Genomic DNA, 56,357 nt, shown 5'->3' with positions numbered 1-56,357 from the left:
CCGCCAATCCCAAACTGACGTTGGTGACCTTTACCGACTATAACTGCCCGTACTGCAAGCGTTTTGATCCGATGCTGGAGAAGATTGTCAAGCAATACCCGGATGTGGCGCTGGTGGTGAAACTGCTGCCGTTCAAGGGCGAAAGCTCGGTCAGTTCGGCGCGCGTGGCGCTCACCACCTGGCAACAGCACCCGGACCAATTCTGGGCCTTGCACCAGCGGCTGATGGCGAAAAAAGGCTTCCATGACAACGCCAGCATCGCCGCTGCGCAAGAGAAAACCGGCGTCAAGGCGGTGGCGCCCAGCGAACAGAGCATGACCACGCTGCGCACCAATATGGAATTGGCGGAGCAATTGGGCGTGCAGGGGACGCCGGCGACGCTGATCGGCGATCGGATGTTGCCGGGAGCGGTGTCGTATGAAGAGCTGGAAGCGATGGTGAAACAGCAGCTGGCGAAGGCCAAAAATGGCTAAGCTCAAGCGCTGGGGGCGCGAGTTGTTGCTGCTGGCGCTGATCGCGCTGGCGGTGGTGACGGTGATGGATTGGCTGAACGCGCCGCAGGCGCCGCCGGCCTTCGATGCCCAGACGCTGACCACGCTGGACGGCGAGAAGGTGTCGTTGGCGCAGCTCAGCCACGATCGGCCGCTGCTGGTTTACTTCTGGGCCAGCTGGTGCGGCGTTTGCCGCTTCACCACGCCGGACGTCGCCCGCTTGCAGGCGGCGGGCGGCAACGTGCTGACCGTCGCGCTGCGCTCGGGCGACGATGCCCAGGTGAAGCAGTGGCTGGCGCGCAAACGGCTGGCGCTGCCGGTGGTCAACGATCCGGCCGGCGCGCTGTCGGCGCAGTGGCGGATTGGCGTCACGCCGACCTTCGTGGTGATCTCGCAGGGCAAGGTGGTGCAAAGCACCACCGGCTGGACCAGCTACTGGGGCATGAAGCTACGGTTGTGGTGGGCCGCCGTCTAATCGGCGTTTTTCTCCGTTATTACCTCCTCAATCGCCCGGCACAGCCGGGCGATTCCTTCTTCAATCTGCGGCGGCGAGTTGGCGGCAAAGTTCAGCCGCAGGCCGTGTGCGCCTAGCTGTTCCTGAGCGTAAAAGCATTCACCGCGCGCGAAGGTGACGCCGTACCGCCAGGCCACCGGCATCAGTTCGGCGGTGGTCACCGCCTCAGGCAGCGTCAGCCAGATAAACAATCCCCCCTGCGGCGTTTCGAAGCGGCACCCCGGCGGCAACCGTCGTTGCAGCGCGTCGACCATCACGTCCAGATGGCGGCGATAGACGCGCCCGGCGCGCCGCAGCTGTTTGTCGTAACGGCCGACGGTGACGAAGGCGTCCAGCGCCCGCTGGATCAGGCTGGAGCTGGTGAAGCTATCGACGTGCTTGCGCCGCGCGAAGCGCTGATAGTGTTCGCTGTCCGCCACCAGATAGCCGATGCGCATGCTGGGCAGCAGCATCTTGGAAAAGGTGCTGACGTAGATCACCGCGCCCGGCTGCGCCAGCGCGCGCAGCGACGGCAGCTGTTTGCCCTGATAACGCAGATCGCCGACGAAGTCGTCCTCCAGGATCACCACCCCGGCCTGTTGGGCGATCGCCAGCAGGCGCCGCCGGCGGGCCTCGCTCAGGCAGCGGCCGGTCGGGTTGTGGAAATTGGGGATGGTGTAGATCAGTTTGGGGCGGTGGCGTTCCAACAACTCCGGCAGCAAATCCACCCGCATGCCGTGGCGGTCGCCGGGCACGGTGACGATATTGATGCGGTGCTGGCGCAGCAGGCCCAGCGCTTCGGCGTAGGTCGGTTCTTCGACGATCACCGAATCGCCCGGTGCCAGCAGGCTTTGCACCACCAGGCTGATGGCGTGCTGCGAACCGTTGGTGATCAGCACCTGTTCCGCCTGCGTGGGGATGCCCTGGGCGCTGAGAATACGGCTCAGCGTATCGCGCAGCGGGTAGTAGCCGCAGTATTCGCCGTAGCTGAAGGCCTCTTCCGCGTGGCGGCTGAGCACCGACAGCAGCACTTTGCGAAACGCCTCCAGCGGAAACACCTTAGGGCTGCCGACGCCGGCGGCGAAGTTGATCAGCCCCTCCGGCAGCGGCGCGTCGGCGTAGCCGTCCAGCCGCGAGGTGAGGGTGGTGAAACTCTCCAGCGGGAAAGGCGTATCGCTGCTCGGCCGGGTCGGGCGCGCCTGCGTCTGCGGATGGGCAACATAGGCGCCGCTGCCGCGCCGCTGGTGCAGAAATCCTTTGGCCGCCAGTTCGGCGTAGGCGTTATCCACCGTCAAACGGCTGACCGCCAGTTCGGCCGCCAGCGTGCGCGTCGAGGGCAGTTTGTCGCCATCGACGAACACGCCGGTGAGGATGGCGCGCCGCAACGCTTCTTCGATCTGCAAATAGAGCGGAACATCCTGCTCGCGATCTAACGGGATATGCATGCGAAATTGGCTCGGTTATGGAGAGTGATTTTTACTATACCCCATGTCAGCAAGCCTTCAAGCGCCGAAAAGTGGCCTGCATGACAACGCCGTAAAGTGGCTATAGTGGGAAAAAATGGCCGCGTTACACTGTGTGCCTGAGTATGTTTGTCGCCATTTTTCCGAGGATCCCATGTCATTACCGTCAGGCGTTTCCGCCCGGCCGGCGCTGCCCGGCGCGCGTCTCTTGCAGGGCAGCCACCAGGGTTACGTCATCGCCATTATCAGCGCTATGCTGCTGGCTTTTACCGCCATCATCATCCGTGCGCTGACCGAGTACTATCACCTGCCGACCTTCGTGTTGGCGTTCTGGCGTGCGGCGTTGGTGGCGCTGGTGCTGTTGCCGCTGCTGTTGCTGGTGAAGCCGCAGTGGGCACGCCTGCGCCGTGAACAGGTGGTGTTTTACGCGCTTTACGGCCTGTTGCTGGCGCTGTTCAACAGCCTGTGGACGCTGTCGGTGGCGTTGAACGGCGCGTCGGTGGCGACGATCCTGACCTACTGTTCGGTGGGGTTTACCGTGTTCCTCGGCTGGGTGATGTACAGCGAACGCCTGACGCTGCGCCAGCTACTGGTGATCGCCATCAGCCTGGGCGGCTGTTTCCTGGTCAGCAACGGCGACAGCATGGGCAACAGCCACTTCGATCTGCTGGGGTTGCTGGTGGGGATGCTGTCGGGCATCGGCTATACCCTGTATACCCTCGGCGGGCGGGTGGCCAGTGAACGCGGCTATCCGGTGTGGAACACCATCCTGTACGTGTTCGGTTTTTCGGCGCTGTACCAGCTGGCGTTTAACGCGGCGCTGACGGCGTTCCCGCTGGCGGCGTTTCACGGCATGGCCGGTTCTCTGTGGTTCCTGTCGCACGGCGCACAGGGCATCCAGTGGAGCGGCTGGCTGTTGCTGCTGGCATTGGCCGCCGGGCCGACGCTGTTGGGTTTCGGGCTGTATAACATCAGTCTGAAAACGCTGCCGCTGGCGGTGGCCAACCTGATCCTGTCGCTGGAGCTGGTGTTCACCGCGGTGATCGCCTATTTCCTGCTGGGGGAAAGCATGAATCAGCTGCAGCTGCTGGGCAGCGCGCTGGTGATGGGGGGCGTGTTGCTGTTGAAAAGCAAGACCGCTGAGGCGTGATGGGTTACCATTGCGCCTCGCAAGAGAGGCACTAATGATGAATAACCCGAGATTGAAACGAGCGCTTATCGCTTGATCTGCCGTGTTGAGTGAACGACAACACGGCCACAGACACTCCGTTCCGTGGCTTTTATTCCCGCAACAAGAGAATACGCCATGTCCGAAAAACACTGGTCTCAAACCGAACTGCTGCATCAGACGGTGACCAACCCGAATATCATCGTCAAAGGCACCCACAGCTACTACAGCGATTGCTGGGATAGCGGCTTCGAACGCTCGGTGGTGCGCTATCTGCACGGCGATGCGGTCAGCCGCCAATGGCAGCCGCTGGGTGAAATAGACCGCCTGCTGATCGGCGATTATGTATGCATCGCTGCCGAAGCAGTGATCCTGATGGGGGGCAACCACACCCACCGCATCGACTGGCTGAGCCTGTACCCGTTTATGGCAACCATCCAACAGGCATACCGTCCCAAAGGCGATACCCGGCTGGGCGACGGCTGCTGGATTGGCATGCGGGCGATGTTGATGCCGGGGGTAGCGATAGGCGAAGGGGCGATCGTCGCTGCCGGCAGCGTGGTGGTCGGCGACGTGGAGCCTTACGCCATCGTCGGCGGCAATCCGGCGAGGTTTATCCGTTGGCGATTCGCGCCGGAAATCATCGCGCGTTTGCTTGCCTTGCGCATCTATGACTTGTCCGAGGCGGAGTTTGCGGCGATCCAGCCGTTGCTTGCCGATAACGATATCGGGGCGTTGGAAAGAAGAATGGCGGCCTTAGGCCGTTAAACATAACGGGCGGGGGATCCCCGCCCGTTTCGCATTACTCGGCCTTGGCCTCGGTCGCCAGATGGCGGCGTTTGCGCATCAGGCGCAGCAGCGGCGGCAGCGCCAGCACCGCCACCGCCAGCACCAGCAGCGTTTGCGCGATGCTGCTGCTCCACAGGATGCCGAATTCGCCGTTGCTGATCGACAGCGCGCGGCGCAGGTTTTGCTCCAACATCTCACCCAGCACAAAGCCCAGAATCAGCGGCGACATCGGGAAATGCATTTTGCGCAGGATGTAGCCGAACACCCCCAATCCGACCATCAGCAGCAGGTCGAAGGTGGTGCTGTGCACCGCATAAACTCCCACCGCCGACACGGCGGCGATCGCCGGTACCAGGAACCACAGCGGGATGGTCAGCATGCGGGTGAACAGACCGACCAGCGGCAGGTTCATGATCAGCAAGATGACGTTGGCGATCAGCAGCGCGGCGATCAGCCCCCAGACGATATCCGGCTGTTCGGTGAACATCGCCGGGCCGGGGGTGATGTTGTACAGCGTCAACGCGCCCATCATCACCGCCGTGGTACCGGAGCCCGGCACCCCCAGCGTCAGCATCGGAATGAACGAACCGCAGGCCGAGGCGTTGTTGGCCGCTTCCGGCGCCGCGACGCCGCGGATATCGCCTTTGCCGAAGGTGTCGCTGTTGCCGCTGATTTTCTTCTCGGTCATGTAGGTCAGCGCGCTGGCGATGGTGGCGCCGGCGCCCGGCAAAATGCCGACGAAGAAGCCGATCACCGACGAACGCAGGGTAGGGCCCGCGCACTGCGCCGCCTCTTTGCGGTTGAACAGCAGCCGGCCGGTTTTACGCACCAGCTTCTGACCGGCGCTGGTGCTCTCCAGCATCAGCAGGATTTCACTGACCGAGAACAGGCCGATCACCACCACGATAAACTGCACGCCGTCGGAAAGGTGCACGCTGTCGAAAGTAAAGCGGTAAACGCCGGTGTTGGCGTCGACGCCTACCGTCGCCAGCCCCAGGCCGATCAGCGCCGCCAGCAGCGATTTCAGCGGGTTCTGGCTCATCATGCTGCCGAGGCAGGCGATGGCGAACACCATCAGAGCGAAATACTCCGCCGGGCCGAAGGCCAGCGACCAGCGTGCCAGCAGCGGCGCGAACAGGATGATGCCACCGATGGCGATCATCGAGCCGACGAACGAGCTGACCGCCGAAATAGACAGCGCCACGCCGGCGCGCCCCTGCTGGGCCATCGGGTAGCCGTCCAGCGCGGTCATGATCGCCGCCGCGTCGCCCGGCACGTTGAGCAGAATCGACGAGATGCGTCCGCCGTACTCGCATCCGATATACACCGTCGCCAGCAGGATCAGCGCCGATTCGGCCGGCAGTTTGAGGGCGAACGCCAGCGGCAGCAGGATCGCCACGCCGTTGATCGGCCCCAGCCCCGGCAGCAGGCCGACAATGGTGCCGACAAAGCAGCCGATCAGGGCGATAATCAGGTTCTGCGGCACCAGCGCCACTTCGAACCCTTGGGTCAAATACATCCAGGTATCCATCATCGCTCCCGTTAGCTCAGCCAGGCGCCGAGCGGCAGTGTGACATCGAGAAGTTGGTCAAAGGCGTAATACAGCGCGGCGCCCATGACGACGCCGGAGATGGCCGCCGCCGGCAGGCTGGCCTGAAACAGCAGGCCGATGCTGAACGTCAGCAGCGCGGTCGCCAGCGGGAAGCCCAGCCATTCAAAGCCCCAGGCATACAGCACCAGGGTGATCACCAGCACCAGCAGCCGCTGCAGCACCTTGTTGTGCGGCCACTCCACCGCCTGCGGGCGGCGCAGCAACAGCAGGGCCGCGCACAGCGCCATCAGGCTGAGGATCGCCAGTGGGAACGGGCGCGGCCCCAGCGGTTCATAGCTGTATTCGCTCTGGATGCCCCAACCGATAAACAGCCCGCCGATACACAGCAGCAGCCAAAAGCCGGCAAAAATACGATCGCTCATGGTTTTCCCCTGCGGTTATTTGGCCAGGCCGAACACTTTCGCCTGCTCGCGGTATTGGGCAACCTGATTCTTCACGTAGGCGTCCAGCTCTTTGCCGGTCATGTTGAACTCGAACAGGCCGCGCAGATCGCGCTGCTGCTTGAATTCGTCGGTCGCCATCATTTTCTGGAAGGTGTCGATCCACCACTGATACTCCTCATCGCTGACCTTCGGCCCGACGTAGAAGCCGCGAATGATCGGCCACACCAGGCTGTATCCCTGCTCTTTGGCGGTAGGAATGTCGGCCAACTGGCCCGGCAGACGTTGTTCGGCATACACCGCCAGCACGCGGATCTTGTCGCCCTGCAGATAAGGCACCATTTCGCTCAGGTCGCCGGAGACCGCCTGAATGTGGTTGCCCAGCAGCGCGGTCACCGGCTCGCCGCCGCCTTCGAACGCCACGTAGCGCATCTTGCGCGGATCTACGCCGACTTCACGCGCCAGCAGCGCGGTTTTCATCCAGTCCTGGCTGCCGATGGAGGCGCCGGCGCCGAACACCACGCTGTTGGGATCTTTTTGGAAGGCGTCCATCAGGTCTTTCAGCGTTTTGTAGGGCGAGTCGGCGCGCACCGCGATCATGCCGTAGTCGGTGCCGACCGCCGCCAGCCATTTCACGTCGTCCACGTTGTAGCGGCCGAACTTGCCCTGAGAAAGGTTGAGCAACGAGCCGCCGGAAAAGGCCACCACGGTGCCGAACTCCGCCGGGCGCTGTGCGACGATGGCGTTGTAGGCCACCGCGCCGACGCCGCCGGGCATATAGGTGACGCGCATCGGTTTATCGATGGCCTTGGTGTCCTGCAGCGATACCTGAATCAGCTTGCAGGTCAGATCGAAGCCGCCGCCGGGCTTGGCCGGCGCGATGCATTCGGTGCGTTTGGGCGCTTCCACGGCAAAGGCCTGATTGGCCGCCAGCAGCAGGGCGGCGGCGGTAAAGGTACGGGTCATTATTTTTTTCATTGTGACTTGCCCTCGGTATTGTTCTGGTTGTGAATCCCGCCAGGTGCGGTTGCAGGATTGTTAAAACAACAACCTTTCATTTACCTTTCAGCGGACGGAAAAGTTTCCAGTCTGTGATTGGGGTCTCTTGTCGCGAGCGAATAGCGGGTGGGCTACCATAGAAAGGAAGAGAAGAACAGGGCGCAAAACCGGCTAAAACCCTGCGTAATATCAGGTTCGGCGTTTTGCTTTCGCGATAAAATCATGAGCACTGAAATGAATAGAGACGCAGTGATATGTTTTCGTTAGGGAAATTGTTTGGCGGTAGGGACAGCGCCAAAGTGTGCGCGATTAAACGGTTGCCTGAAGTCTATGCTGAGATGGCCGGAGAAAACGCGCAGTGTCGTTTGAAACGCCTGCGCGCCGATATAGGCGTATTCGAGCTGCATTTTGTCAACGCCGACGGTGAAAAGTATGTCTGTGCGATGACCGCCTGCGTGACCGGCATCGATCTGGTGTTTGCCGCCAACAACCGCTCCGTGCTGGTGCCTTCGCCGTTTACCGCCGACAAGCTGCGCCCGGTGTTGGATATTGCTCTTGCCGATAGCCCCATCCCGCTGATCTGACCCCACCTACGATCGCGCGCCACTACGCATAATTGTGTGCCAGCTCTCAAAACTGGCGGCGCAGCGCTCTTTTATCCCCTTATTTTCCATGCCATTCTCTGTTATCGGCCTGTTAACAGGCGCTGCATCGGCGCCGGGTTGTTCAGGTAAATCAATGGAATGGGAACATGCGACTGTTATTGGTTGAAGATCACCCCGAGCTGTCTCACTGGTTGCAAAAAGCGCTGACCGGCGCCGGGTTTGCCGTCGACGTCGCGCCGGACGGCGTGGCGGCCGACCACCTGTTGCTCAATGAACGCTATGCGCTGGCGGTGCTGGATGTAGCGCTGCCGCGTTTGAACGGGCTGGAGCTGCTGGCGCGTCTGCGCAAGCGCGGGCAGGATCTGCCGGTGCTGCTGCTGACGGCGCGCACCGACGTAACCGATCGGGTGAAAGGCCTGAACCTGGGGGCGGATGATTATCTCACCAAGCCGTTCGAACTGGACGAGCTGGAGGCGCGCATTCGGGCGTTGCTGCGCCGCAGCGTCGGCGCCGCGCAGCCGGCTTTGCAGTATGGCGCGCTGACCTACCACGACGAAGGCTACTTCCTGCTGGAGAGCCGGCCGCTGGCGCTGACGCCGCGCGAACTGTCGGTGTTGACCGCATTGATGCACCGGCGCGGCCGTCCGGTGGCCAAGCAGCAGCTGTTTGAGCAGGTGTTTACGTTGTCCGACGAGGCTAACCCGGAGAGCATCGAGCTTTACGTACACCGTTTGCGGAAAAAGCTGCAGGGCAGCGACGTGGCGATCGTCACGCTGCGCGGTCTGGGCTACAGCCTGGAACTGTGCAATGCGGTGGTTTAACGCGCCGCGTTCGCTGTTCTATCAACTGCTGCTGTTTTTTGGCCTGCCGCTGCTGGCGTTGGGCGGCATCTCTATCTACACCCACTATTTCAGCGCCATGAGCGCCGCCACCCTGGCTTACGATCGCACGCTGCTGGCGTCGGCGCGCACCGTGGCGGAGCGACTGGTGGTGCGCGAAGGCAAGCTGGCGGTCGATGTGCCCTATGTGGTGCTCGACAGCTTCGAGCGCAACATGAACGATCAGCTCTATTACGAGGTGATCTCGCCGCAGGGGCAAAGCATCTCGGGCTATGACGATCTGCCGTCGCTGCCGCCCCACATCCCGCGCTCCACGCTCTACCCGGCGCTGGTGCATTTCTATGATGCGGAATACCTCGGCCGGCCGATCCGCGTGGCGGCGCTGTTTCAACCGGTCAACGAGTCGGGCGTAAGCGGCATGGCGACCATCCTGGTGGCGGAAACCCTGGAATCGCGCCGTTACCTGGCGCGACAGATGATGATCGCGGCGCTGTTGAGCCAGGGCACGGTGGTGGTGTTGACCCTGATCCTGGCGTTCGCGCTGCTCAAGCGAGTGTTGAAGCCGATGCGCAAACTCTCCGGCATCATGCTGCGGCGCGATCCGGGCGAGCTGACGCCCTTGCCGCGGGTTCTTCCGTGGTCGGAGATGCAGCCGCTGCTGGTGGCGTTCAATCGTTACATCGAACGGCTGCGGCTGATGGTGGCGCGTCAGGAGCGCTTTAGTGCCGATGCTTCCCACCAGCTGCGCACGCCGTTGACGGTATTGAAGACCCAGGTCGGGGTGGCGCTGGCCAGCGATCGGCCGCAGCAGTGGCGTGAAAGTCTGCAGGCGATGAGCGCGACGCTGGATAATACCGTGGCGCTGACCGACCGGCTGCTGCACCTTTCACGCCTGAAGGCCAGCGAGCACCAGGCCGAGCGTAAACTGCAGCCGGTCAATCTGGCGCAGGTGCTGCGCGACGCCTGCTTCTCTCGCCTGCCGCAGGCGCGCAGTAAGCAGATCGATCTCGGTTTCGAAGGCGAGGCGTCGTGTCAGGTGGCAGGAGAGGCGTTGCTGCTGGCCGAACTGTGCGCCAACCTGTTGGACAACGCGCTGAAATACACGCCGCGTCAGGGCGTGGTGACCGCTCGTCTTACTCAGGATAAGGCGGCGGGGGAAGGCGTACTGGAGATTGAAGACAGCGGCCCCGGCATCGCCTTGCAGGACAAGGCGTTGGCGCTGCAGCCGTTTCACCGGCTGGACAACGTGGGCGATCAGCCGGGCGCCGGTTTAGGGCTGGCGTTGGTGAAAGACATCACCGCGTATCACGGCACCCACCCGGAGCTGCTGAGCTCCGCCGCGCTGGGCGGCCTGTTGGTGCGGGTGCGTTTCAGGTTGCTGCCTTAAGCCTGTTCTTTGCAGGATTCGGCGTTGGCCGCCGGGGCTTTGGCTTTACGCGTCAGTGGCGTGCGCAGCCGCTGCGACAGGATCACGCCCAGCAGGGTGATGCCGCCGCCGATCAGGTGGTAACCGTGCAGCTGCTCATGCAGGAACAGCACGGCGATGGCGGCGGTGAACACCGGCGCCAGGTTCATGAAGATCGAGGCGGTATTGGCGCCCAGTCGCATCACGCCCTGGATCCACAGGAACGGGGCGATGATTGAAGCCGGAATGCCGGCGAACAGCACCAGCGGCAGGTTATGGCCGTTCAGTCCAACATCCTGAGCCATCAGGAAGTTAGGCAGCAACAGCAGCACGCCGAACAGGATCTGCACGTACAGCGATTGCCAGTTCGGCAGCGCGATGGCCCAGCGTTTGGTCAACACGCCATACAGCGCGTAAGAGGCGGTGGCGAGCAGCATCATCAATTCCCCCTTGCCGATGCCATGTTGCAACAGCACGCCGGGCTGGCCGCCGCTGACCAGCCAGATCAAACCGCAGAAGGAGAGTATGCTGCCGAGCAACACGCCGACGGTCGGCGCAATGCGCAGCAGTACGATGCTGATGAGGATGGTCAGCAGCGGGATCAGCGACACGATGATGCCCATAAACAGCGCGCTGACGCTGTGCGCCGCGTAATAGGCCAGGCTTTGATACAGCACCATGCCCAGCAAGCCGAGGATCATCAGTTTCCACCAGTTGGCGCGCACCTGCGCCCAGTTGCGCAGCACGCCCGGCAGCACGAATGGCGTCAGCGCGATCAGCGCCAGCAACCAGCGGTAAAGTGAAATGGCCGCCGGATCGATGGCGGTGGCGGAGAGTTTGCTGACGACGGCGTTAATCGACCAAATCAGCACGGCCAACAGCGGGAAGAGCATATTCATGATAATTATTCTCAATAACGTCCAACATGCTGGCTAGTCTACGCGTGTCCGGTTTATCATATATAGCGATATCCAGACAAAAAACGGCGTAAACAAGACAAATCACGGGACGAAACCATGCCAGAAATCCGCCATTTCCCCGAGTCGCTGATCCCGGCGCCCAACCCGGTGCAGTTCCGCTGCGAGGAGTTTAATGCACGCACCGAATTCCAGCCGCACAGCCATACCTGGGGCCAGTTGATGTGGGTCAAAGCCGGGGTGATGGTGCTGCGCATCGGCGGGCAGCGCTTTCTGGCGCCGCCGGAATTCGTGCTGTGGGCGCCGGCCGGCATCGAACACTCCTGCTATAACCAGCGGCTGGCGCAGTGCCGCATGGTGGACATCACGCCGGCGCTGTGCGTCGGCATGCCGGCCGACCCTTGTCTGGTGAGCGTGACGCCGATATTCCGCGCCATCGCCGAGGATTTCTATGCGCGCAAGCAGTACATCCCACAGGCGGAAGAGGATTTGCGCCTCTGTCAGGTGCTGATCGATCAGCTGCGCCTGTCGCCGCGCCAACAAACCTATCTGCCGTCGTCGGACGACAAGTTTTTGGCCCCGGTGCTGGAAGCGCTGGAGCATTGCCCGGCGGACAACACCTCGCTGGCGGCCTGGGCGGCTCGGGTCTACACCACCGAGCGCACCCTGTCGCGCCGCTGCCAGCAGGATCTGGGCATGTCGTTCAGCGAATGGCGCCAGCGCCTGCGTTTCCTGCACGCCGTGTCGCTGCTCGAACAGGGAAAAACCGTGCAGGAAGTGGCGTTGGACGTCGGCTACAGCTCCGCCTCGGCGTTTATCGTCATGTTCCAGCAGATCGCCGGCACCACCCCTGAGCGCTTTCGCCGTGCCTGATTCAGTGGCACACTATTTCGCAGACCAATAGCCGTAAACCGTCGGAGAACGCAGTGAAGATTCTGGTTGATGAAAATATGCCGTATGCGGCCGAGCTGTTCAGCCGCCTGGGCGATGTGCAGGCGGTGCCTGGCCGCCCGATCCCGCGCGAGGCGCTGGCGGGTGCCGACGCGCTGATGGTGCGTTCGGTCACCAAGGTAAATGAAGAATTGTTGGCCGGCAGCCGCATTGGCTTTGTCGGCACCGCCACCGCCGGCACCGATCACGTCGATGACGCCTGGCTGCAGCGGCAGGGCATCGGTTTTTCCGCCGCGCCGGGCTGCAACGCCATCGCGGTGGTCGAGTATGTGTTCTCCGCCTTGATGCTGCTGGCTGAACGCGACGGTTTCCACCTGCGGGATAAAACCGTCGGCATCGTCGGCGTGGGCAACGTCGGTTCGCGCCTGGACGCACGCCTCAAAGCACTGGGCGTGCGCACGCTGCTGTGCGATCCGCCGCGCGCCGATCGCGGCGACGCCGGGGAATTTTTGCCACTGGAGAAACTGGTGGCCGAAGCCGACGTGCTGACCTTCCACACGCCGCTGAATAAATCCGGCCCATACCATTCGCTGCATCTGGCGGATGCCGACCTGCTGGCGGCGCTGCCGGACAACCGCATTCTGATCAACGCCTGTCGCGGGCCGGTGGTGGATAACGCCGCGCTGCTGCAGGCGTTGGAAAAGGGCAAAAAACTGAGCACGGTGCTGGACGTGTGGGAACCGGAGCCGGACCTCTCCTTGCCGCTGCTGGCGCGGGTGGATATCGGCACTGCGCACATCGCCGGGTATACGCTGGAAGGCAAGGCACGCGGCACCACCCAGGTGTTCGAGGCTTTCAGCCGTCATCTGGGGCAGCCGCAGCAGGTAGCGCTGGCCTCGCTGCTACCGCCGCCCGAGTTCAGCCAGATCCGCCTCAACGGGCCGCTGGATGAAGCGCGGTTAAAACGATTGATGCACTTGGTGTATGATGTGCGCCGCGATGATGCGCCGCTGCGCAAAGTCGCCGGGCAACCGGGCGAGTTCGATCGCCTGCGCAAGCACTACCAGGAGCGCCGCGAGTGGTCTTCGTTGGTCGTGCAATGCGATGACAGCGCCAGCGCCGAGCTGCTCGGCAAGCTGGGCTTCAGCGTGGCGTAGGCCATCTCGTCAACGCGTAAGGTTGTCTTAAGCCAACGCCGCTACAGTGAGCGGCAAAGATTATCGGGCGGTGGCTGCACTGCCCGTCTGCTTTTATGAATGAAATACTCTGGAGAAAACCCCAATGTCTGACGGCTGGAATATCGCGCTGCTCGGCGCCACTGGCGCGGTAGGTGAAGCGTTGCTGGAATTGTTGCAGGAACGCCAGTTCCCGGTGGGTGAGCTCTATCCTCTGGCAAGCGAGCGCAGCGCGGGCGCCAATGTGCGCTTCAACGGCAAGTCCATTCTGGTGCAAAACGCCGAAGAGTTCGACTGGTCGCAGGCGCAGCTGGCCTTCTTCGTCGCCGGCAGCGAAGCTTCCGCGCGCTATGCTGAAGAAGCCGGCAATATGGGCTGTCTGGTGATCGACACCAGCGGCCTGTTCGCCATGGAGCCGGATGTGCCGCTGGTAGTGCCTGGCGTTAACCCGCAGGTGCTGGCGGATTACCGCAACCGCAATATCGTCGCGGTGGCCGACAGCATGGTCAGCCAACTGCTGACGGCGATCAAACCGCTGACCGAACAGGCGGGGCTGTCGCGTCTGCACGTCACCACGCTGATGTCGGTATCGTCGCGCGGCAAGGCGGCGGTGGACGATCTGGCCGGCCAAAGCGCGCGTCTGCTGAATGGCATCCCGGCCGAGGAGGGCGTCTTCGGCAAACAGCTGGCGTTCAACCTGCTGCCGCTGATTGCCGACGAACAGGGCAGCGTGCGCGAAGAGCGCCTGATCGTCGATCAGGTGCGCAAGGTGCTGCAGGATGAAGGTTTGCCGATCTCGGTGAGCTGCGTGCAGTCGCCGGTGTTTTATGGCCACGCGCAGGTGGTGCACCTGGAAGCGCTGCGTCCGTTGTCCGCCGAGGAGGCGCGCAGCGAGCTCGAAGAGGTCGAGGACATTCAGCTGAGCGAAGAAGACGATTACCCGACGCAGGTCACCGATGCTTCCGGCAGCGATGCGCTCAGCATCGGCTGCCTGCGTAACGATTACGGCATCCCCGAGCTGCTGCAATTCTGGACGGTGGCGGACAACGTACGCTTCGGCGGCGCGTTGATGGCTGTCGAAACCGCCGAGCGTCTGGTGCAGGAGCAGATGTACTGATGTCTGAGGTGGTCTCGTCCGCTCAGCCGACGCTGAAGATCGCGCTGGGCATCGAATATGACGGCAGCCGTTATTACGGCTGGCAGCGGCAGCAAGAAGTGGCCAGCGTGCAGGAGCGGCTGGAGCAGGCGTTGAGCAAGGTGGCGGATGCGCCGATCAACGTGCTGTGCGCCGGGCGCACCGACGCCGGCGTGCACGCCACCGGGCAGGTGGTGCATTTCGAAACTACCGCGCGCCGCAAGGACGCCGCCTGGACGATGGGGGTGAACACCCATCTGCCGCCGGACATCGCGGTGCGCTGGGTGAGCCCGGTCGCCGACGATTTTCACGCGCGTTTCAGCGCCACCGCGCGCCGTTACCGCTATATTATTTTCAACCATCGCTACCGGCCGGCGGTGCTGCAGCAGGGGGTGACGCATTTTTATCACCCGCTGGACGCCGATCGCATGCACCGGGCGGCGCAGGCGCTGCTGGGCGAGAACGATTTCACCTCGTTCCGTGCGGTGCAATGCCAGTCGCGTACCCCGTGGCGCTTCGTAAAACACGTTAAGGTTACGCGCTACGGCGAATATATTGTGGTAGATATCAAGGCGAATGCCTTTGTGCATCACATGGTTCGCAATATCGTCGGCAGCCTGATGGAGATCGGCTGCGGCAATCAGGATGAGAACTGGATGGCCGAATTGCTGGCGCTGAAGGATCGCAATCTGGCGGCGGCGACGGCACGAGCCGAGGGACTGTATCTGGTTTCCGTGGACTATCCCGACCACTTTGGCATACCGCGGCCGCCGATGGGGCCGCTGTTTTTACCCGACGATTAAACGCCGGCACGCCTGAAAGCGTCGCTCCCTTGTGCTTCTGCCGGGTGATTGAAACACTCGGCATCAATGAGAGAATTTATGGATATCATCAAGTTTATTATTGATTTCATTCTGCATATTGATGTGCATCTGGCCGAACTGGTCGCACAATACGGCATGTGGGTCTACGCTATTCTGTTCCTGATCCTGTTTTGCGAAACCGGTCTGGTGGTGACGCCGTTCCTGCCGGGGGATTCTTTACTGTTCGTCGCCGGCGCGCTGGCGGCGTTGCCGACCAACGATCTGAACGTGCACACCATGGTGGCGTTGATGGTGGTGGCGGCGATCCTCGGCGATGCGGTGAACTATACGATCGGGCGGCTGTTCGGCGAGAAGCTGTTCAGCAATCCGAATTCGAAAATCTTCCGCCGCAGCTATCTGGACAAGACGCATCAGTTCTATGAGAAGCACGGCGGGAAAACGATTATTCTGGCGCGATTCGTGCCGATCGTGCGCACTTTTGCGCCGTTCGTCGCCGGTATGGGGCATATGTCCTATCGCCACTTCGCCGCCTACAACGTGATTGGCGCACTGGTTTGGGTGCTGCTCTTCACTTATGCTGGCTACCTGTTCGGCGATCTGCCGGTGGTGCAGGAGAACCTGAAACTGCTGATCGTCGGGATCATCATCGTTTCGATTCTGCCGGGCGTGATTGAAATTTGGCGCCACAAGCGCGCGGCCGCCCGCCAGCAAAAACAGTAAAAACATCGCTCAACCTGTCGGTTCGACCAGTTTTTTGTCCACAGCGTCGGGCCGATATGGTTTAATGAGCGACATTATGGTCTGTTCCTGCGAACAACCCTGAAGCCGATGCCTCAGTCGCCGCGCTTGCCGCGCCGCGAACGGGCATTTTTTCATTGGGGTGTTTTCGGGGGGATTGTTAAAGCATGAACAGCGGACTGGCGTGTGCCAGGTTCAAACAGAAAGGTCATCGATGAGCTGGATTGAACGAATTCTTAACAAGAGCAATATCACACAAACCCGTAAGGCGAGCATTCCTGAAGGGGTCTGGACCAAATGCGACAGCTGCGGCCAGGTTCTCTACCGCGCCGAGCTGGAGCGTAATCTGGAAGTGTGTCCGAAGTGCGACCACCACATGCGTATGGGCGCACGCGCGCGTTTGCATACCCTGCTGGACGAAGGCAGCGAAGTGGAGCTGGGCAGCGATCTGGAGCCGAAAGACGTTCTGAAATTCAAGGATTCCAAACGCTATAAAGATCGCCTGGTCGCCGCACAGAAAGCGACCGGCGAGAAAGACGCGCTGGTGGTGATGAAGGGCACGTTGTACGGCATGCCGATCGTCGCGGCGTCCTTCGAGTTCGCCTTTATCGGCGGTTCGATGTCTTCCGTGGTCGGCGCACGTTTCGTGCGCGCGGTTGAGCAGGCGCTGGAGGACAACTGTCCGCTGGTGTGCTTCTCCGCCAGCGGCGGCGCGCGTATGCAGGAAGCGCTGATGTCGCTGATGCAGATGGCGAAAACCAGCGCGGCGTTGGCCAAAATGCAGGAGCGCGGCTTGCCGTACATCTCCGTGCTGACCGACCCGACCATGGGCGGCGTTTCCGCCAGTCTGGCGATGCTGGGCGATATCAACATCGCCGAGCCGAAAGCGCTGATCGGCTTCGCCGGCCCGCGCGTGATCGAGCAGACCGTGCGCGAGAAACTGCCGCCGGGTTTCCAGCGCAGCGAATTCCTGATCGAAAAAGGCGCGATCGACATGATCGTTCGCCGTCCGGAAATGCGCCAAACGTTGGCGAGCATTCTGTCGAAGCTGACTAACCAGCCGCAGCCGCATTTCGATGAGGCCGCGCCGGTGATTGAACCGGAGCAGCAGGCCGACGCCTGAGGCAAAGACAGATCCCGCCCGGGTTCAGCCGCCACTTTGTGGCTAAGTGACGGCTGAAGCCCGTTTCCTGCCGGCCGCGGTTCATTACGCCGCGGCAGGCCGGTTGGCGGCGGTAACGAAGCGCATCGCCTTTACCGCGGTGAGGGTGGTGCCCTGATGGATTAATGAACCCAAGTTCAGTGACGGGACTCATGCAAAACCACCAAATTCCCCAAGCCACGTCGCCATTGAGCTCGTGGCTTTACTATCTGGAGCGTCTGCACAGCCAGGCGATCGAACTCGGCCTTGAGCGCGTACAGCGCGTCGCGGCGCATCTGGATTTACTGACTCCCGCTCCTACGGTGTTCACCGTTGCCGGCACCAACGGCAAAGGCACCACCTGTCGCACTCTCGAAGCTATTTTGCTGGCCGCCGGCCTGCGCGTCGGCGTCTACAGTTCGCCACATCTGGTGCGCTATACCGAGCGCGTGCGCATTCAAGGGGAAGAGCTGAGCGAAGCGGAGCACAGCCGCTCGTTCGCTGCCATTGAAGCCGGCCGCGGCGAAACGTCGCTGACCTATTTCGAATTCGGCACCCTGTCGGCGTTGCAGCTGTTCAAACAGGCGCGGCTCGACGTGGTGATCCTGGAAGTGGGCCTGGGCGGGCGTCTCGACGCCACCAACATCGTCGATCCGAGCGTGGCGGTGATCACCAGCATCGCGCTCGATCACACCGATTGGCTGGGCGACGATCGTGAAAGCATCGGCCGTGAAAAGGCCGGTATTTTCCGCAGCGGCAAGCCGGCGGTAGTGGGCGAACCCGACATGCCGGACAGCATTCGCCAGGTCGCCGAAACGCTGGGCGCGCCGCTGTATCGCCGCGGTGAAGCCTGGCGCTTCAGCGAGCAGGGCGATCGCTGGCAGTGGCAGGGCGGCGATACGCTGCTGACCGATCTGCCGACGCCGAACGTGCCGCTGGCCAATGCCGCTACCGCACTGGCGGCGCTGAACTGCTCCCCGCTGGAAATCGACGAACGGGCGATCTTCACCGGGCTGCAGCAGGCGACGCTGCCGGGGCGCTTCCAGATCGTGCGGCGGGAGCCGACGCTGATCCTCGATGTGGCGCACAATCCGCACGCCGCCGGTTATCTGGCCGGGCGCCTGGCCAGCCTGCCGCGCGAAGGCGGCAAGGTGCGCGCGGTGGTGGGCATGCTGTCGGACAAGGACATCGCCGGCACGTTGGCCTGCCTGAGCGAGCAGGTGGATGAATGGTACTGCGCGCCGCTCGACGGGCCGCGCGGTGCCAGCGTCGAACAGCTGGCGCAACATCTGACGGAACCGCGCCGTTTTGCCGATGTCGAAACTGCCTGGCGGCAGGCTATGCAGGATGCTGATAAACAGGATATTGTGATCGTCTGTGGATCGTTCCACACCGTTGCGCAGGTGATGGCGGCGTTAGACGAGATGCGGGGAGTGTGAGTGGCGAGTAAATTTCAGAACCGACTGGTCGGAACCGTGATTCTGGTGGCGCTGGGGGTAATCATCCTGCCAGGGTTGCTGGACGGCAAGAAGAAGCATTACGAGGACGAATTCGCGGCCATTCCTTTGGTGCCGAAGCCGGGCGACGTCGAAGAGAACGACGTGCTGCCGCCGGTGACGCAGCCGTTGCCGGCGCAGCCGCCGGAAGGGGCGGGCGCGTTGGTCGAGCAGCAGGCGGCCAACGAAGCGGCGGCGCAACAGGCGGCGCGGCAGAATGCTCAGCAACCGACGCTGGTGGCGCCACCGCCGGTCGAGACGCGTCCTCAGCCGGCGCCGCAGCCTAAGCCGAAACCGGTAGAAACCAAACCGGTGGAAGTGAAACCGAAACCGGCGCCGCAGCCGAAGCCGGTGGAAGTGAAGCCGGTACCGAAACCGGAGCCTAAGCCGGAGCCGAAACCTGAACCGACGCCGCAGCCGAAACCGGCGGAAGAAAAAGCGCCGGCCGGGCAAGCCTATGTCGTGCAGCTCGGCGCGTTGAAAAACGCCGCCAAGGCGAACGAGATTGTCGCCTCGCTGCGCCTTTCGGGCTATCGCGCCTTTACCGTGCCGTCGACGCCGGTGCAGGGGCAGATCACCCGTATCTACGTCGGGCCAGATGCCTCTAAGCAGAAGCTGCAGGCGGCGCTGCCGTCGCTGAATTCGATCAGCGGGCTGAGCGGGCAGGTGAAGCCGTACGGCCGTTAAACCTCGCAGGGGCGCAGCACGATGCGCCCCTGAATTAAGGAGTGGTGGAGAGAAAGCGAGAAAAACCGCGCCTTTTGCAGGCGAAATCACCTATGTAGGCGCGGCGATTAGGAATTTTTTGATCGCCGCTTTTTATTTGTAACGTGGTAGGAAATCCCCTACGCAAACGTTTTCTTTTTCTGTTAGAATTCGCCGCGAATTGGATGCAGGGGCGATTCATTATTGGAATAGTTCATGGTCTGGATTGATTACGTCATTATAGCGGTGATTGGATTTTCGGCTCTGGTGAGCCTGATCCGAGGGTTTGTTCGCGAAGCATTGTCACTTGTGACATGGGGATGTGCGTTTTTTGTTGCCAGCCATTTCTACTCTTACCTTGCGGTCTATTTCACTCGTTTTGAAGATGAACTGGTGCGAAACGGCATCGCGATCGCGATTTTGTTCATCGCGACCTTGATCGTAGGGGCTATTGTTAACTATGTGATTAGCTCACTGGTAGAGAAAACCGGGTTGTCGGGCACCGACCGCGTGTTGGGCATCTGCTTCGGCGCGCTGCGCGGAGTGTTGATCGTCGCGGCGATCCTGTTCTTCCTGGATACCTTTACCGGCTTCTCACAAAGTGCCGACTGGAAACAGTCGCAGCTCATTCCCCAGTTCAGTTACGTCATCAGGTGGTTCTTTGACTACCTGCAGAGCACGTCGAGTTTCTTGCCGACCCAATTGCCGGGGCGGTAGCGCTGATGAGGAAAAGACAACATGTGCGGTATTGTCGGTATCGCCGGTTTCATGCCGGTAAACCAGTCGATTTATGATGCTCTGACGGTGCTCCAGCACCGTGGCCAGGATGCCGCAGGCATCGTCACCATTGACGCCCACAACGGGTTCCGTTTGCGTAAAGCCAACGGCCTGGTGAAGGATGTGTTTGAGGCGCGCCATATGCAACGCTTGCAGGGCAACATGGGCATTGGCCATGTGCGTTACCCGACGGCCGGCAGCTCGAGCGCCTCTGAGGCCCAGCCTTTCTACGTCAACTCGCCGTTCGGCATTACGCTGGCCCATAACGGTAATCTGACCAACGCCCATGAGCTGCGCCAAAAGCTGTTCGAAAGCGGCCGTCGCCATGTCAATACCACCTCCGACTCGGAAATCCTGCTGAACGTGCTGGCCAGCGAGCTGGATCGCTTCCCGCACTATCCGCTGGAGGCCGACAACATCTTTACCGCAGTCGCCGCGATGCATCAGCAACTGCGCGGCGCTTACGCCTGTGTGGCGATGATCATCGGCCACGGCCTGCTGGCGTTCCGCGATCCGAACGGCATTCGCCCGCTGGTGATCGGCAAGCGTACGCTGGAGGATGGCCGCAGCGAGTACATGGTGGCTTCCGAGAGCGTGGCGTTGGATACCCTGGGCTTTGAGTTCCTGCGCGATGTGGCGCCGGGCGAAGCGGTGTACATCACCACCAAAGGCCAGCTGTTCACTCGCCAGTGCGCAGAGAACCCGAAAACCAACCCGTGCCTGTTCGAATACGTCTATTTCGCGCGCCCGGATTCCTTTATGGACAAGATCTCGGTCTACAGCGCCCGCGTGCGCATGGGCCAGAAGCTGGGTGAGAAGATCGCCCGCGAATGGGAAGATCTGGATATCGACGTGGTGATCCCGATCCCGGAAACCTCCTGCGATATCGCACTGGAGATCGCGCGCATTCTCGAGAAGCCATACCGCCAGGGCTTTGTGAAGAACCGCTATGTTGGCCGCACCTTCATCATGCCGGGCCAACAGGCGCGTCGTCAGTCGGTGCGCCGCAAGCTGAACGCCAACCGCGCCGAATTCCGCGACAAGAACGTGCTGCTGGTGGATGACTCCATCGTGCGCGGCACCACCTCGGAGCAGATCGTCGAAATGGCGCGCGAAGCGGGCGCCAAGCGCGTCTATCTGGCTTCCGCCGCGCCGGAAGTGCGTTTCCCTAACGTCTACGGCATCGACATGCCGAGCGCCAACGAACTGATCGCCCACGGGCGTGAAGTGGATGAAATCCGCCAGATCATCGGCGCCGACGGGCTGATCTTCCAGGACCTGGACGATCTGATCGAAGCGGTGCGCGAAGAGAACCCGGATATCACCCAGTTCGAATGCTCGGTGTTCAACGGCATCTATGTGACCAAAGACGTCGACCAAAGCTATCTGGAATACCTGGAGTCGCTGCGCAGCGACGACGCCAAGGCGCTGCGGGTGCAAACCGAAGCGGAAAATCTGGAACTGCACAACGAAGGCTAATCGCCCGCGTTGATCCCCCAAGGTGCAGCGCCGCGTTTGCGGCGCTGCACCTTGCTCCTGTGACTTGCTTATCCCTCGCCATTGCGGCAAAGTCTGCCTGATCTTACTTTTTACGGCAGAGGCCATTTTCCATGAAACGACTCATCATCGGCATTTCCGGCGCCAGCGGCGCGATCTACGGCGTGCGCCTGTTACAGGTTTTGCGCGACGTCGCAGAGGTGGAAACCCATCTGGTGATGAGCAACGCGGCAAGGCAGACGCTGGCGCTGGAAACGCCGTACAGCCTGCGTGAAGTGCAGGCGTTGGCCGATGTGGTGCATGATGCGCGCGATATCGCCGCCGGTATCTCCTCCGGCTCCTTCAAAACCCTCGGCATGGCCATCCTGCCTTGCTCGATCAAAACGCTGTCCGGCATCGTCAACAGCTACAGCGACGGGCTGCTGACCCGCGCCGCCGACGTGGTGCTCAAAGAGCGCCGCCGTTTGGTCTTGTGTGTGCGCGAAACGCCGCTGCATCTGGGGCACCTGCGGTTGATGACCCAGGCGGCGGAGATGGGCGCGGTGATCATGCCGCCGGTGCCGGCGTTTTACCACCAGCCGAAAAGCGTGGAAGACATCATCGATCAGACCGTCAATCGGGTGATCGACCAGTTTGATATCGAACTGCCGACCGACCTGTTCACCCGCTGGCAGGGTGCTAATTAACAGTTTTATCCCTAAATTGGTACATTTGTGCAACACCGCACTGAATTGGGGCGGCGCATGCACCATAATGATCCTACTTCATCACGCTCACTGTTTCATGGCGCCGTCTTGTCGCGGCTGCCAGTGACGCGGCCCTGACCGGCCGATTTAATTTTGCGGTTATCGTCCCAGGAAACAGTATTGTGAAGGCCGGAGCCGTTCCCTCCTGCCGTAGCACCTAATGTGGCACGATTACTGCAAATTGATTTGGTGGGGAAAGTAATGCCCGTAGTGGCATCAAAAAAATCAATTTGAGGGTAATTTATGAAAAAGCGGGTTTTGATTCTGCCGTTAGTTCTGGCTTTGAGCGCCGCCAGCAGCGCCTTTGCCGCCATTCCTTCAACGCTGAAGATTGGCACCGATCCGACTTACGCACCGTTTGAATCCAAAAACGCCAAAGGCGAATTGGTCGGCTTTGACATCGATTTGGCCAAAGAGCTGTGCAAACGCATCAATACCCAATGTACCTTCGTGGAGAGCGACTTTGACGCGCTGATCCCATCCCTCAAGGCGAAGAAGATCGATGCCATCATCTCTTCGCTGTCCATCACTGAAAAACGCCAGCAGGAAATCGCCTTTACCGACAAGCTGTATGCCGCCAACGCGCGTCTGATCGCGCCGAAAGGGTCCAAACTGTTGCCGACCGCTGAAGCGCTGAAAGGCAAGAGCGTGGGCGTGCTGCAGGGCACCACCCAGGAAGCCTACGCCAACGCCATGTGGCAGCCGAAGGGCGTCACCGTGGTGCCTTACCAGAACCAGGATCTGGCCTATGCCGACCTGGCCTCCGGCCGCATCGACGCCGCCTTCCAGGATGAAGTGGCAGGCAGCGACGGCTTCCTGAAACAGCCGCCGGGCAAAGACTATGCGTTTGCCGGTGAATCGGTGAAAGATGACAAGTTCTTCGGCGTCGGCACCGGCATGGGGCTGCGCAAGACCGATACCGAACTGAAAGCGGCGCTGGACAAAGCCTTCGCCGAGATGCGTAAAGACGGCACCTACGACAAATACGCGAAAAAGTACTTCGACTTTGACGTCTACGGCGGGTAATCCGCTTCCCGTTCCATGCTGTGACTGCGGGGCCGGTGCGCCGGCCCCGATGGTTCGGATCCTAGACCACAGGGTGAAGTAGATGCTGCAAGGCTATTCCCAACTGATTTTAGAGGGGGCTCTGGTGACGCTGGAGCTGGCCCTCAGTTCCGTAGTGCTGGCGGTGGTGATCGGTCTGATCGGCGCTGGCGGCAAATTGTCTCATAACCCCTTGATCTCCGGTCTGTTCGGCGCTTATACCACGCTGATCCGCGGCGTGCCCGATCTGGTGCTGATGCTGCTGATCTTTTACGGTCTGCAAATCGCGCTGAACAATATCACCACGCTGCTGGGCTTCGCGCAGATCGATATCGATCCGCTCGGTGCCGGCATCATAACTCTCGGCTTTATCTACGGCGCTTATTTTACCGAGACCTTCCGTGGCGCCTATCTGGCGGTGCCGAAAGGGCAGATCGAAGCGGCGACGGCCTACGGCTTCAGCGGCGCGCAGATCTTTCGGCGCATTCTGTTCCCGGCGATGATGCGTTTCGCCTTACCGGGCATCGGCAACAACTGGCAGGTGATCCTGAAGGCGACGGCGTTGGTGTCGATCCTTGGCCTGAACGACGTGGTGAAAGCCACGCAGCTGGCGGGGAAAGGCACCTATCAGCCGTTCTTCTTCGCCATCGTGGCCGGCGTGGTGTACCTGGTTTTCACTACCGTTTCCAACGGCGTGCTGCTGTGGCTTGAACGGCGTTACTCACTGGGCGTCAAGAGGGCCGAACTATGATCGATATCCTGCAACAGTACTGGCAGTCGCTGCTGTGGAGCGATGGCTACCGCTTTACCGGCGTGGCGGTCACGCTGTGGTTGCTGATCGCTTCGGTGGTGATGGGCGGGCTGCTGGCGATCCCGATGGCGGTGGCGCGCGTGTCTCCCATTCGCTGGGTGCGTTTTCCGGTGTGGCTCTATACCTACGTGTTTCGCGGCACGCCGCTGTACGTGCAGCTGCTGGTGTTCTACTCCGGTATGTACAGCCTTGAGATCGTGCGCGGCAGCGAGTTTCTCAATGCGTTTTTCCGCAGCGGGCTCAATTGCACCATTCTGGCGCTGACGCTCAATACCTGCGCCTATACCACCGAGATCTTCGCCGGGGCGATCCGCTCGGTGCCGCACGGTGAAATTGAGGCCGCCAACGCCTACGGTTTCTCGCGCTTCAAAATGTATCGCTGCATCATCTTGCCTTCGGCGCTACGCACCGCGTTGCCGGCCTACAGCAACGAAGTGATCCTGATGCTGCACTCCACCGCGCTGGCGTTTACCGCCACCGTGCCGGATCTGCTGAAGATCGCGCGCGATATCAACGCCGCGACCTATCAGCCGTTTTACGCTTTCGGCATTGCGGCGGTGCTGTACCTGATCATCTCCTACGTGTTAATCAGCCTGTTCCGCAAAGCTGAAAAACGCTGGATGGCACACGTTAGTCACTGATAAATGACGGGAAGAAAAACCATGTCTGAGAATAAATTAGCCGTCACGGAACTGCACAAACGCTATGGCGATCACGAAGTGCTGAAGGGCGTTTCGCTGGCGGCCAACGCCGGGGATGTGATCAGCATCATCGGCTCCTCCGGCTCCGGCAAAAGCACCTTTCTGCGCTGCATTAACTTCCTTGAAAAGCCGAGCGAAGGCTCGATCAGCCTGAACAACCAGGACATTCGCATGGTGCGCGACAAGGACGGCCAGCTGAAGGTGTTCGACAAGAAGCAGCTGCAGCTACTGCGCACCCGCCTGACCATGGTGTTCCAGCACTTTAACCTGTGGAGTCACATGACGGTGCTTGAGAACGTGATGGAGGCGCCGGTGCAGGTGCTGGGGCTGAGCAAGGCCGAAGCGCACGATCGTGCGGTGCGCTACCTGGACAAAGTGGGCATCGATGAGCGGGCGCGCGGCAAATACCCGGTACACCTGTCGGGCGGTCAGCAGCAGCGCGTCTCTATCGCCCGCGCCTTGGCGATGGAGCCGGAAGTGCTGCTGTTTGACGAGCCGACCTCGGCGCTGGATCCCGAACTGGTGGGCGAGGTGCTGCGCATCATGCAGAAGCTGGCGGAGGAGGGGAAAACCATGGTGGTGGTGACGCACGAAATGGAGTTTGCGCGCCACGTCTCCAACCACGTGATCTTTCTGCACAAAGGGTTGATTGAAGAGCAGGGGCCGCCGGCCGAGCTGTTCGGCAACCCCAAAAGCCCGCGCCTGCAGCAGTTCCTGTCCGGCGCGTTGAAGTAACCTCAGATCAGCGGGCTTCGGCCCGCTGATTGATCACGTCATCCAATGCCTGTTCCAGCTCCAGATAGCGGAAGTGAAAACCGGCCTCTTCCAGGCGCTTCGGCACCGCCCGTTGGCCGCCGAGCACCAGCACCGCCGCTTCCCCCATCAACAGCCGCATGACGAACGCCGGCACCCGCAGAAACGCCGGGCGATCGAGCACGTTGGCCAATTGGGCGGCGAACTGTTCATTATGCACCGGGTAGGGCGCGACCATGTTGAACGGGCCGGTCAGGGTCGCGTGATCCAGCAGATAAATAATGCCGTTGACCATGTCTTCGAGATGGATCCACGGCAGGTATTGGCGGCCGTCGCCGATCGGGCCGCCCAGTCCGAAGCGGAACGGCGGCAGCATTTTGGCCAGCGCACCGCCCTGCGGCGCCAGCACCACGCCGGTGCGCAGCAGGCAGACGCGAGTGGCGTCGCTTTGCGCCTGCAGCGCCAGCGCTTCCCAGCGTTGGCACAATCGGTGGGTGAATTCGTCGTGCGGCGGTTCCTCTTCGGTCACCACCGCCTGCCCCTGATCGCCGTAGTAGCCGACGGCGGAACCGGAAATCAGTACGCCGGGCGGCGTGCTGCTTGCCTTGATAAGCTGCGCCAGGCGTTCGGTCAGATCCCAGCGGCTATGGCACAGCCGCTCCTTTTGCTGCGCGCTCCAGCGCTTGTCGGCAATCGGTTCGCCGGCCAGGTTGATCACCGCGTCGAAGCCATCCAGCGACTGCACGTCGTCCAGCGTTTGCCAATAGCTCGGCTGGTCGCCGAGCCGGGCCCGGGCCCGCTGTTCGTCTCGCGTCAGCACCGTAATGTGGTGAGAAAGCGCCAGCAGCCTGGCCGTCAGGCTGCTGCCTATCAATCCCGTTGCGCCGGTGATCAGGATCCGCATGGTCGACCTCCCTGAGTTAGTCCCGGCGGTAGCTCATGGTCATGGAAACCGAATCGGCATAGCGCAGGGCCAGAAGTTTATCTATCTCCACTTCAGCATAGGTCACCCAGGCGTGATCTTTTACGATATCGAGCACATCCTGCGTTAATTTTTCCAGCAGCGCGAAACGGTTATCTTCCACATGGCGGATGATCGCTTTGGTGATGGTGCGGTAGTTGAGCGCATCGGCGATGTCTTCGCTGTTGCGCGCTTTGTCCGCCGGGTAGTGGATCACCACGTTGATCAGCACGTCCTGTCGGTTGTTGATTTCTTCTTCCTTGATACCGATGAACGTGCGCAGCCGCAGGTTTTTGATGCGAATAACGGCGTCGGGTTGACTGAAAGACATCAGAGATTCTCCATAGGTCTGATTATTGGCGTTCAGAATACACGGAAAGTAGGGAAATGATAACGCAGGGACGATGCGACTCCCCGTTCGGCGGGGAGTCGGAAGAGCCGCTTAGGCCTGTTCGGCCAGCTTGTAGGCGCGTTCGGTCGCCGGACGGTTGCTGATGCGCTCGAACCAGTTGCGTACCGCCGGGTAATCCGCCAGATCGATGCGTTGGCGCGGATGCGACACCACCCATGGATAGGTGGCGATATCGGCAATGCTGTAGTTGTCGCCGCCCAGATACGGGTGTTTTTGCAGTTCGGCTTCCAGCACGCCATACAGCCGTTTGGTTTCCAGCTGGTAACGCTCGATGGCGTAAGGCACCGGCTGCGGCGCGTAGTGATTGAAATGGTGATTCTGCCCGAGCATCGGCCCGAATCCGGCCACTTGCCAGAACAGCCACTGCAGAGTGGCGGCGCGTTCGCGCAGGCCTTTGCTCAGCAGCTTGCCGGTTTTCTCCGCCAGATACAGCAGAATTTCCCCGGACTCGAACAGGCTGATTGGCGCGCCGCCGTCCACCGGTTGCTGATCGACGATCGCCGGGATTTTGTTGTTGGGAGAAATGCTCAGAAAGTCCGGTTTGAACTGCTCGCCGGCGCTGATGTTTACGCGATGGATACGGTAGGGTAAGCCGACCTCTTCCAAAAACAAGGTGATCTTGTGACCATTGGGAGTAGGCGCGTAATACAGGTCAATCATGTTGCCTCCTGCGGTAAGGTGATCTGTAATTCATTACACGTTGCTGCGGTCTTCGCCGCGCACAAAGGTATATCAGAGATCCAACAATAGCAGCTAAGGATAGCAGGCTATGTGGGATTCGTCCGATGCTATCTGCGCGGTTGGATCACAATTCTCCACCGGGGCGGGCGGCGGTTTGCCGCACGGTGCCGGCGCGGTAAAATGACGCTTATTTCCCTCTATAGGACAAGGTTATGAAGCTGATGTTCGCCTCGGATATCCACGGTTCGCTGCCTGCTGCCGAACGCGTGCTGGAATTGTTCGAACAAAACCGCGCCGACTGGCTGATTCTTCTGGGTGATTTGCTGAATCACGGCCCGCGCAACGCGCTGCCGGCCGGGTATCAGCCCGCTCAGGTTGCCGAACGATTGAACCGCTATAGCGACAAGATCATCGCCGTTCGCGGCAATTGCGACAGCGAGGTCGATCAGATGCTGCTGACGTTCCCCATCGAAGCGCCCTGGCAACAGGTTTTACTGCAAAAAAGACGATTGTTTTTGACCCACGGTCACCTTTATCATCCCTCGGCACTGCCGCCGTTATCCCGCGGAGACGTCCTGGCCTACGGCCATACGCATCTGCCGCAGGCGGAGCGGCAGGGGGAGATCTACTGCTTCAATCCAGGCTCGGTCAGCATCCCGAAAGGGGGCTTTCCCGCCAGCTACGGCATGTTGGATAGTGGCACTTTGAGCGTGCTGACGCTCGACGACGGCAAGGTCGTCGCGGAGGTGGCGTTAACACGCTAAACGCACTAATTTATACACACACAATAAAAATCTTTGAAAAACACTCATTGATTAACCAGCGCGCGGGATGCATCGCGCCAAAATAGAAGGTTTTAGAGGATGGCGGAACAGGGTCAGGCTGCAGATACCGAATGGGTTGATATCGTCGACGAACAAAACGAGGTGATTGCTCAATCCAGTCGTCAACAGATGCGGGCGGAGCGGCTGCGCCATCGTGCTACCTATATTGTGGTGCATGATGGGATGGGAAAAATTCTGGTGCAGCGTCGCACCGAGATCAAGGACTTCTACCCGGGCTGGCTGGACGCGACGGCGGGCGGCGTAGTGCAAAGCGGTGAAAACGTGCTGGATTCGGCGCGCCGCGAGGCGGAAGAGGAGCTGGGCATCGCCGGCGTGCCTTTCGCCGAGCACGGTCTGTTCTACTTTGAAGAAGAGCAGTGCCGGGTGTGGGGTGCGCTGTTCAGCTGCGTGTCGCACGGCCCGTTCGCGCTGCAGGAAGAAGAAGTGGCCGAAGTGTGCTGGTTGACGCCGGAAGAGATCACCGCGCGCTGCGACGAGTTTACCCCGGATTCGCTGAAGGCGCTGTCGCTGTGGCTGACGCGCAACAACGAGCAGGATTACGGCAAGCCGATCGATAACCACTGAGACGCCAACGCATGAAAGAGCCGGTCATCGACCGGCTTTTTTTATGGCGCGGATTCAGCAGCTGTCGCGGCGGCACAGCGTGGCGGGCAGGGAGCCTTCCGGCAGCCAGGGTTGCTGGTTCAGCCGCGCCAGCAGCGCCTGGCCGGCCTGAATGCCGATGTCGCGATGCGGAATGGTCATGGTGGTCAGCGGCGGCTGACACACCCGGCTGAACTCGCTGTTGCCGAACCCCACCACCGCCAGATTGTCCGGCACCTTGATGCGCCGCCGATGGCATTCATACAGCGCGCCGCCCGCCAGTTCGTCCGACGCGCACACCAGCGCGTCCAGCTCCGGCCAGGCCAGCAAAAATTCCGGCAGCTGCTGTGCGCCGGTGCTGAAGCTGGCGGGCTGTGCGGCGTTGATCACCCGATGCGGCGACATATGGTTGCGCAGCAGCGCCTTGTGCCAGCCCTGCAGGTGCTGCTGGAAAATCCACTGCTCCTGGTTGGCACACAACAGCCCGATATTCTGATAGCCGCTGGCGATCACCGTTTGCGTCAGCTGATACATGGCCGCCACGTAATCGATGCCGATGCTCATGTCGATCGGATCGGCGCGCACGGCGCCGATCTCCACCACCGGGATGTTGGCAGCGATCAACGCGTTGCGGGCGTTCTGCGAATGCTCGACGCTGAGCAGCACCGCCGCCGCCAGGTTGTAAGAGAGCAGGGTCTCCAGTAGCTTCTCTTCGCGTTCGAGGTGATGCTGCGACTCCGCCAGCATGATGTGATAGCCGGCCGGCTGCAGCACTTTCTGCAGGCCGGCGAACATCTCGGCGCAGCCGGACTCGGACAGGCTGGGCACCACCATGGCGATGGTGTAGGACGAGGCCGACGCCAGCGAACTGGCGGCCAGATTGGGCAGATAGCCCAGTTCGCTCACCGCCGCATCGATCTTCTCGCGCAGTTTGTCCGAAACCTGCTCCGGTGTGCGCAGCGCGCGCGAAACCGTCATGGTGCCGACGCCCGCCAGCTGCGCCACGTCAGCCAACGTCACCCTGCCTGTGCTGCGTCGTTTTTTACCGATCGACATGCGTAATCCCGACTGAAATGCGCGCGCGGCGCATAAAAATGGTAGGGGTGGGAAGCCGACGAGGTGGCTTCGACGATCCCCGTATGCGGCACATTCTACCCCGTTAGCTGAAAGAGCGAGAAAAAATTGTGGTTAACGCCATGCCGCGGCGCGGTGTTTTGATAGCGCTATCACAGATCTGCATGATAGCGCTTTGGTAGCGCTATCTTTGTGATGCCAGTCACTGTGCAGCCGAGAGGGGTTGATTAAAGTTTTACCGTCGTCGGTGAATTAATCACCGGCCGAAACCATCAACGCTTGGGAGGGTAATGTGCTGAAAGAGTGGCTGACCGCCGATCATATACAGCTGTGCGAACGGGTGGAGGACTGGCGCCAGGCGGTAACGCTGAGCGCACAGCCGCTGCTGCAAGGCGGCGTGATTACGCCGAATTACCTGACGGCGATCTTTCATCAGCAGGAGAAGCTCGGCCCTTACTTCGTACTAGCGCCGGGCATTGCCATGCCGCACGCCCGGCCGGAGGAAGGCGCCAACGCGCTGGGGTTATCGCTATTGAAGATCCATCAGGGGGTGAATTTCCACTCCGCGGATAACGATCCGGTTCAGGTGGTGGTGATGCTTTCTGCGCCCGACGGCGACAGCCACATCGAATTGATTTCGCAGCTGGCGGAATTATTTTCAGACAATCAGGCGATGGAGGCGTTATTTCACGCCAAAGATAAACGGCAAATTGAGGATATTATCGCCCGCTATTAACGCTTAATCACCAGGAACACTATTAATGCTAACAACGCCGGGAATATGACCGGCGGCGCTACCCTACACGCTAAATTCAACAGGTGGATATCATGAAAATCATGGCGATTTGCGGTTCCGGTCTCGGCAGCAGTTTTATGGTGGAAATGAACATTAAAAAGGTGCTGAAAAAGATGGGCGTGGAGGCCGAGGTCGAACACTCCGATCTGTCGTCGGCCACTCCCGGCGCGGCCGACGTGTTCGTGATGGCGAAAGACATCGCCGACAGCGCCAGCGTGCCGGCCGATCAGCTGGTGGTGATCAGTAACATCATCGACATCAATGAGCTGGAAGCCAAGCTGCGCGCTTACTTCGAAGCCCACTCAATCCTCTGAATAAAACGATTGGCGAGGTGGATATGTTTATCCAGGAAACGCTCAAGTTTGTGGTGGATATATTAAAGGTGCCTTCGGTGCTGGTCGGGCTTATTGCGCTGATCGGTTTGCTGGCGCAAAAGAAATCCTTTTCCGATGTGGTGAAAGGCACGGTAAAAACCATTCTCGGCTTTATCGTTTTGGGCGGCGGCGCCACGGTATTGGTCGGATCGCTCAATCCGCTGGGCGGCATGTTCGAGCACGCGTTTAATATTCAGGGCATCATTCCGAACAACGAAGCGATCGTCTCTATCGCGCTGGAGAAATACGGTGCCTCCACCGCGTTGATCATGGCGTTCGGCATGGTGGCGAACATCGTGGTGGCGCGCTTCACCCGGCTGAAATACATCTTCCTCACCGGCCACCACACGTTCTACATGGCCTGCATGATCGGCATCATCCTGACGGTGGCGGGCTTTGAGGGCGTGCAGCTGGTGTTCACCGGCGCGCTGACCCTGGGGCTGGTGATGGCGTTCTTCCCGGCGATCGCCCAGCGCTATATGCGGCGTATCACCGGCAACGACGACATCGCCTTTGGCCACTTCGGCACCCTGGGCTACGTGCTGTCCGGCTGGATCGGTTCGAAGGTGGGGAAACACTCGCGCTCGACCGAAGAGATGAACCTGCCGAAAAACCTCAGCTTCCTGCGCGACAGCTCCATTTCGATCTCGATGACCATGATCGTCATCTACCTGATCCTGGCGATCTGCGCCGGGCGGGCCTATGTGGAAAGCGAACTCAGCGGCGGCCAGAACTACCTGGTGTATTCGATAATCCAGGCCATTACCTTCGCCGCCGGGGTGTTCATCATCCTGCAGGGCGTGCGCTTGATTCTGGCGGAAATCGTGCCGGCGTTCACCGGCTTCTCGGAAAAGCTGGTGCCTAACGCGCGGCCGGCGCTGGATTGCCCGGTGGTGTATCCCTATGCCCCCAACGCGGTGCTGATCGGCTTCCTGTTCAGTTTCCTCGGCGGGTTGGCCGGGCTGTTTCTGTTGGGACAGCTGAAGATGGTGCTGATCCTGCCTGGCGTGGTGCCGCACTTCTTCACCGGCGCCACCGCCGGGGTGTTCGGCAATGCCACCGGCGGGCGGCGCGGCGCGATGCTGGGTGCTTTCGCCAACGGCCTGCTGATCACTTTCCTGCCGGTGCTGCTGTTGCCGGTGCTGGGGGCGCTGGGCTTTGCCAACACCACCTTCTCCGACGCCGACTTCGGCGTAGTCGGCATCCTGCTGGGCAATATGGCGCGCTTTATGTCGAAAGAGATGATCATGCTGGCGATCGTCGCCGTGTTCGCGCTGCTGGTGGCGCATAACTTCCTGGGAAAACGCAAAGGCGCACCGGCCGCTGACCGCGTCGAGAAATAACGAGGGCAGACTGATGAATGACACAACGAGCGAAATGGAAATGAGAGAGCTGCGCGCCCTGGCGCGTGCGATCCGTCTGGAAACCTTGAAAGCGCTGACCGGGCTGGGCTTCGGCCACTACGGCGGCTGCATGTCGGTGGTGGAGACGCTGGCGGTGCTGTACGGCGGCGTGATGCGCATCGATCCGGCGGATCCGGACTGGCCGGAGCGCGATGACTTCGTGCTGTCGAAAGGGCACGCCGGCCCGGCGCTGTACAGCACGCTGGCGATCAAGGGCTACTTCCCGCTGGCGGAGCTGAAGACCCTCAACCAGAACGGCACGCGTCTGCCGAGCCACCCGGACCGGCTGCGTACGCGCGGCGTGGACGCGACCACAGGTTCGCTGGGGCAGGGCGTGTCGATTGCCGCCGGCATGGCGTTGTCCCACCGGCTGGCGGGGCGGCGCAACCGGGTGTTCAGCATCCTCGGCGACGGGGAGTTGAACGAAGGGCAGTGCTGGGAGGCGTTCCAGTTTATCGCCCACCACAATCTGAACAACCTGACGCTGTTTATCGATTACAACAAGCAGCAGCTGGACGGCGCGCTGGACGAGGTGATCCAACCGTTCGATCTGGCCGCCAAGTTCCGCGCCTTTGGTTTTGAGGTGCAGACCATCAAGGGCGACGACATCGCAGCGCTGCTGGCGGCGGTGGCGCCGGCGCGCGGCGGCGAACAGCGGCCGCTGGCGATCGTGCTCGACAGCATCAAGGGACAGGGCGTGAGCTATCTGGAAAACCTGTCCAACTCACACCATCTGCGCCTGACGCCGGACGTGCAGCTGGAGATCGAAAAAGCCATCGCCGAACTGGAGGCCGCCCATGTTTAACGTAGTGACGCAGTTGGAAAACGACGCCGTCGAAATGCGCAAAGTCTACGCCGGCGCGGTGCGGCGGCAGATTGAAGCGGGCGAGCCGATCATCGCGCTGGAGGCGGACCTGATGAGTTCGATGGCGATGGACGGCGTGCACAAGGATCACCCGCAGCACGTGATTAACTGCGGCATCATGGAGGCCAATGTGATCGGCGTCGCCGCCGGGCTGTCGCTCACCGGCCGGGTGCCGTTCGTGCATACCTTTACCGCCTTCGCCAGCCGCCGCTGCTTCGATCAGCTGTTCATGTCGCTGGATTACCAGCGCAACAACGTCAAGGTGATCGCCTCCGACGCCGGGGTGAGCGCCTGCCACAACGGCGGCACCCATATGTCGTTCGAAGACATGGGCATCGTGCGCGGGCTGGCGCATTCGGTGGTGCTGGAAGTGACTGACGCCACCATGTTCGCCGACATTCTGCGTCAGCTGATGGACTTGCGCGGTTTCTACTGGGTGCGCACCATCCGCAAGCAGGCAACGCGCATCTATCAGGAGGGCTCGCGCTTTACCATCGGCAAGGGCAATCTGTTGCGCGATGGCGACGACGTCACGCTGATCGCCAACGGCATCATGGTGGCCGAAGCGCTGAAGGCGGCGCAGATGCTGGCGCAGCAGGGCGTCAGCGCGGCGGTAATCGATATGTTCACCCTCAAGCCTATCGACCGTGAACTGATCAAAACCTACGCGGCCAAGACCGGACGCATCGTCACCTGTGAAAACCACAGCATTCATAACGGGCTGGGGTCGGCGGTGGCGGAGGTGCTGGCGGAGGAGTGCCCGACGCCGATGCGGCGCGTGGGGGTGAAGGAGCGTTACGGCCAAGTGGGCACCCAGGCGTTTTTACAGCAGGAGTATGGCTTGACCGCGGAGCATATTCTGGAGGCCGCCAAGCAGCTGCTGGCGCAGCATTAGAAAAGGCCAGGACGCCGGTCAATGACCGGCGTTGCCTGATGGATAAGGCCATGAAACGTCGCCGAGGCAACGCGTGCCTTAACGCGGAGAATAGGTGTGTCGATTGTTATATTCGGTATTGGGCGTGACAACGCCGAAAAACGCGTTGTGGACCCACATTTTGCAGTTATTGCAACACGGCGCGATCCTCCCATCCCCGTTGAAAGCAACGCAGTAGTAATGACGCGGGTGCAGATTGCGAGCATAAAGCTCAAGCCATACATGGGCTTCGGCGCATGCGGTAAAAGGCCGCGCTTCAACTTCCTTTTTACCGCTCCACGGCAGAATCAGCCGCTGGCTTTTTTTCTCTTTCGCCTGCAGTTCTGCAATATATCGGTCAAATAGGGAGGCGTCATGCGTGATGCCTGCGCTGTGGCCCACGAAGCGGGTTAATCCCGATACCTCTCTTTTTCCCCTCGTCAGAGAGAAAGCCAGCGCCAGCATTCTGTTCGTTGTGGGGCCGAGCCGGTCGATCTTCCAGAGGTAGGAATCGTAATTAATGGCATTGTTAATGAGCGTTTTGGCTATTTTCTCAACGGACTGACCAGTGTGTGCCATAGGGTAAACCTTCAGGTTTTTTTATGAGTGTGCATAGTGTCTAGCACAAAACCCAGTCATCAGAATAAGGCGGGCCTTTAATTAAGAGTATTCTTATCTTGCGGCGGAACAGGAGTGTCTCGCTGGCGATATTGCGGCTATTTGTTTGTTTCTACGGAAATTGGTGCGCATTCAGCGTGGGGAAGGCAGCGAGCTTCGCCCGCTTGAGAGAGACATGACCTTCTCTTGAGAATAAAAAAAGCACCGCTCAATATGCTTGAGCGGTGCTTTATTGTTTACGCCAATACTCATTATCCACCACCCCGTCCGGGACGGGGCGTTAATGGGCTATCAGGCCTTGGCGGCGGCAGCGTCAGCCTGGGAAGACTGGATCGCCGTCAGTGCGACGGTGTAGACGATATCGTCTACCAGCGCGCCGCGCGACAGGTCGTTCACCGGCTTGCGCATGCCTTGCAGCATCGGCCCGATGGAGACCAGGTCAGCGGAACGCTGCACCGCTTTGTAAGTGGTGTTGCCGGTGTTCAGATCCGGGAAGATGAACACGGTCGCCTGGCCGGCTACCGGTGAGTTCGGCGCCTTGGACTTGGCAACGTCGGCCATGATGGCGGCGTCGTACTGCAGCGGGCCATCGATGATCAGGTCCGGGCGTTTTTCCTGCGCCAGACGGGTCGCTTCGCGCACTTTCTCTACGTCGCTGCCCGCACCGGAGTTGCCGGTGGAGTAGGAGATCATCGCTACGCGCGGCTCGATACCGAAGGCGGCGGCGGAATCTGCAGACTGGATGGCGATTTCAGACAGCTGCTCGGCGGTCGGATCCGGGTTGATCGCGCAGTCGCCGTAGACCAGAACCTGGTCAGGCAGCAGCATGAAGAACACGGAGGATACCAGCGAGCTGCCCGGCGCGGTTTTGATCAGCTGCAACGGCGGACGGATGGTGTTGGCGGTGGTGTGAACCGCACCGGAAACCAGACCGTCGACTTCGCCTTGTTCCAGCATCAGGGTGCCGAGTACCACGTTGTCTTCCAACTGCTCGCGCGCGACCACTTCGGTCATGCCCTTGCTCTTGCGCAGTTCAACCAGACGCGGCACGTAGTTTTCACGCACGGCGACCGGATCGACGATTTCGATGCCTTTGCCCAGCTCAACGCCTTGCGCTGCCGCTACGCGCTGGATCTCGTCCGGGTTGCCGAGCAGCACGCATTCCGCAATGCCGCGTTCGGCGCAGATGGCCGCCGCTTTCACGGTGCGCGGCTCGTCGCCTTCCGGCAGCACGATGCGCTTGCCGGCTTTACGCGCCAGCTCGGTCAGCTCGTAACGGAACGCCGGTGGAGACAGGCGGCGTGAACGCTCGGAGGTGGCGGTCAGCGAGTCGATCCACTCGGTGTTGATGTGGCTGGCCACGTAGTTCTGCACTTTTTCGATGCGCTGGTGGTCGTCCGCCGGCACTTCGAGGTTGAAGCTCTGCAGGCTCAGCGAGGTCTGCCAGGTATTAGTGTCGACCATGAACACCGGCAGGCCGGTCTGGAAGGCGCGTTCGCACAGCTTCTTGATTGGCTCGTCGATGGCGTAGCCGCCGGTCAGCAGGATGGCGCCGATTTCCACGCCGTTCATCGCCGCCAGGCAGGCGGAGACCAGCACGTCAGGGCGGTCTGCGGAGGTCACCAGCAGGGAGCCAGGGCGGAAGTGTTCCAGCATGTGCGGAATGCTGCGCGCACAGAAGGTCACGGACTTCACGCGGCGGGTCATGATGTCGCCTTCGTTGACCACGCGGGCCTTCAGGTGGCGAGCCATGTCGATGGCGCGGGTGGCGATCAGATCGAAGCTCCATGGCACGCAGCCCAGAACCGGCAGCGGGCTGTTGGCAAACAGCTGCGCAGGATCGACATGGGCGATGCTGGCTTTGGTGGAGTCGTCGAAGATTTCGGACAGGTCAGGACGGGTGCGGCCCTGATCGTCGACCGGTGCGTTCAGCTTGTTGATGATAACGCCGGTGATGTTCTTGTTCTTGCTGCCGCCGAAGCTGGTGCGCGCCAGTTCGATGCGCTCTTTCAGCTGCGCCGGGGAGTCGTTGCCCAGCGCCAGCACGAAGACGATCTCGGCGTTCAGGGTTTTGGCGATCTCGTAGTTCAGCGCGTTGGCGAACTGGTGCTTGCGGGTCGGCACCAGGCCTTCGATCAGCACCACTTCCGCGTCTTTGGTGTTCTCGTGGTAGCGAGCCACGATCTCTTCCATCAGCACGTCTTGCTGGTTGGAGCTCAGCAGGCCCTCAACGTAGTCCATGCGCAGCGGTTCGGCCGCCGTAATGGTAGAGTTGCTGCTGCGGATGATGGTGGTGGTCTGGTCGAGCGCATTGTCGCCGGAGCGCGGTTGAGCGATAGGCTTGAACACGCTCAGACGAACGCCTTTTTGCTCCATGGAGCGGATGACACCCAGGCTGACGCTGGTCAGGCCGACGCTGGTGCCGGTGGGGATCAACATAATAGTACGTGACACAGAATAGTCCTCTTCACGATTAACATGAGGCTAAAACAACACCGTCAGCCTGGGCTGACGGTGTTTTGAGAGCATTACGCGGTCAGGCGGGATGCGTCCTGCGCGATGACCAACTCTTCGTTGGTCGGGATCACCAGCGCCAGGCGGCTGCCGTCTTTGGTGATGGCGCCGGATTTGCCGAAGCGAGCGGCCATGTTGCGGTCGTGGTCGATTTCGAAGCCCAGCAGGCCCAGTTTGTTCAGGGTCAGCTCGCGCACCATGCCGGCGTTCTCGCCGATGCCGCCGGTGAAGATCACCGCGTCCAGACGGCCTTCCATCAGCGCGCTGTAGGCGCCGACGTATTTGGCCAGACGGTGGCAGAACACGTCCATTGCGCGTTTGGCGTCGGCTTTGCTGTCGTAGTTGTCTTCAACGTAACGGCAGTCGCTGGTGACTTCGGTCAGGCCCAGCAGGCCGGATTCTTTGGTCAGCATTTTGTTGATCTGGTCAACGCTCATGCCCAGAGAATCGTGCAGGTGGAAGATGATAGCCGGATCGATGTCGCCGCTGCGGGTGCCCATCACCAGGCCTTCCAGCGGGGTCAGACCCATGGAGGTGTCAACGCACTGGCCGTTGCGCACTGCGGTAACGGAACCGCCGTTGCCCAGGTGGCAGGTGATCACGTTCACTTCTTCCACCGGCTTGTTCAGCATCTTCGCGGCTTCTTGAGTCACGTAGAAGTGGCTGGTGCCGTGCGCGCCGTAGCGGCGAACGCCGTGGTCGCGGTACAGGCTGTACGGCAGGGCGTACAGGTAGGATTCTTCCGGCATGGTCTGGTGGAACGCGGTGTCGAACACGGCAACGTTCTTGTCAGCCAGGTGAGGGAAGGATTTCAGCGCTTCCGCGATGCCGATCAGGTGAGCCGGGTTGTGCAGTGGTGCAAACGGTACGGAATCTTTGATACCCTGCAGAACTTCGTCGTTGATCACGGCGGAGGCGGTGAACTTCTCGCCGCCGTGCACGATGCGGTGGCCGATAGCGGTCAACTGCGCGGAAAGCTCTGGTTTTTGTGCCAGAATAGTATTAACAATGAAGTTCAGCGCTTCGCTGTGTGCAGCGCCGGCCCCCAGGGCAGCTTCGTGTTTGGCGCCGTCCATTTTCCACTTGATGCGAGCTTCAGGCAGGTGGAAACACTCGGCCAAACCGGAGAGGAATTCGTCGCCGTTAACGGCATCGATGATGGCGAATTTCAGAGAAGAACTGCCGCAGTTAAGAACCAGTACTAGCTTACTCGACATGGAAGTACCTACTTAAATAGTCGTGTTGTTAAAAGAAAATCGAACACACGTGGTGAATTAATCGTCAATCAGACAACAAGCGTAGCGCATAGTGCCGATGACATTTATGATTAACATCATGTGAAGTGCACAAATCACAGGATGATGGAAAAACCGATGATTTCTCTGCGGTTTAAATAATCTTGATTTTTATAGGGCTAAAAGTTGACAAAATTTACGTCATCTTCTACCGGCCACAAGGCCGGCTTAGGATACCGATAGCCCGGTGCAAACACAAAATAAATTTAAAGCTTCAAATTTTTTAGTATTGTCTCTGGCAGCACGCTGTGAGTTTCTTTACGTGACGTTGAGGTACGCAATGACGAGCAAACCGTCTGGTTCCGTAAGCTGGTTTCAGGTCTTCCAGCGCGGGCAGCATTATATGAAAACCTGGCCGTCAGACAAACGTCTGGCACCGGTCTTTCCGGAGAACCGCGTTGCGCGTGCTACCCGTTTCGCCATCCGCTTCATGCCGCCGTTGGCGATTTTCACGCTGACCTGGCAGATCGCGCTCGGCGGCCAGCTCGGCCCGGCGATCGCCACCGCGCTGTTCGCCTGCAGCCTGCCGATGCAGGGGCTGTGGTGGCTGGGGCGCCGTTCGGTCACGCCGCTGCCGCCGACGCTGCTGCAATGGTTCCACGAGGTGCGCAACAAGCTGACGGAAGCGGGGCAGGCGGTGGCGCCGCTCGAAGGGACGCCGACTTATCAGACGTTGGCCGATCTGCTCAAGCGCGCGTTCAAGCAGCTGGACAAAACCTTCCTTGACGATCTGTAACTGAAAAAAGGCCGCGTTGATGCGGCCTTTTTCGTCTAAGCGCCAATAACCCCGGTTTAAATCAAAGAACGGTCGAGTTGTGATTTCCTGCGTTCTTGCGCTGTGCGATGCTCCCGCCATCACACAGAAATGAGGAAATCCTGATGGAAATGACCAACGCCCAGCGGCTGATCCTGTCGAACCAGTACAAGATGATGACCCTGCTCGATCCGGACAACAGCGATCGTTATCGCCGGTTGCAAACCATCGTCGAACGCGGCTTCGGTTTGCAAATGCGCGAGCTGGATCGCGACTTCGGCGAACTGAGCGAAGAGGTGTGCCGTACCATCATCAACGTGATGGAGATGCATCATGCGCTGCAGGTTTCCTGGGGCAACCTGAAAGAGAAACAGGATCTGGACGAACGCCGCCTGGCGTTTCTCGGTTTCGATGCCGCCACCGAGGCGCGCTACCTGAGCTACGTGCGTTTCCTGGTCAGCACCGAGGGGCGTTATACTCACTTCGATTCCGGCAGCCACGGTTTCAACGCCCAGACCAAAATGTGGGAGAAATACCAGCGTATGCTGGCGATCTGGCTGGCCTGCCCGCGCCAGTATCACTTGAGCGCCGTTGAGATAGCGCAAATCATCAATGCTTGATTAAAAAGAGGTTTTCTGTGGAGTGTAAGGGTTTTCTGTTCGATCTTGATGGCACCCTGGTGGATTCGCTGCCGGCGGTAGAGCGCGCCTGGACGCACTGGGCCGAGCGCCGCGGCGTCAACCCGCAAGCCGTGCTGGACTTCATTCACGGTAAACAGGCCATTACTTCTCTGCGCCACTTTATGCCGGGTGAAAGCGAAGCGGAAATTCAGCGCGAGTTCCAACTGCTGGAGCAGAGGGAAGCGCAGGATACCGACGGCGTTCGCGCACTGCCTGGCGCCATTGCATTGCTGGATCGCCTGAACGCGCTCGACATTCCCTGGGCGATCGTCACCTCCGGTTCGGTGCCGGTGGCGGGCGCCCGTCGCCAGGCCGGCGGCTTGCCGCAGCCGGCGGTGTTTATCACCGCCGAGCAGGTTAAACACGGTAAACCGCAGCCCGACGCCTATCTGCTGGGCGCCGAGCGTCTGGGCCTGGCGCCGCACGAGTGCGTGGTGGTCGAAGACGCACCGGCCGGCATTCTTTCCGGTCTGGCGGCGGGCTGCCAGGTGATCGCGGTCAACGCGCCGGCGGATGCGCCGAAGCTGGATCAGGTCGACCTGCGGCTGGGGTCGCTGGAACAGATCGCCGTCGAGAAAACGGCGCACGGGGCGATCGTTCGCCGGCTGGCCTGAGCGGCATTATCTTCACCCTAATTGATTAGACCCCGCCTCGGCGGGGTTTTTTTATGCTATTTTTTAACCCCTTGGACATTTGCCGGATGAGGCCGTTTTGAACAGCGAATTACTGTGGGTGCTGAGTTTACTGCTGATTGCCATTGTGCTGTTTACCACCAACAAGCTGCGCATGGACGTGGTGGCGCTGTTGGTGATCATCGCTTTCGTGCTGAGCGGCACGCTCAGCCTGCAGGAGGCGACGGTCGGTTTCAGCGATCCCAACGTGATTTTGATCGCCGCGCTGTTCGTGATCGGCGAAGGGCTGGTGCGCACCGGTGTGGCCTATCAGGTCGGCGACTGGCTGGTGAAAGTGGCCGGCAGCAGCGAAACCAAAATGTTGATGCTGCTGATGGTGACGGTCGCCGGGCTGGGAGCGTTCATGAGCTCGACCGGCGTGGTGGCGATCTTTATCCCGGTGGTGCTCAGCGTGACGGCGAGAATGAAGATCGCACCGGGGCGGCTGATGATGCCGCTCAGCTTCGCCGGGCTAATCAGCGGTATGATGACGCTGGTGGCCACGCCGCCCAACATGGTGGTCAACAGCGAACTGGTGCGCGAAGGCATTCATGGTTTCGGCTTCTTCAGCGTGACGCCCATCGGCCTGGCGGTGCTGGCGCTGGGCGTCGGCTACATGCTGATCGCCCGCCGTTGGCTGGGCAGCGGTGAAACGGGCAAAGCCGGCGACGACTGGCGGCGGCGCACCTTCCGCGATCTGATCCGCGATTACAAACTGACCGGCCGCGCGCGGCGGCTGGCTGTCCGTAGCGCTTCGCCGCTGATCGGGCGTTCTCTGGATGAGCTGCACCTGCGCGCGCGCTATGGCGCCAACGTGGTGGGCATCGAGCGTTGGAAACGCTTCCGGCGAGTGATGGTCAGCGCTTCCGGCAGCACCGAACTGCGCGAGGGCGATGTCCTGCTGATCGACATGTCGGACAGCCAGGTCGATCTGCGTGAATTCTGCGGCGAGCAGCAGCTGGAGCCAATGGTGCTGCGTGGTGATTATTTCTCTGAACAGTCGCGCAACGTCGGCATGGCGGAGGTCTCGCTGATCCCGGACTCGGCGCTGCTGGGCAAAAGCCTGCGCGAAGCGGCGTTCCGCAGCCGCTATGATCTGAACGTGGTGGGCATCCGGCGCCACGGCGAGACGCTGAGCGGCAAGCTGGTGGACGAACCGCTGGAGTTGGGCGACATTTTGCTGGTGATCGGCGACTGGAAGGCCATCCGTCAGCTGCAGGCCAAAACCCACGACTTTATCGTGCTCAATCTGCCGGCCGAAGTGGATGAAGTGGCGCCGGCCATCACCCAGGCGCCGCACGCGCTGTTTTGTCTGGCGTTGATGGTGGCGATGATGCTGACCGACGAAATCCCCAACCCGATCGCGGCGCTGATCGCCTGCCTGCTGATGGGCAAGTTCCGTTGCATCGACATGGAGAGCGCCTATAAATCGATCCACTGGCCGAGCATCATTTTGATCGTCGGCATGATGCCGTTCGCGCAGGCGCTGCAAAAGACCGGCGGGGTCGATCTGATCGTCCGCGGGCTGATGGACGTCGCGGGCGGCGCGGGGCCGCGCGTGATGCTGTTGTGCCTGTTCGTGCTGTGCGCCACCATCGGCCTGTTTATTTCCAATACCGCGACGGCGGTGCTGATGGCACCGATCGCCATCGCCGCCGCGTGCGAAATGGGCGTCTCGCCGTACCCGTTCGCGATGATTATCGCCATCGCCGCGTCCGCTGCCTTTATGACGCCGGTCTCTTCGCCAGTCAACACGCTGGTGCTGGGGCCGGGTAATTACAAGTTCGGCGATTTCGTGCGTCTTGGCGTGCCGTTCACTCTGTTGGTGATGGCGGTCAGCGTGTTGGTGGTGCCGTGGCTTTACGGATTTTAACGGCGCAGCGAAGGCTGCGCCGGCGGGTTACAGCGAGCTGTCGAGGCTGATTTCGTCCAGCGACAGGCTGAAGCTGGGAATGAACACCTCCATGAAGTAGTCCATTTCCGGGCTGCGGCGCTGCTCCAGCGTTTTATCCAGCCGCGCCTTGGCCAGAGTGAATTCGTTGTTGCCGGCGGACAGCTCCTCCAGGCATTTCAGGTAAGCGCACAGTGCGTCCGCCTGCTTCACCACCTGCTTTTCATCTTCGCTGTAGTAATGCTCATCGAGAATGGTGCGGAAGTCGTTGCGCAGCTCCGCCGGGATCATGTCCAGCAGCTTTTGTTGGGCGATCTTTTCGATCTTCTTGTACTCGTGGGCGATCTGCGGGTTGTAGTACTTGATCGGCGTCGGCATGTCGCCGGTGATCACTTCGCTGGCGTCGTGGTACATCGCCAGCAGCGCAACGCGGTCAGCGTTGAGGTTGCCGTTGAATTTGCGGTTCTTGATCACCGCCAACGCGTGGGCGACAAAAGCCACCTGCAGGCTGTGTTCGGAGACGTTCTCGGTACGCACGTTGCGCATCAGCGGCCAGCGGTTGATCAGTTTCAGGCGGGACAGATGGGCGAAGAAATGGCTCTGGCTCATGGTGCTCTCTTTAACGGCAAGTGAGGGCCCCATTGTGAAGCAGTGACGGCGAATTTTGCAACCGGCCTGTGAGGGAAGGGCGCAGCAAGCCGCTGCGCCCCAGGCGATTACTGGTGGTAGCCTTCCAGGAAGCGGCCCAGCTTGCCGACCGCCATTTCCAGCTCGTCTACGCGCGGCAGGGTGACGATGCGCACGTGATCCGGGTAAGGCCAGTTGAATGCGGAACCCTGCACCAGCAGCACTTTTTCCTGCAGCAACAGATCCAGCACCAGCTTCTGGTCGTCATGGATGTTGAAGCGCTTGGCGTCGATGCGCGGGAACATGTACAGCGCGCCCTGCGGTTTCACGCAAGAGACGCCCGGGATATCGTTGAGCAGTTCCCAGGTGCGGTTGCGCTGCTCATACAGACGTCCGCCGGGCTGAATGAATTCGCTGATGCTCTGATAACCGCCCAGCGCGGTCTGAATGGCGTGCTGCATCGGCACGTTGGCGCACAGGCGCATCGAAGCCAGCATCTCCAGCCCTTCGATATAGCCTTTGGCGTGCTTTTTCGGCCCGTTCAGCACCATCCAGCCCTGGCGGAAGCCGGCCACGCGGTAGGTTTTCGACAGGCCGTTGAAGGTCACTGTCAGCAGATCCGGCGCCAGTGCGGCGATCGAGTGGTGCTCGGCTTCGTCATACAGGATCTTGTCGTAGATCTCGTCGGCGAAGATGATCAGGTTGTGTTGACGGGCGATCTCGACGATCTGCTCCAGCAGCGCTTTGCTGTAAACCGCACCGGTCGGGTTGTTCGGGTTGATGATCACGATGCCGCGGGTGCGCGGAGTGATCTTGCTGATGATGTCGTCCAGATCCGGGAACCAGCCGGCCTGCTCATCGCACAGGTAGTGCACGGCCTTGCCGCCGGACAGCGAGACCGCGGCGGTCCACAGCGGGTAGTCCGGCGCCGGCACCAGCATTTCGTCGCCGCTGTTGAGCAGCGCCTGCATGGATTGGACGATCAGCTCCGAGACGCCGTTGCCAATGTAGATATCCTCAACGGTCACGTCACGCATGTTGCGCGCCTGATAGTGCTGCATGATCGCTTTACGCGCCGAGAAGAGGCCTTTGGAATCGGAGTAACCTTGCGCCGTGGGCAGATTGCGGATCACGTCGACCAGGATTTCGTCCGGGGCGTCGAAGCCGAACGGGGCGGGGTTGCCGATGTTCAGTTTCAGGACTTTGTTGCCTTCTTCTTCAAGACGTTTAGCTTCTTTAAGCACCGGGCCGCGAATGTCATAGCAGACGTTGTCCAGTTTGCTGGATTTCTCAATGGGGGACATAAAAAGTTGAGCCTTTTGCTGGGATAGGGGCGCTCCTACCGTGGAACGCCGCAACCCGCCCAATGTACTCCTGGCGTAGTTGCTTTTGAAGGGTTTTGCACGCCTTTGGTGCAAACGCATGTCGTAACGGGGGATTTTAGTTATGATAAGTAAAGGTAAAGTTATTTTGTGGTTCATAATGTCATGAACTATAATTTTAGTAGGGTTTTGTTCTGAAAAAATGTGAGCCGGGAAACGCGATGCGCCGGCGAGCGCGGCCGGCGGCAGAGAACTGATAAGCGGGAAGGAAGGATGGGTGTCAATAAACTGTAAAGGAACGATAATACCGGACTTGTCTGATAGCCGGTTGTCGGATGGCGCACCACACTAAGAAAAAGGCATATTTACATTAGCTTTACTTTATATTTTGTCTTAAGCATTGTTAATGTGGGTATGAGATTATTATTTAAAGTAGAAATCTTACTGATTGAATTTATTAAATTCATTGAGTAGGGGTACGAAGCCGGCGCTGTTAATTATTTATCTTTTTTGCTCTGAAATGCTGTCTAAGCCCCCGTTGATAAGGGTTCTCAGTAGCACGAATGGAGTGGAAATCAGGCAGTATGAATGAGTAAAATCTTAGGTTCGGTGGGAATAAGCCCTTTCCATCGGTATTTAACTCCCTGCGTCCTATAAGCATTATCGATAGGTTGCATTTTAAAAAGCGATAGAGGTAACGAAACATAAGTAATTTTTTTGCCCTCCACTTATGAGTGGGGTACTGTCATAACAGGCGCCGCCCTTTTTCAACGGCGTCTGAGAAACACACCAGGGTAGTAGTTCGTAAATTAGAATTTAAAAAAGTGAAGAATACACTATGACAACTGCAAATCGTCCGATACTTAATCTCGACCTCGATCTGCTAAGAACTTTTGTTGCTGTTGCTGATTTGAATACCTTCGCGGCGGCGGCCGTCGCCGTTTGCCGTACTCAATCAGCCGTCAGCCAGCAAATGCAGCGATTAGAGCAACTGGTCGGCAAAGAACTGTTTGCCCGCCATGGGCGTAACAAACTCCTGACTGAGCACGGTATTCAGCTTCTCGGTTATGCCAGGAAGATCCTGCGCTTTAACGATGAAGCCTGTACCTCTCTGATGTACAACAATATTAAAGGTGTTCTGACCATCGGCGCTTCCGACGACACCGCCGATACCATTCTGCCTTTCCTGTTGAACCGCGTGACCGCCATCTATCCCAAGCTGGCTATTGACGTGCGCGTGAAGCGCAGCACGACGATGGTCGATCTGCTGGAAGAAGGGCAGATCGATCTGGCAGTGACCACGGCCGATCCCGAAGGGCATCCGCACATTGTGCTGCGCACGTCGCCGACGCTGTGGTACTGCGCCGCTGATTACCACTACCAGGCCGGCGAGCCGATCCCGTTGGTGGTGATGGACGAGCCAAGCCCGTTCCGCGCGCTGGCGATCAAACAGTTGGACGAAGCCGGTATTCCGTGGCGCATCGCCTACGTCGCCTCTACGCTGTCCGCAGTGCGGGCGGCCTGCAAGGCCGGTCTGGGCGTCACCGCGCGGCCTATCGAGATGATGAGCCCCGACCTGCGGGTGCTGGGCGCGGCGGAAGGTTTGCCGCCGTTGCCGGATACCCAGTATGCGCTGTGCAAAAATGCGCAGTGCAGCAGCGAGCTGGCGATGGCCATCTTCAGCGCGATGCAGGGCGGCAACGACAGCTATGGTTTCAACGGAACGGAAACCGGTCTCCAGGGCGATCAGGATGACGCCAGCCTGGTGGACGAAGAAGAGTAACGCTGCGGCGTGAAATCGGATGAAAAACCTCTGCTTCGGCGGAGGTTTTTTTTGCCTTAATTTTGATGAAAGTGACTGTTATAGGCGGTTAAGTGCAATTTTGTTATGAGATGGCTATTTTGTTGCATTTTAAGCGTCAATGAAAACAGAGTTTGGCCGGGTTTAAGACGGTGAGTTTGTTTTTTGAGCAATAAGATTGAATGGGTTAAAGGCATGGTAATGGTAAGGTTATTTTGTTAGCTTATAGCGGCCGTTTTTGCGGCTTAATTTGAGGAAAATTGTTAAAGGCCCACACTTTTTTTGAGGATTTATGCTGAAAACGTGTCCTGGATCAAAAAAATACCCCTAGGTAGTGAGTGGAAGAACAGGGAATTCCTGAGACAATGGTATAGTAAAACTGAAATGTGCATGTTGGTTTATATCTATCTGTTTCTACACAAAAATTAACTGACACGATTTAGCCTGTCCCTGGCGCATCAAATGTTAATCAAATGATACGTATGTAAACTAGTGTGTAGATACTTTTGTCAAAGTTGACAAAAGGTTATAGAAAGGAGTAAAAAGCCCACAGAAAAACGCTGCCTAACTCGCTGTAAAAGCAGTTTGTTTGTGTGGTTATTTATCCTTCCCTTAAATCGATGTGGCGCACTAACTGCCGGTGACAAGAGCAGTGCGATCGACGCCACTTTTGATGAGTAAGCATAGAGTATGTCAACAACCACTGAAGTTATCGCTCATCACTGGGCGCTCGCCGTATTTCTCGTTGTGGCTATCGGGCTCTGCGGCTTAATGCTGCTGGGTGCGTTCTTCTTGGGCGGGAGAGCCCGGGCGCGCGCCAAACACACCCCGTTTGAATCAGGTATCGACTCCGTCGGCACGGCGCGCATGCGTCTGTCCGCCAAGTTTTACCTGGTGGCCATGTTCTTCGTTATTTTCGACGTTGAAGCCTTATACCTGTACGCCTGGTCGGTCTCGATTCGCGAGAGCGGCTGGGTAGGCTTTATCGAAGCCGCCATTTTCATTTTGGTGCTATTGGCCGGCCTGGTTTATCTGGTGCGCATCGGCGCGTTGGATTGGACTCCGGCGCGTTCCCAACGCCGCAGCAAACCGAGCACGATCACTAACACCAACAGTCATCCGCAGTAACAGCGAGGCATTAAGATGGACTATACGCTCACCCGCATAGACCCGAACGGTGAGAACGACCGTTATCCCCTGCAAAAACAGGAGATCGTCGCCGATCCCCTGGAACAACAGGTCCACCGCACGGTTTACATGGGTAAACTCGAACATGCGCTGCATGACATGGTGAACTGGGGGCGTAAAAACTCTATTTGGCCGTATAACTTCGGCCTTTCGTGCTGTTACGTGGAGATGGTGACGTCGTTTACCGCCGTTCACGACGTGGCGCGTTTCGGTGCGGAAGTGTTGCGCGCCTCCCCGCGTCAGGCTGACCTGATGGTGGTGGCCGGTACCTGCTTCACCAAGATGGCTCCGGTCATCCAACGCCTGTACGAGCAGATGCTGGAACCGAAGTGGGTGATTTCGATGGGCGCCTGCGCCAACTCCGGCGGCATGTACGACATCTATTCCGTGGTGCAGGGCGTGGACAAGTTCCTGCCGGTCGACGTGTATATTCCCGGCTGCCCGCCGCGTCCGGAAGCCTACATGCAAGCGCTGATGCTGCTGCAGGAATCCATCGGCAAAGAACGTCGCCCGCTGTCGTGGGTTGTCGGCGATCAGGGCGTTTACCGCGCCAATATGCAGTCTGAAAGAGAGCGTAAACACGGCGAGCGCATCGCGGTGACCAACCTCCGGACGCCTGACGAGATTTAAGACGTTCATTTAACGTCCATCTTAGTGCGCTATTGGTTAACACAGCGAAAAGTGAAACTTGCGGCGAATAACCCTTTAGTGTGGTGAAAAAAAATTATGACAGATTTGACGACGCACGACGCCTTGCCTGCCTGGCAGACCCGAGATCACCTTGACGACCCGGTGATCGGCGAACTGCGCAACCGTTTTGGGCCGGAAGCCTTTACTGTTCAGGCCACCCGCACCGGCATGCCCGTGGTATGGGTTAAACCTGACCAGTTACTGGAAGTAATGACGTTCCTGAGAAAACAGCCGAAGCCGTATGTCATGCTGTTCGATCTGCATGGCGTAGACGAGCGTCTTCGCACCCACCGCGACGGCCTGCCCGCTGCGGATTTCTCCGTTTTCTACCATCTGATTTCCATCGAACGCAACCGCGACATCATGCTGAAGGTAGCGCTGTCTGAAAAAGACCTGCACGTGCCGACGGCGACCAAGGTGTTCCCGAACGCCAACTGGTATGAGCGCGAGACCTGGGAAATGTTCGGCATCACCTTCGACGGCCACCCGCACCTGTCGCGCATCATGATGCCGCAGACCTGGGAAGGGCACCCGCTGCGTAAGGACTACCCGGCGCGCGCCACCGAATTCGATCCTTTCGTGTTGACCAAACAGAAAGAAGATCTGGAGATGGAAGCGCTGACCTTCAAGCCGGAAGACTGGGGCATGAAGCGCGGTACCGAGAACGAAGACTTCATGTTCCTCAACCTCGGCCCGAACCACCCGTCCGCGCACGGTGCGTTCCGCATCATTCTGCAGCTGGACGGCGAAGAGATCGTCGACTGCGTGCCGGATATCGGCTATCACCACCGCGGCGCCGAGAAGATGGGCGAGCGTCAATCCTGGCACAGCTACATTCCGTACACCGACCGCATCGAGTACCTCGGCGGCTGCGTGAACGAAATGCCTTACGTGCTGGCGGTTGAAAAGCTGGCCGGCATCAAGGTGCCGGAGCGCGTAGACACCATTCGCGTGATGCTGTCCGAACTGTTCCGCATCAACAGCCACCTGCTGTACATCTCCACCTTCATTCAGGACGTCGGCGCGATGACCCCGGTGTTCTTCGCCTTTACCGACCGTCAGAAGATCTACGATCTGGTGGAAGCGATTACCGGTTTCCGCATGCACCCGGCCTGGTTCCGCATCGGCGGCGTCGCGCACGATCTGCCGCGCGGTTGGGATCGCCTGCTGCGCGAATTCCTCGACTGGATGCCGAAGCGTCTGGATTCTTACGTGAAAGCGGCGCTGAAGAACAGCATCCTGAAAGGCCGTTCCATCGGCGTGGCGTCCTATAACGCCAAAGAAGCGCTGGAGTGGGGCGTGACCGGTGCCGGTCTGCGCGCGACCGGCGTCGAGTTCGACGTGCGTAAATGGCGTCCGTATTCCGGCTACGAGAACTTCGACTTCGAAGTGCCGGTCGGCGACGGCACCAGCGACTGCTACACCCGCGTGATGCTGAAGGTGGAAGAGCTGCGCCAGAGCCTGCGCATCCTCGAACAGTGCCTGAACAACATGCCGGAAGGCCCGTTCAAGGCCGATCACCCGCTGACCACGCCGCCGCCGAAAGAGCGCACGCTGCAGCACATTGAAACGCTGATCACCCACTTCCTGCAGGTTTCCTGGGGCCCGGTGATGCCAGCCAACGAATCATTCCAGATGATTGAAGCCACCAAAGGGATCAACAGCTACTACCTGACCAGCGACGGCAGCACCATGAGCTACCGCACCCGGGTACGTACGCCAAGCTTTGCGCACCTGCAGCAGATCCCATCGGTCATCCGAGGCAGCCTGGTTTCCGACCTGATCGTCTATCTGGGTAGTATCGATTTTGTAATGTCAGATGTGGACCGCTAACTATGCATGATCAAAAAGACAATCACGCAGTCAATGATGCGCTCGAGCCCATCAACGCAGCCGCTCCTCAGAGCGGCGTTGATGCATTTGTACTGAGCGCGGAAGAACGTGATGCGATCGAGCACGAAAAGCACCATTACGAGGATCCGCGCGCCGCTTCCATCGAAGCACTGAAAATTGTGCAGAAGCAGCGCGGCTGGGTTCCGGACGGTGCGATTTACGCCATCGCGGAAGTGCTGGGCATCCCCGCCAGCGACGTAGAAGGCGTGGCCACGTTCTACAGCCAGATTTTCCGTCAGCCAGTAGGACGTCACGTGATCCGTTATTGTGACAGCGTTGTTTGTCACATCACCGGTTACCAGGGCATTCAGGCCGCTATCGAGAAGAAGCTGAACATCAAACCGGGTCAAACCACCTTTGATGGCCGCTTCACGCTGTTGCCGACCTGCTGTCTGGGCAACTGCGATAAAGGGCCGACCATGATGATTGATGAGGACACTCACAGTCAGCTGAAGCCTGAAGATATCGAGACGCTACTGGAGCAGTATCAATGACCAAGCACATTGTACGCACTCCCGAAACGCATCCGCTGACCTGGCGTCTGCGCGATGACAAGCAGCCGCTGTGGCTGGACGAATACCGCAGCAAAAACGGCTATGCCGGTGCGGAAAAGGCCCTGAAGGGCCTGGCGCCCGACGAGATCGTCAGCCTGGTAAAAGATTCCGGGCTGAAGGGCCGCGGCGGCGCGGGCTTCTCCACCGGTTTGAAGTGGAGCCTGATGCCGAAGGACGAATCCATGAACATCCGTTACCTGCTGTGTAACGCCGATGAGATGGAGCCGGGCACCTATAAAGACCGCCTGCTGATGGAGCAGCTGCCGCACCTGCTGGTGGAAGGCATGCTGATCTCCGCGTTCGCGCTGAAAGCCTACCGTGGGTACATCTTCCTGCGCGGTGAGTACATCGAAGCGGCGGCACACCTGCGTCGCGCCATCGCGGAAGCCACCGAAGCCGGTTATCTGGGCAAGAACATTCTCGGCACCGGGTTTGATTTCGAGCTGATCGTGCACACCGGCGCCGGCCGTTACATCTGCGGCGAAGAAACCGCGCTGATCAACTCGCTGGAAGGCCGCCGCGCCAACCCGCGCTCCAAGCCGCCATTCCCGGCCAGCGCCGGCGTATGGGGCAAGCCGACCTGCGTCAACAACGTCGAAACGCTGTGCAACGTGCCGGCCATTCTGGCGAACGGCGTGGAGTGGTACACCGGCATCTCCGGCAGTGAAGACAAAGGCACCAAGCTGATGGGTTTCTCCGGTCGGGTGAAAAATCCGGGCGTCTGGGAGCTGCCGTTCGGCACCACAGCGCGTGAAATCCTGGAAGACTACGCCGGCGGCATGCGCGACGGTCTGCGCTTCAAAGCCTGGCAGCCGGGCGGTGCGGGCACCGACTTCCTGACCGCCGATCACCTCGATCTGCCGATGGAATACGGCGCAATCGGCAAAGCCGGCAGCCGTCTCGGCACCGCGCTGGCGATGGCGGTAGACCACGAAATCGGCATGGTGCCGCTGGTGCGCAACCTGGAAGAGTTCTTCGCCCGCGAGTCCTGCGGCTGGTGTACGCCATGCCGCGACGGCCTGCCGTGGAGCGTGAAGATCCTGCGTGCGTTGGAAAACGGCGAAGGGCAGCCGGGGGATATCGAAACCCTCGAACAGCTGTGCCGTTCCCTCGGCCCGGGCAAAACCTTCTGCGCCCACGCGCCAGGTGCCGTAGAGCCACTGCAAAGCGCGATTAAATATTTCCGTGAAGAGTTCGAGGCGGGTATCGCCGTGCAGCACTTCGGCAACGCTCATGCGATTGGCGGCATTCAGCCGAACAACCTGCTGAAGCAGCGCTGGTAAGCCGACTCGCCCGAACACGGCCAGAATTTTTGATTAACGCCTGCCGCAAGGCAGGCCACTTGGAAGCATGCTGACTATGGCTACGATTCATGTAGACGGCAAAGAGTATGAGGTAGACGGAGCGGACAACCTGCTGCAGGCTTGTCTCTCCCTTGGCCTCGATATTCCTTACTTTTGCTGGCATCCGGCGCTGGGAAGCGTCGGCGCTTGCCGCCAATGTGCGGTAAAGCAATACCAAAACGCGGAAGATACGCGCGGCCGTTTGGTGATGTCCTGTATGACCCCGGCATCCGATGGCACCTTCATCTCTATCGATGACGGCGAAGCGAAGCAGTTCCGTGAAAGCGTGGTCGAGTGGTTGATGACCAACCACCCGCACGATTGCCCGGTGTGTGAAGAAGGCGGTAACTGTCACCTGCAGGATATGACGGTAATGACCGGCCACAGCTTCCGTCGCTACCGCTTCACCAAGCGCACCCACAACAACCAGGAGCTGGGGCCGTTTATCTCGCACGAGATGAACCGCTGCATCGCCTGCTACCGCTGCGTGCGTTACTACAAAGACTATGCGGACGGCACCGACTTCGGCGTGTACGGCGCACACGACAACGTCTACTTCGGTCGCCCGGAAAGCGGCACGCTGGAAAGCGAGTTCTCCGGCAACCTGGTGGAAGTGTGCCCGACCGGCGTATTCACCGACAAAACGCACTCCGAGCGCTACAACCGTAAATGGGACATGCAGTTCGCGCCGAGCATTTGCCAGCAGTGCAGCATCGGCTGTAACACCAGCCCGGGCGAGCGCTATGGCGAGCTGCGTCGTATCGAAAACCGTTACAACGGCAGCGTGAACCACTACTTCCTGTGCGACCGCGGCCGTTTCGGCTACGGCTACGTCAACCAGAAAGATCGTCCGCGTCAACCGCAGCAGCTGCGCGGCGACGACTGGATCACCCTGAACGCCGAGCAGGCGATGCAGGGTGCGGCGGACATCCTGCGCCAGGCGAAGAAAACCATCGGCATCGGCTCCCCGCGCGCCAGCCTGGAAAGCAACTTCGCACTGCGCGAGCTGGTTGGCGCAGAGAACTACTACACCGGTATCGCTCAGGCGGAGCAATCACGTCTGGCGCTGATGCTGAACGTGCTGAAGAACGGCGGCGTTCATACGCCGGCGCTGCGTGAGATCGAAGATTACGACGCGGTGCTGGTGTTGGGCGAAGACCTGACGCAAACCGGCGCGCGTATCGCGCTGTCCGTGCGTCAGGCCGTCAAGGGTAAAGCCCGCGCGATGGCAGCGGCGCAACGCGTGGCCGACTGGCAGATCGCGGCGGTGCAGAATATCGGCCAACACGCCAAGTATCCGTTGTTCACCACCAACGTCGATAACACCCGTCTGGATGACATCGCCGCCTGGAACTACCGCGCGCCGGTAGACGAGCAGGCGCGCTTCGGCTTCGCCGTCGCTCACGCGCTGGATAACGCCGCGCCGGCGGTGAACGATCTGGCTGAAGGCCTGAACAAGAAAGTCGATATCATCGTGCAGGCGCTGACCGGCGCACGCAAACCGCTGATCGTGACCGGCAGCAACGCCGGCAGCGAAGCCATCATCGAAGCGGCGGCCAACATCGCCAAAGCGTTGAAGGGCCGCGGTTCAGATGTCGGCATCACCTTCGTGGCGGGCGCAGCCAACAGCATGGGCCTGGCGATGATCGGCGGCGGTTCGCTCGATCAGGCGCTGGAACAGCTGGCGAGCGGCGCAGCCGACACCGCCATCGTGATGGAAAACGATCTCTATCGCCATGCGCCGGCGGCGCAGGTGGACGCAGCGTTGGCCAAGGTCAATAACCTGATCGTCGCCGACCATCAGCGCACCGCGATCATGGACAAAGCCAACCTGATCCTCTCTTCGGCCAGCTTCGCCGAGAGCGACGGCACGCTGATCAACCAGGAAGGCCGCGCGCAGCGCTTCTTCCAGGTATACGATCCGGCTTACTACGACGACGCCAAGAAGAATCAGTTCACCGTGATGCTGGAAAGCTGGCGCTGGATGCACTCGCTGCACTCCACCTACACCAGCCGCCACGTGGACTGGACTCAGCTCGATGACGTGATCGCCGCTTGCGTCGCCGCGTTGCCGCAGCTGCAGGGCATCGTCGACGCCGCGCCAGACGCGACTTTCCGCATTCGCGGTCAGAAGCTGGCGCGTTCGCCGCACCGTTCCAGCGGCCGTACCGCCATGCGCGCCAACATCAGCGTGCACGAGCCGCGTCAGCCGCAGGATAAAGACACCATGTTCGCCTTCTCGATGGAAGGGAATAACAGCCCGCTGGCCGATCGTCAGCAGATCCCGTTCGCCTGGGCGCCAGGCTGGAACTCACCGCAGGCATGGAACAAATTCCAGGCCGAAGTGGGCGGCAAACTGCGCCACGGCGATCCGGGCGTGCGCCTGATCGAAGCGGGGGAGGGCAGCCTCGGTTACTTCGACCGCGTGCCTGCCGCGTTCAATCCGGTCGACGGCTGGCGTGTCGCGCCTTACTACCACCTGTTCGGCAGCGACGAAATGTCGCAGCGCTCTCACGTGATCCAGCAGCGCATGCCGGAAGCCTACGTGATGGTCAACCCGGCCGATGCGGCGACGCTTGGCGTCAACGCGGGCAGCCTGGTGGAGTTCAGCTGCGCGGGCCAGACCCTGCGTCTGCCGGTGCGTCTGAGTGAAACCCTGACCCAGGGCCAGGTTGGTTTGCCGCTCGGCTTGCCAGGGATCCCGCCGATCTTGGTGGGTGCTAAGGTAGACAATCTGCGGGAGGCGGCACGATGAGCTGGTTTACCCCTGAGGTGATCGACATTCTGATCGCCATTCTTAAAGCGGTTGTGATCCTGTTGGTGGTCGTGGCGTGCGGGGCATTCATGAGCTTCGGCGAACGCCGTCTGCTCGGCCTGTTCCAGAACCGCTACGGACCGAACCGCGTAGGCTGGGGCGGCTCGCTGCAGCTGGTCGCCGACATGATCAAAATGTTCTTCAAGGAAGACTGGGTGCCGAGATTCTCCGACCGGGTGATCTTCACCCTGGCGCCGATGATCGCCTTTACTTCCCTGTTGCTGGCATTTGCCATCGTTCCGGTCAGTCCGACTTGGGCGGTGTCCGATCTCAACATCGGTATTCTGTTCTTCCTGATGATGGCCGGCCTGGCGGTGTACGCCGTGCTGTTCGCCGGATGGTCGAGCAACAACAAATACTCGCTGTTGGGCGCGATGCGCGCCTCCGCGCAAACCCTGAGCTACGAAGTGTTCATCGGCCTGTCGCTGATGGGCGTGGTAATGCAGGCGGATTCGTTCAACATGCAGGCCATCGTTGAATCCCAGGCGCATGTCTGGAACGTCATTCCGCAGTTCTTCGGCTTCGTGACCTTCGCGATCGCCGGCGTGGCGGTGTGTCACCGTCACCCGTTTGACCAGCCGGAAGCCGAGCAGGAACTGGCCGACGGTTACCACATCGAATATTCCGGCATGAAGTTCGGTCTGTTCTTCGTGGGGGAATACATCGGTATCGTTACGGTGTCCGCCCTGATTGTGACGTTGTTCTTCGGCGGTTGGCAGGGTCCGTTCCTGCCGCCATTCATCTGGTTCGCGTTGAAAACGGCCTTCTTCATGATGATGTTCATCTTGATCCGCGCCGCGCTGCCGCGTCCGCGTTATGACCAGGTGATGTCCTTCGGCTGGAAAGTATGTCTGCCGCTGACGCTGCTGAACCTGCTGGCGACCGCCGCGGTCATTTTGTACAACGCTCAATAAGGGGTGAATAAACCATGACATTGAAAGAGTTAGTGGTTGGTTTCGGCACCCAGGTGCGCAGCATTTGGATGATTGGCATGCATGCCTTCGCCAAGCGCGAAACCCAGATGTATCCGGAAGAACCGGTTTACCTGCCGCCACGCTACCGCGGCCGCATCGTGCTGACGCGCGATCCGGACGGCGAAGAGCGCTGCGTTGCCTGTAACCTGTGTGCGGTTGCCTGCCCGGTCGGCTGTATCTCGCTGCAAAAAGCAGAACAGAAAGACGGCCGTTGGTATCCGGAGTT

At 60.1% G+C, this 56,357-nt stretch carries 56 protein-coding genes (2 of these 56 only partly in view); 42 read left to right on the top strand and 14 right to left on the bottom strand.

The window, feature by feature from the left end; genetic code table 11:
• On the top strand, window positions 1-473 hold the 3' portion of the coding sequence (locus tag GKN89_RS06650) for a DsbA family protein (RefSeq protein WP_019453760.1). 244 nt of this gene lie to the left of the window's left edge; 473 of the gene's 717 nt are visible here — the last part of the coding sequence; its start codon lies beyond the left edge, outside the window; it ends in the stop codon at window positions 471-473.
• A complete protein-coding gene (locus GKN89_RS06645; RefSeq protein WP_019453759.1) occupies window positions 466-966 on the top strand; it encodes a protein disulfide oxidoreductase in 501 nt (166 codons plus the stop codon). Before GKN89_RS06650 ends, GKN89_RS06645 begins: the two co-directional genes overlap by 8 nt.
• On the opposite strand, the gene GKN89_RS06640 is transcribed toward GKN89_RS06645, so the two are convergent.
• Window positions 963-2,429 carry a PLP-dependent aminotransferase family protein gene (locus GKN89_RS06640; protein WP_154746573.1) on the bottom strand — a complete coding sequence of 489 codons (1,467 nt, stop codon included), beginning with the start codon at window positions 2,427-2,429 and terminating at the stop codon, window positions 963-965. The genes GKN89_RS06645 and GKN89_RS06640 overlap by 4 nt on opposite strands.
• Before the next feature lie 172 nt (window positions 2,430-2,601).
• Here GKN89_RS06640 and GKN89_RS06635 point away from each other — a divergent pair, with 172 nt between their 5' ends.
• Window positions 2,602-3,597 (top strand): DMT family transporter, encoded by a 996-nt coding sequence (locus tag GKN89_RS06635; RefSeq protein ID WP_025160160.1) that lies wholly within the window; start codon window positions 2,602-2,604, stop codon window positions 3,595-3,597.
• Between the two features lie 156 nt (window positions 3,598-3,753).
• Window positions 3,754-4,383, top strand: coding sequence for a CatB-related O-acetyltransferase (locus GKN89_RS06630; RefSeq protein ID WP_019453756.1), 630 nt, complete (start codon window positions 3,754-3,756; stop codon window positions 4,381-4,383).
• Between the two features lie 34 nt (window positions 4,384-4,417).
• Here the strand turns inward: GKN89_RS06630 and GKN89_RS06625 are convergent, their stop codons facing one another.
• The 3 genes from GKN89_RS06625 to GKN89_RS06615 are packed head-to-tail and all read right to left on the bottom strand — an operon-like array spanning window position 4,418 to window position 7,374.
• The gene (locus GKN89_RS06625) at window positions 4,418-5,935 is read right to left on the bottom strand and encodes a tripartite tricarboxylate transporter permease (RefSeq protein WP_004936157.1); all 1,518 of its coding nucleotides are present in this window, start codon (window positions 5,933-5,935) and stop codon (window positions 4,418-4,420) included.
• An 11-nt stretch (window positions 5,936-5,946) separates the two neighbouring features.
• Window positions 5,947-6,378 carry a tripartite tricarboxylate transporter TctB family protein gene (locus GKN89_RS06620; RefSeq protein ID WP_019453755.1) on the bottom strand — a complete coding sequence of 144 codons (432 nt, stop codon included), beginning with the start codon at window positions 6,376-6,378 and terminating at the stop codon, window positions 5,947-5,949.
• 15 nt (window positions 6,379-6,393) lie between these two features.
• A complete protein-coding gene (locus tag GKN89_RS06615; RefSeq protein WP_025160161.1) occupies window positions 6,394-7,374 on the bottom strand; it encodes a tripartite tricarboxylate transporter substrate binding protein in 981 nt (326 codons plus the stop codon).
• Window positions 7,375-7,733: 359 nt separating this feature from the next.
• Between GKN89_RS06615 and GKN89_RS06610 the strand changes: the two genes are divergently transcribed.
• The 3 genes from GKN89_RS06610 to GKN89_RS06600 all read left to right on the top strand — a co-directional run bounded on the left by GKN89_RS06610 (window position 7,734) and on the right by GKN89_RS06600 (window position 10,226).
• Window positions 7,734-7,979, top strand: a complete 246-nt coding sequence (locus GKN89_RS06610; RefSeq protein ID WP_019453753.1) for a hypothetical protein — start codon at window positions 7,734-7,736, stop codon at window positions 7,977-7,979.
• Window positions 7,980-8,146: 167 nt separating this feature from the next.
• Window positions 8,147-8,821 (top strand): transcriptional regulator TctD, encoded by a 675-nt coding sequence (gene tctD / locus GKN89_RS06605; RefSeq protein WP_019453752.1) that lies wholly within the window; start codon window positions 8,147-8,149, stop codon window positions 8,819-8,821.
• Window positions 8,808-10,226, top strand: a complete 1,419-nt coding sequence (locus GKN89_RS06600; protein WP_154746572.1) for a sensor histidine kinase — start codon at window positions 8,808-8,810, stop codon at window positions 10,224-10,226. The genes tctD and GKN89_RS06600 overlap by 14 nt, the downstream gene beginning before the upstream one ends.
• Here GKN89_RS06600 and GKN89_RS06595 read toward each other — a convergent pair.
• Complete coding sequence (locus GKN89_RS06595) at window positions 10,223-11,143, bottom strand: DMT family transporter (RefSeq protein WP_019453750.1); 921 nt, start codon at window positions 11,141-11,143, stop codon at window positions 10,223-10,225. The genes GKN89_RS06600 and GKN89_RS06595 overlap by 4 nt on opposite strands.
• Before the next feature lie 117 nt (window positions 11,144-11,260).
• Here GKN89_RS06595 and GKN89_RS06590 point away from each other — a divergent pair, with 117 nt between their 5' ends.
• From GKN89_RS06590 to hisP, 15 genes are all read left to right on the top strand, one after another.
• Complete coding sequence (locus GKN89_RS06590; RefSeq protein WP_019453749.1) at window positions 11,261-12,034, top strand: helix-turn-helix domain-containing protein; 774 nt, start codon at window positions 11,261-11,263, stop codon at window positions 12,032-12,034.
• Between the two features lie 53 nt (window positions 12,035-12,087).
• Window positions 12,088-13,209 (top strand): 4-phosphoerythronate dehydrogenase PdxB, encoded by a 1,122-nt coding sequence (gene pdxB / locus GKN89_RS06585; RefSeq protein ID WP_019453748.1) that lies wholly within the window; start codon window positions 12,088-12,090, stop codon window positions 13,207-13,209.
• Between the two features lie 124 nt (window positions 13,210-13,333).
• Window positions 13,334-14,344: an aspartate-semialdehyde dehydrogenase gene (locus GKN89_RS06580; RefSeq protein WP_063919787.1), complete on the top strand. Its 1,011-nt coding sequence runs from the start codon at window positions 13,334-13,336 to the stop codon at window positions 14,342-14,344.
• Window positions 14,344-15,165: a tRNA pseudouridine(38-40) synthase TruA gene (gene truA / locus GKN89_RS06575; RefSeq protein WP_019453746.1), complete on the top strand. Its 822-nt coding sequence runs from the start codon at window positions 14,344-14,346 to the stop codon at window positions 15,163-15,165. Before GKN89_RS06580 ends, truA begins: the two co-directional genes overlap by 1 nt.
• 78 nt (window positions 15,166-15,243) lie before the next feature.
• A complete protein-coding gene (locus GKN89_RS06570) occupies window positions 15,244-15,906 on the top strand; it encodes a DedA family protein (protein WP_019453745.1) in 663 nt (220 codons plus the stop codon).
• Window positions 15,907-16,138: 232 nt separating this feature from the next.
• A complete protein-coding gene (gene accD / locus GKN89_RS06565) occupies window positions 16,139-17,047 on the top strand; it encodes an acetyl-CoA carboxylase, carboxyltransferase subunit beta (RefSeq protein WP_004936126.1) in 909 nt (302 codons plus the stop codon).
• A 191-nt stretch (window positions 17,048-17,238) separates the two neighbouring features.
• Window positions 17,239-18,504, top strand: coding sequence for a bifunctional tetrahydrofolate synthase/dihydrofolate synthase (folC, locus tag GKN89_RS06560; RefSeq protein ID WP_063919786.1), 1,266 nt, complete (start codon window positions 17,239-17,241; stop codon window positions 18,502-18,504).
• Window positions 18,505-19,248 carry a cell division protein DedD gene (dedD, locus tag GKN89_RS06555; RefSeq protein WP_019453743.1) on the top strand — a complete coding sequence of 248 codons (744 nt, stop codon included), beginning with the start codon at window positions 18,505-18,507 and terminating at the stop codon, window positions 19,246-19,248.
• A gap of 234 nt (window positions 19,249-19,482) precedes the next feature.
• Window positions 19,483-19,983 carry a colicin V production protein gene (cvpA, locus tag GKN89_RS06550; protein WP_004936119.1) on the top strand — a complete coding sequence of 167 codons (501 nt, stop codon included), beginning with the start codon at window positions 19,483-19,485 and terminating at the stop codon, window positions 19,981-19,983.
• A gap of 21 nt (window positions 19,984-20,004) precedes the next feature.
• Complete coding sequence (purF, locus tag GKN89_RS06545; RefSeq protein ID WP_019453742.1) at window positions 20,005-21,522, top strand: amidophosphoribosyltransferase; 1,518 nt, start codon at window positions 20,005-20,007, stop codon at window positions 21,520-21,522.
• A 131-nt stretch (window positions 21,523-21,653) separates the two neighbouring features.
• Window positions 21,654-22,226: a UbiX family flavin prenyltransferase gene (locus GKN89_RS06540; protein ID WP_019453741.1), complete on the top strand. Its 573-nt coding sequence runs from the start codon at window positions 21,654-21,656 to the stop codon at window positions 22,224-22,226.
• Between the two features lie 303 nt (window positions 22,227-22,529).
• Entirely contained in the window at window positions 22,530-23,312 is a 783-nt protein-coding gene (gene hisJ, locus GKN89_RS06535; RefSeq protein ID WP_019453740.1) for a histidine ABC transporter substrate-binding protein HisJ, read from the top strand.
• 82 nt (window positions 23,313-23,394) lie between these two features.
• On the top strand, window positions 23,395-24,081 hold the full coding sequence (locus tag GKN89_RS06530; RefSeq protein ID WP_154746570.1) for a histidine ABC transporter permease HisQ: 687 nt from the start codon (window positions 23,395-23,397) through the stop codon (window positions 24,079-24,081).
• Complete coding sequence (locus tag GKN89_RS06525; RefSeq protein ID WP_019453738.1) at window positions 24,078-24,782, top strand: ABC transporter permease; 705 nt, start codon at window positions 24,078-24,080, stop codon at window positions 24,780-24,782. The genes GKN89_RS06530 and GKN89_RS06525 overlap by 4 nt, the downstream gene beginning before the upstream one ends.
• A gap of 21 nt (window positions 24,783-24,803) precedes the next feature.
• Window positions 24,804-25,577 carry a histidine ABC transporter ATP-binding protein HisP gene (gene hisP, locus GKN89_RS06520; protein ID WP_019453737.1) on the top strand — a complete coding sequence of 258 codons (774 nt, stop codon included), beginning with the start codon at window positions 24,804-24,806 and terminating at the stop codon, window positions 25,575-25,577.
• Between the two features lie 7 nt (window positions 25,578-25,584).
• Here hisP and GKN89_RS06515 read toward each other — a convergent pair whose 3' ends face one another.
• From GKN89_RS06515 to yfcG, 3 genes are all read right to left on the bottom strand, one after another.
• A complete protein-coding gene (locus tag GKN89_RS06515; protein ID WP_019453736.1) occupies window positions 25,585-26,499 on the bottom strand; it encodes a TIGR01777 family oxidoreductase in 915 nt (304 codons plus the stop codon).
• A gap of 16 nt (window positions 26,500-26,515) precedes the next feature.
• Window positions 26,516-26,887, bottom strand: coding sequence for a dihydroneopterin triphosphate 2'-epimerase (folX, locus tag GKN89_RS06510; protein ID WP_019453735.1), 372 nt, complete (start codon window positions 26,885-26,887; stop codon window positions 26,516-26,518).
• 111 nt (window positions 26,888-26,998) lie between these two features.
• Window positions 26,999-27,628: a GSH-dependent disulfide bond oxidoreductase gene (gene yfcG / locus GKN89_RS06505; RefSeq protein WP_063919785.1), complete on the bottom strand. Its 630-nt coding sequence runs from the start codon at window positions 27,626-27,628 to the stop codon at window positions 26,999-27,001.
• A gap of 233 nt (window positions 27,629-27,861) precedes the next feature.
• On the opposite strand from yfcG, the gene yfcE reads away from it, so the two are divergent.
• Window positions 27,862-28,413 carry a phosphodiesterase gene (gene yfcE, locus GKN89_RS06500; protein ID WP_154746569.1) on the top strand — a complete coding sequence of 184 codons (552 nt, stop codon included), beginning with the start codon at window positions 27,862-27,864 and terminating at the stop codon, window positions 28,411-28,413.
• 99 nt (window positions 28,414-28,512) lie between these two features.
• The gene (yfcD, locus tag GKN89_RS06495; RefSeq protein WP_019453732.1) at window positions 28,513-29,058 is read left to right on the top strand and encodes an NUDIX hydrolase YfcD; all 546 of its coding nucleotides are present in this window, start codon (window positions 28,513-28,515) and stop codon (window positions 29,056-29,058) included.
• A 54-nt stretch (window positions 29,059-29,112) separates the two neighbouring features.
• Here the strand turns inward: yfcD and GKN89_RS06490 are convergent, their stop codons facing one another.
• Window positions 29,113-30,132 carry a LacI family DNA-binding transcriptional regulator gene (locus GKN89_RS06490; protein ID WP_154746568.1) on the bottom strand — a complete coding sequence of 340 codons (1,020 nt, stop codon included), beginning with the start codon at window positions 30,130-30,132 and terminating at the stop codon, window positions 29,113-29,115.
• A 310-nt stretch (window positions 30,133-30,442) separates the two neighbouring features.
• Here GKN89_RS06490 and GKN89_RS06485 point away from each other — a divergent pair, with 310 nt between their 5' ends.
• From GKN89_RS06485 to GKN89_RS06465, 5 genes are all read left to right on the top strand, one after another.
• The gene (locus GKN89_RS06485; RefSeq protein WP_019453730.1) at window positions 30,443-30,886 is read left to right on the top strand and encodes a PTS sugar transporter subunit IIA; all 444 of its coding nucleotides are present in this window, start codon (window positions 30,443-30,445) and stop codon (window positions 30,884-30,886) included.
• Between the two features lie 92 nt (window positions 30,887-30,978).
• Window positions 30,979-31,260, top strand: coding sequence for a PTS sugar transporter subunit IIB (locus tag GKN89_RS06480; RefSeq protein ID WP_019453729.1), 282 nt, complete (start codon window positions 30,979-30,981; stop codon window positions 31,258-31,260).
• 23 nt (window positions 31,261-31,283) lie between these two features.
• On the top strand, window positions 31,284-32,663 hold the full coding sequence (locus tag GKN89_RS06475; protein WP_019453728.1) for a PTS ascorbate transporter subunit IIC: 1,380 nt from the start codon (window positions 31,284-31,286) through the stop codon (window positions 32,661-32,663).
• Window positions 32,664-32,676: 13 nt separating this feature from the next.
• A complete protein-coding gene (locus GKN89_RS06470; RefSeq protein WP_175565706.1) occupies window positions 32,677-33,528 on the top strand; it encodes a transketolase in 852 nt (283 codons plus the stop codon).
• A complete protein-coding gene (locus GKN89_RS06465) occupies window positions 33,521-34,483 on the top strand; it encodes a transketolase family protein (RefSeq protein WP_154746567.1) in 963 nt (320 codons plus the stop codon). The genes GKN89_RS06470 and GKN89_RS06465 overlap by 8 nt, the downstream gene beginning before the upstream one ends.
• 78 nt (window positions 34,484-34,561) lie before the next feature.
• On the opposite strand, the gene GKN89_RS06460 is transcribed toward GKN89_RS06465, so the two are convergent.
• From GKN89_RS06460 to ackA, 3 genes are all read right to left on the bottom strand, one after another.
• Entirely contained in the window at window positions 34,562-35,080 is a 519-nt protein-coding gene (locus GKN89_RS06460) for a hypothetical protein (RefSeq protein WP_019453725.1), read from the bottom strand.
• A 330-nt stretch (window positions 35,081-35,410) separates the two neighbouring features.
• The gene (gene pta, locus GKN89_RS06455; RefSeq protein WP_025160167.1) at window positions 35,411-37,573 is read right to left on the bottom strand and encodes a phosphate acetyltransferase; all 2,163 of its coding nucleotides are present in this window, start codon (window positions 37,571-37,573) and stop codon (window positions 35,411-35,413) included.
• 74 nt (window positions 37,574-37,647) lie between these two features.
• Window positions 37,648-38,850, bottom strand: a complete 1,203-nt coding sequence (gene ackA / locus GKN89_RS06450) for an acetate kinase (RefSeq protein WP_004936063.1) — start codon at window positions 38,848-38,850, stop codon at window positions 37,648-37,650.
• 358 nt (window positions 38,851-39,208) lie between these two features.
• Between ackA and yfbV the strand changes: the two genes are divergently transcribed.
• The 4 genes from yfbV to GKN89_RS06430 all read left to right on the top strand — a co-directional run bounded on the left by yfbV (window position 39,209) and on the right by GKN89_RS06430 (window position 42,906).
• Window positions 39,209-39,664 (top strand): terminus macrodomain insulation protein YfbV, encoded by a 456-nt coding sequence (gene yfbV / locus GKN89_RS06445; RefSeq protein ID WP_004936061.1) that lies wholly within the window; start codon window positions 39,209-39,211, stop codon window positions 39,662-39,664.
• A 143-nt stretch (window positions 39,665-39,807) separates the two neighbouring features.
• Entirely contained in the window at window positions 39,808-40,302 is a 495-nt protein-coding gene (locus tag GKN89_RS06440) for a YfbU family protein (protein WP_019453723.1), read from the top strand.
• Window positions 40,303-40,319: 17 nt separating this feature from the next.
• Window positions 40,320-40,976, top strand: a complete 657-nt coding sequence (locus tag GKN89_RS06435; RefSeq protein WP_063919782.1) for a sugar phosphatase — start codon at window positions 40,320-40,322, stop codon at window positions 40,974-40,976.
• 79 nt (window positions 40,977-41,055) lie between these two features.
• Window positions 41,056-42,906, top strand: coding sequence for an SLC13 family permease (locus GKN89_RS06430; protein ID WP_154746565.1), 1,851 nt, complete (start codon window positions 41,056-41,058; stop codon window positions 42,904-42,906).
• Window positions 42,907-42,933: 27 nt separating this feature from the next.
• On the opposite strand, the gene yfbR is transcribed toward GKN89_RS06430, so the two are convergent.
• Window positions 42,934-43,533: a 5'-deoxynucleotidase gene (yfbR, locus tag GKN89_RS06425; RefSeq protein WP_015378582.1), complete on the bottom strand. Its 600-nt coding sequence runs from the start codon at window positions 43,531-43,533 to the stop codon at window positions 42,934-42,936.
• A gap of 107 nt (window positions 43,534-43,640) precedes the next feature.
• Window positions 43,641-44,855, bottom strand: a complete 1,215-nt coding sequence (locus GKN89_RS06420; RefSeq protein WP_019453720.1) for a pyridoxal phosphate-dependent aminotransferase — start codon at window positions 44,853-44,855, stop codon at window positions 43,641-43,643.
• An 856-nt stretch (window positions 44,856-45,711) separates the two neighbouring features.
• Here GKN89_RS06420 and lrhA point away from each other — a divergent pair.
• The 9 genes from lrhA to nuoI form a co-directional block, all read left to right on the top strand.
• Entirely contained in the window at window positions 45,712-46,656 is a 945-nt protein-coding gene (gene lrhA, locus GKN89_RS06415) for a transcriptional regulator LrhA (protein ID WP_025160168.1), read from the top strand.
• Between the two features lie 708 nt (window positions 46,657-47,364).
• Entirely contained in the window at window positions 47,365-47,802 is a 438-nt protein-coding gene (gene nuoA, locus GKN89_RS06410; protein ID WP_004936040.1) for an NADH-quinone oxidoreductase subunit NuoA, read from the top strand.
• 15 nt (window positions 47,803-47,817) lie between these two features.
• Window positions 47,818-48,492 (top strand): NADH-quinone oxidoreductase subunit B family protein, encoded by a 675-nt coding sequence (locus tag GKN89_RS06405; protein ID WP_004936039.1) that lies wholly within the window; start codon window positions 47,818-47,820, stop codon window positions 48,490-48,492.
• Between the two features lie 96 nt (window positions 48,493-48,588).
• Window positions 48,589-50,385 (top strand): NADH-quinone oxidoreductase subunit C/D, encoded by a 1,797-nt coding sequence (gene nuoC, locus GKN89_RS06400; RefSeq protein ID WP_004936036.1) that lies wholly within the window; start codon window positions 48,589-48,591, stop codon window positions 50,383-50,385.
• 2 nt (window positions 50,386-50,387) lie between these two features.
• Complete coding sequence (nuoE, locus tag GKN89_RS06395; RefSeq protein WP_004936034.1) at window positions 50,388-50,939, top strand: NADH-quinone oxidoreductase subunit NuoE; 552 nt, start codon at window positions 50,388-50,390, stop codon at window positions 50,937-50,939.
• Window positions 50,936-52,282, top strand: coding sequence for an NADH-quinone oxidoreductase subunit NuoF (nuoF, locus tag GKN89_RS06390; RefSeq protein WP_004936030.1), 1,347 nt, complete (start codon window positions 50,936-50,938; stop codon window positions 52,280-52,282). The genes nuoE and nuoF overlap by 4 nt, the downstream gene beginning before the upstream one ends.
• Window positions 52,283-52,358: 76 nt before the next feature.
• Window positions 52,359-55,097, top strand: a complete 2,739-nt coding sequence (gene nuoG / locus GKN89_RS06385) for an NADH-quinone oxidoreductase subunit NuoG (protein WP_154746564.1) — start codon at window positions 52,359-52,361, stop codon at window positions 55,095-55,097.
• Window positions 55,094-56,071, top strand: coding sequence for an NADH-quinone oxidoreductase subunit NuoH (gene nuoH, locus GKN89_RS06380; protein WP_004936022.1), 978 nt, complete (start codon window positions 55,094-55,096; stop codon window positions 56,069-56,071). Before nuoG ends, nuoH begins: the two co-directional genes overlap by 4 nt.
• Before the next feature lie 14 nt (window positions 56,072-56,085).
• A protein-coding gene (nuoI, locus tag GKN89_RS06375) for an NADH-quinone oxidoreductase subunit NuoI (protein WP_025160170.1) crosses the window boundary here: on the top strand, window positions 56,086-56,357 show its 5' portion. Its footprint extends 271 nt past the window's final position; the window shows 272 of its 543 coding nt (coding positions 1-272); the start codon lies at window positions 56,086-56,088; the stop codon falls past the right edge of the window.

It is taken from the genome of Serratia sp. YC16 (assembly GCF_009707615.1).
Lineage (GTDB): Bacteria > Pseudomonadota > Gammaproteobacteria > Enterobacterales > Enterobacteriaceae > Serratia > Serratia surfactantfaciens.
This window is presented reverse-complemented; position numbering and strand designations above follow the sequence as displayed.

Coding starts and splice junctions, on each gene's coding strand:
- accD (WP_004936126.1), top strand. CDS start 16,139: ATGAGCTGGATTGAACGAATTCTTAACAAGAGCAATATCACACAAACC.
- hisJ (WP_019453740.1), top strand. CDS start 22,530: ATGAAAAAGCGGGTTTTGATTCTGCCGTTAGTTCTGGCTTTGAGCGCC.
- yfcE (WP_154746569.1), top strand. CDS start 27,862: ATGAAGCTGATGTTCGCCTCGGATATCCACGGTTCGCTGCCTGCTGCC.
- GKN89_RS06595 (WP_019453750.1), bottom strand. CDS start 11,143: ATGAATATGCTCTTCCCGCTGTTGGCCGTGCTGATTTGGTCGATTAAC.
- ackA (WP_004936063.1), bottom strand. CDS start 38,850: ATGTCGAGTAAGCTAGTACTGGTTCTTAACTGCGGCAGTTCTTCTCTG.
- GKN89_RS06440 (WP_019453723.1), top strand. CDS start 39,808: ATGGAAATGACCAACGCCCAGCGGCTGATCCTGTCGAACCAGTACAAG.
- GKN89_RS06645 (WP_019453759.1), top strand. CDS start 466: ATGGCTAAGCTCAAGCGCTGGGGGCGCGAGTTGTTGCTGCTGGCGCTG.
- cvpA (WP_004936119.1), top strand. CDS start 19,483: ATGGTCTGGATTGATTACGTCATTATAGCGGTGATTGGATTTTCGGCT.
- purF (WP_019453742.1), top strand. CDS start 20,005: ATGTGCGGTATTGTCGGTATCGCCGGTTTCATGCCGGTAAACCAGTCG.
- GKN89_RS06630 (WP_019453756.1), top strand. CDS start 3,754: ATGTCCGAAAAACACTGGTCTCAAACCGAACTGCTGCATCAGACGGTG.
- yfcG (WP_063919785.1), bottom strand. CDS start 27,628: ATGATTGACCTGTATTACGCGCCTACTCCCAATGGTCACAAGATCACC.
- GKN89_RS06635 (WP_025160160.1), top strand. CDS start 2,602: ATGTCATTACCGTCAGGCGTTTCCGCCCGGCCGGCGCTGCCCGGCGCG.
- GKN89_RS06540 (WP_019453741.1), top strand. CDS start 21,654: ATGAAACGACTCATCATCGGCATTTCCGGCGCCAGCGGCGCGATCTAC.
- nuoA (WP_004936040.1), top strand. CDS start 47,365: ATGTCAACAACCACTGAAGTTATCGCTCATCACTGGGCGCTCGCCGTA.
- lrhA (WP_025160168.1), top strand. CDS start 45,712: ATGACAACTGCAAATCGTCCGATACTTAATCTCGACCTCGATCTGCTA.
- nuoF (WP_004936030.1), top strand. CDS start 50,936: ATGACCAAGCACATTGTACGCACTCCCGAAACGCATCCGCTGACCTGG.
- GKN89_RS06640 (WP_154746573.1), bottom strand. CDS start 2,429: ATGCATATCCCGTTAGATCGCGAGCAGGATGTTCCGCTCTATTTGCAG.
- folX (WP_019453735.1), bottom strand. CDS start 26,887: ATGTCTTTCAGTCAACCCGACGCCGTTATTCGCATCAAAAACCTGCGG.
- nuoE (WP_004936034.1), top strand. CDS start 50,388: ATGCATGATCAAAAAGACAATCACGCAGTCAATGATGCGCTCGAGCCC.
- truA (WP_019453746.1), top strand. CDS start 14,344: ATGTCTGAGGTGGTCTCGTCCGCTCAGCCGACGCTGAAGATCGCGCTG.
- GKN89_RS06580 (WP_063919787.1), top strand. CDS start 13,334: ATGTCTGACGGCTGGAATATCGCGCTGCTCGGCGCCACTGGCGCGGTA.
- GKN89_RS06570 (WP_019453745.1), top strand. CDS start 15,244: ATGGATATCATCAAGTTTATTATTGATTTCATTCTGCATATTGATGTG.
- tctD (WP_019453752.1), top strand. CDS start 8,147: ATGCGACTGTTATTGGTTGAAGATCACCCCGAGCTGTCTCACTGGTTG.
- nuoC (WP_004936036.1), top strand. CDS start 48,589: ATGACAGATTTGACGACGCACGACGCCTTGCCTGCCTGGCAGACCCGA.
- GKN89_RS06610 (WP_019453753.1), top strand. CDS start 7,734: ATGGCCGGAGAAAACGCGCAGTGTCGTTTGAAACGCCTGCGCGCCGAT.
- yfbR (WP_015378582.1), bottom strand. CDS start 43,533: ATGAGCCAGAGCCATTTCTTCGCCCATCTGTCCCGCCTGAAACTGATC.
- GKN89_RS06600 (WP_154746572.1), top strand. CDS start 8,808: ATGCGGTGGTTTAACGCGCCGCGTTCGCTGTTCTATCAACTGCTGCTG.
- GKN89_RS06480 (WP_019453729.1), top strand. CDS start 30,979: ATGAAAATCATGGCGATTTGCGGTTCCGGTCTCGGCAGCAGTTTTATG.
- GKN89_RS06615 (WP_025160161.1), bottom strand. CDS start 7,374: ATGAAAAAAATAATGACCCGTACCTTTACCGCCGCCGCCCTGCTGCTG.
- nuoH (WP_004936022.1), top strand. CDS start 55,094: ATGAGCTGGTTTACCCCTGAGGTGATCGACATTCTGATCGCCATTCTT.
- GKN89_RS06405 (WP_004936039.1), top strand. CDS start 47,818: ATGGACTATACGCTCACCCGCATAGACCCGAACGGTGAGAACGACCGT.
- GKN89_RS06475 (WP_019453728.1), top strand. CDS start 31,284: ATGTTTATCCAGGAAACGCTCAAGTTTGTGGTGGATATATTAAAGGTG.
- yfbV (WP_004936061.1), top strand. CDS start 39,209: ATGACGAGCAAACCGTCTGGTTCCGTAAGCTGGTTTCAGGTCTTCCAG.
- GKN89_RS06490 (WP_154746568.1), bottom strand. CDS start 30,132: ATGTCGATCGGTAAAAAACGACGCAGCACAGGCAGGGTGACGTTGGCT.
- nuoG (WP_154746564.1), top strand. CDS start 52,359: ATGGCTACGATTCATGTAGACGGCAAAGAGTATGAGGTAGACGGAGCG.
- GKN89_RS06465 (WP_154746567.1), top strand. CDS start 33,521: ATGTTTAACGTAGTGACGCAGTTGGAAAACGACGCCGTCGAAATGCGC.
- GKN89_RS06590 (WP_019453749.1), top strand. CDS start 11,261: ATGCCAGAAATCCGCCATTTCCCCGAGTCGCTGATCCCGGCGCCCAAC.
- GKN89_RS06460 (WP_019453725.1), bottom strand. CDS start 35,080: ATGGCACACACTGGTCAGTCCGTTGAGAAAATAGCCAAAACGCTCATT.
- GKN89_RS06530 (WP_154746570.1), top strand. CDS start 23,395: ATGCTGCAAGGCTATTCCCAACTGATTTTAGAGGGGGCTCTGGTGACG.
- hisP (WP_019453737.1), top strand. CDS start 24,804: ATGTCTGAGAATAAATTAGCCGTCACGGAACTGCACAAACGCTATGGC.
- GKN89_RS06470 (WP_175565706.1), top strand. CDS start 32,677: ATGAATGACACAACGAGCGAAATGGAAATGAGAGAGCTGCGCGCCCTG.
- yfcD (WP_019453732.1), top strand. CDS start 28,513: ATGGCGGAACAGGGTCAGGCTGCAGATACCGAATGGGTTGATATCGTC.
- GKN89_RS06625 (WP_004936157.1), bottom strand. CDS start 5,935: ATGGATACCTGGATGTATTTGACCCAAGGGTTCGAAGTGGCGCTGGTG.
- GKN89_RS06515 (WP_019453736.1), bottom strand. CDS start 26,499: ATGCGGATCCTGATCACCGGCGCAACGGGATTGATAGGCAGCAGCCTG.
- GKN89_RS06420 (WP_019453720.1), bottom strand. CDS start 44,855: ATGTCCCCCATTGAGAAATCCAGCAAACTGGACAACGTCTGCTATGAC.
- folC (WP_063919786.1), top strand. CDS start 17,239: ATGCAAAACCACCAAATTCCCCAAGCCACGTCGCCATTGAGCTCGTGG.
- GKN89_RS06620 (WP_019453755.1), bottom strand. CDS start 6,378: ATGAGCGATCGTATTTTTGCCGGCTTTTGGCTGCTGCTGTGTATCGGC.
- GKN89_RS06525 (WP_019453738.1), top strand. CDS start 24,078: ATGATCGATATCCTGCAACAGTACTGGCAGTCGCTGCTGTGGAGCGAT.